A 55,498-nucleotide genomic window follows, 5' to 3' on the forward strand; every position below is an offset into this window, starting at 1 on the left:
CGACGCGTCCCGCGCAGGGAGCCGCGCCCACCTTCTCCTCGCAGAGGTCCAACCCGCCCGTCCACAAACGGCGTTCGGTCCACTCGTCGTCCACGCGGAGCTGGACCTGGACGTCGATGCGGTCGAGGGTGGCCTCGGGGCCGGCGGCGTGCAGGACTGCGGTGACGCGGCGCAGGGGGTAGACGTCGAAGCCCTCGACGAACTGGGAGTTGCGCCAGTCGACGAAGGCGCTCTCGCCGTCGGGCCCGATCCGGACGTCGATCTGGCCGTCCTCCAGGTGCACGCAGTACTTCGCCTCACCCCGGTTCTCGACGACGACCCGCAGCCTGAAGTACGTGAGCCCCTCGGCGGCGTCGTCGCGGCCCCGTGGCGGCTCCGCGCGCTCCAGCCGGTTCACGCGCAGACGCAGACCGGAGTACGCCTCGTACTCCTGCCAGTCTCCGACCACGTTCGGCTCGTACACGGCCCACCTCCCGACGTCCACCGGCTGAGTCCTATCCGTGGCCCGAGTGCACTGTCAAATGAGCGGAATGCGCCGTGGCCTGGGCCATCGTCCCTTTTGATCGGCGATCAAGCCGTGCCCAGCAGAAATATCTGAAACACCGAGGTGACGCCTTGTGCAAACGTGCCGCACATCACGTCACCGGGCGAGCCTGCCGAGCAGCGCGGAGGAGGCGGCGACACCGAGCGCGGCGGCGAGCGCGAGCACCCCGAAGTCGACGGCGAGATGGGCCGGCGTACCGATCAGGAGACCGCGCAGGGCGTTCACTTCGTAGCTGAGGGGGTTGAACGCGCTGACGGCCTGGAGCCAGCCGGGCATGACGGAGACGGGGTAGAGCGCGTTGGAGCCGAAGAACAGCGGCATGGTGATCGCCTGCCCGATCCCCATCAGCCGGTCGCGGCTCAGGACGATCCCGGCGATGGTCATGGACAGGCAGGAGAAGAACGCCGACCCGAGGACGACGACCGCGAGCACCCCGAGCAGCTTGAGCGGGTTCCAGGTGAGCGCGACCCCGAGGAGGGCCGCGATGACGATGACGACGACGGCCTGGATCACCGACTTCACGCCGGCGGCGAACGCCTTGCCGGTGATGAGGGCGGCGCGCGGGGTCGGCGTGACGAGGAGCTTGTTGAGGACGCCCGCGTCCCGCTCCCAGATGATCTGGATGCCGTAGAAGATCGCGATGAACATGGCGGACTGGGCGATGATGCCGGGCGCGAGGTAGTCGACGTAGGGGATGCCGCCGGTGGGGATCGCCCGGATGCGGGTGAAGGTCTGGCCGAAGATCAGCAGCCAGAGGGCCGGTTGGACGGCGCGCGTGTACAGCTCGGTCCGGTCGTGCCGGAGTTTCTGGAGCTCGACGACGCACATCGCGCCGACCCGGGCGGGGACCAGCCGCCAGCCGGCGCGCGGCGCGGGCGGTTTGACGAGGAGGGATATGTCAGCCGACACGCTGAGCGGTGCGGCGGGTGCTTCGGACATCGCGGAAGTCTCCTGAGTTCTCGTCGAGGGAGCCGCCGGCGACGTCGCGGAAGACGTCCTCCAACGTGGGCAGCGTCTCGGTGCCCCGCCGGGCGGCGAGGCCCTCGCGCAGTTCCTCGGGGGTACCGAGCGCCCGCACCCGGCCGTGGTGCATCAGGCCGACGCGGTCGCAGTAGTGGTCGGCCTCGTCCATGTAGTGGGTGGTGACGAGGACGGTCATGCCGGTGGCCTCGCGGACGGCGCCGATGTGCTCCCAGACGCCGGTGCGGGCGATGGGGTCGAGGCCGATGGTGGGTTCGTCGAGGATGAGCAGCCGGGGCGCGCTGACGAGCGCCTGGGCGAGTTCGAGCCGCCTCACCATGCCGCCGGAGTAGGTCCCGGCGAGCCGGTCGGCGGCGTCGGTGAGGCCGACGGCGGCGAGGGCCTGGCCGACGCGCTCGGCGCGTTCGCGGCGGGGTACGTCGAAGACGCGGGCGAACAGGGAGACGTTCTCGCGTCCGGTGAGCCCGGCGTCGGCGGAGAGCTGCTGGGGGACGTAGCCGAGGAGGCGGCGCACGGCCATGCGGTCGCCGGCGGCGTCGTGCCCGAAGACGGAGACCATGCCGGCGGGGACCGGCAGCAGGGTGGTGAGGCAGCGGATGGCGGTGGTCTTGCCGGCGCCGTTGGGTCCGAGGAGGCCGAAGACCTCGCCCTCGGCGACGGTGAGGTCGAGGCCGTCGACGGCCCGGGTGTCCCCGAAGGCGTAGGCGAGGCCGGTGCAGGTGACGGCGTCGGTCATGAGGGGTCCTCCTCCTGGGGCACTTCCGGTTCCTGCTGGAGCTGTACGGCGAGGGTCCGCAGCGCCGGCAGCGCCGCTCTCAGCGCTTCCCGGTCGGCCGCGTCGAGGCGGGCGACCTGCCGTTCGACGAGCAGGGCGCGGCGGGCCCGCCAGTCCCGCAGCCGGACCTCGGCGGCCTCCGTGAGCCGGAGGCGGGCGGCGCGCCGGTCGGCGGGGTCGGTCTCGCGGATCAGATAGCCCTCCTTCACGAGCCGGTTCACGAGGGTCGAGACGGAATTGCCCGCGAGCATCAGCTCCTTGGCGGCCTCGGAGACGCCGATGCCGGGCCGGGTGCCGACCAGGCGCAGCAGTTCGGCCTCGCCGCCGCGCAGCCGGGGCACGGTGAGTCCGGCGCGCAGCCGGCGGCGCAGGAGCCGCTGGACCCCGACGATCGCGTCGGCGAGTTCCTGCGGAAACGTCTCGTCGTCCATACGACCAGATTATCTCTTTAGCAGAGGTAACAGCCTCAAGGGTGAGTCAAGAGGCGGTCGGCACTCTGTCCGGCCGACACTGGTCACGATCACGCCGGACGCAACAGAGCAGGACGCGAGCGCCCATGAACAACCGCCCCGAAGTCGTCACCACCCGCTCCGTGTTCGGAGCCCCCTGCTGGGTCAGCCTCACCACCCGCGACCTGGCGGCCACCCAAGAGTTCTACGGGGCCGTCTTCGGCTGGCAGTGGCGCCAGGGCTCCCTGGGCGACCACTTCCGGGTGGCGTCGGCGGACGGCGTCCCGGTGGCCGGGATCGCGGGTGTGGCGGCGATGTGGCAGATGGCGGTGGCGTGGACGCCGTACTTCGCGGTGATCGGCGCGGACGAGGCGGTGGGCCGGGTGCGGGAGCGCGGGGGCACGGTCGCGGTGGGGCCGGTCGCGCTGCCGCCGGGTCGGGCGGCGCTGCTGGCGGACCGGGACGGGGCCGCGTTCGGCATCTGGGAGGGCGCGCTGTTCGGCGACTGGGACCTGTGGCGCCGCGCGGCCCCGGCCCTGGTCCGCCTCCACACCCGGGACGCCTTCGCGTCGGCGATCTTCTACGGCGAGGTGCTGGACTGGGCATCGGACCTGCCGGGGAGCTGCGAGGTCCACTATGAGGACGGCGAGGTCGTCCTGCGCAGCCGGGGCGCGGTGGTCGCCCGGATCGGGTCCGGCGCGCTGGAGGCGGCCCCCGATCCGACGGTACGGCCGCACTGGCAGGTCCACTTCACCGTCCCGGACGTCGCCGCGTGCGCGCGGGCGGCGGAGGTGCACGGCGGGAGCGTGCTGACGAAGTCGGCGCGGGAGGTGGTGCTGCGGGACCCGGAGGGGGCGCAGTTCACGGTGGCGGAGCGCGGGGACTGAGGGCCGGGGGTCTCACACGGCGGCCGGGAGGGCCCTCGGCAGGTCGAGGCTGGTGCGCAGGCTCGGGACCGGTGCGACGGGGATCAGGAGGGCGCGGCGGCCGGTGCGGGCGCGCTGGGTGAACCAGATGACCTTGGCGCCGCCCGCCGTGGCGCAGCAGCCCCAGCCGTCGCTGGTGGCGGCGAGGCGGGTGAGGCAGGCGCGCAGGTCGTGGTCGGGGCGCAGGTCGGGGTCGTGCTCGGCGACGGCGGTGATGAGGTGGTGGCCGTTCCACCACATCTCGATCGCCGCGCGTTTGTCGACGGCGTGCCGGTCGATGGCGTTGAGGAGCAGCTCGGCGCCCTCCCCGACGGGGTCCACCAGCGTCTCCAGGCCCCAGTGCCGCAGGTGTGCGGCGAGGATGCGCCGGACCTGTCCGGCCCGTTCGGGGCTGACGTCGACGTCGAGGTGGTAGGTGCAGGGAGCGGCGGTCTTCATCGTCGTTGGCTCCTCACCGAGTCAGCTCCACGGAGCGTGACTGCCGTTCGCTTCCGCGTCACTTCCACGGTGGGGGTGTTGCTCCATTCGTGCAACACGAGCACCTCGCGTACCCGTGATCGGTGTGCTTATGCCAGATGAAAAGACCTGGTGGAAAAAGTGCTCCCGATGTCGCCGATCGGTGCTTCTTACTTGCGCGTTCGTGGTCACAAGGGCCTGTGGCTGGGCTAGATTCGAGCACCCCGGTGACCGTTCCGGCCTGGGCCTTCACTCCCCGTACCTGTCAGGAGCCAGCGCATGCGCGACGTCGCGGTCGCTCCCCCAGCCGCCGTCTCCCCCCTGACCGGAGGGCTCGCCGACAGTGTCTTCGACGCCGCCCAGCGCACCCCCGACCGGCCGGTGCTGGCGCGGCGTTCGGCGGTGGACCCCGGGGCGTGGACCGAGGTGAGCGCGGCGGCGCTGCGGGACGAGGTGGTGGCGCTGGCGCGGGGTTTCGTCGCGTCGGGGATCTCGCCGGGGCACCGGGTCGCGGTGATGGCGCGCACCCGCTACGAGTGGACGGTCATCAGCTACGCGCTGTGGACGGTGGGCGCGGAGATCGTGCCGGTGTACCCGACGTCGTCGCGGGACCAGGTGGAGTGGATTCTGCGGGACTCCGGGTGTGTCGGGGTGGTCGTGGAGGACGAGGCGACCGTGATGACGGTGGGCTCGGTGTGCGCGGGGCTCGACTGGCTGCGCCACGTCTGGCAGTTGGATGCGGGCGCGCTCGAACAGCTCGTCGCGATGGGCGAGTCGGTGCCGGTGACGACGGTGGAGTCGCTGCGCCGGATCGTGTTCCCCGACTCGACCGCCGCGATCGTGTACACCTCCGGGACCTCGGGCCGCCCGCTGGGCTGCGCGCTCAGCCACCAGGGGCTGGCGAGCCCCTGCGACACGCTGCTGGCCGGGTGGGGGCACACGGTCGCGCCGCCCGGACAGCGGCCGGCGGTCCTCGCGTTCCTGCCGTTCTCGCACGTCTACGGGCTGATGATCCAGGGGCTGTGCGTGCGCGGCGGCATCCTGATGGGGCACGAGCCGGACATGAGCGAGGCGGCGCTGACGGCGGCGCTGCGCACGTTCCGGCCGACGTACCTGTACGCGGTGCCGTCGGTGTTCGAGAAGATCTACAAGGGGTTCCTGCTGGCCGCCCAGCAGAACGGGCGCGGGGGGCTGTTCGAGCGGGCGGCGCAGACGGCGCGGGAGTTCGCGGCGTCCGTGGAGCGCCAGCGCCTCGGCCGGGGTTCGGGTCCCGGTCTCGATCTGCGGATGCAGCACGCCGTCTTCGAGCGGACCGTCTACCGAAGACTGCGCGGCGCGCTGGGCGGGCGGGTCCGGCGCGCGACCTCGGGCGGCTCGACCCTCCACCGGGACCTGTCGCTGTTCTACGAGGGCATCGGCATCTACGTCCACGACGGCTACGGCCTCACCGAGACCGGCGGCGGGATCACCATGCAGCCGCTGGGCCGCGAGAAGTCCGGCACGGTGGGCCGGGCGCTGCCGGGCACGGACATCCGGGTCGCCGACGACGGGGAGATCCTGGTGAACGGCCCCTCGGTGTTCCAGGGGTACGTGGGCGACGAGGCGGCGACCCGTTCGGCGCTGCACGGCGGCTGGCTGGCCACGGGCGACCTGGGCCATCTCGACGCGGACGGCTATCTGACGATCACCGGCCGCAAGAAGGACGTCATCGTCACGACCAGCGGCAAGAGCGTCTCGCCGACGCTCCTCGAACAGCGGCTGCGCGTGCACCCGTTGGTCCACCAGGCGGTCGTCGTCGGCGACAACCGGCCCTGTGTCGGCGCGCTGATCACGCTCGACCCCGACTTCCTGGCGCACTGGCGGGCCCGGCTCGCGCTCCAGGGCGATGTGCCGAGCCGGGAGGCGCGGGAGGAGAACGCCCTGCGCGAGGAGATCGGCCGGGCGGTCGCCGCCGCGAACAGCGCCGTCTCCCGCTCGGAGTCGATCCGGGTGTTCCGTATCCTGCCGCGCGCCTTCGACCAGGCGGGCGGGCTGCTGACGCCGTCGATGAAGCTGCGCCGGGACTCGATCGTGGCGCACTGGGCGGCGGAGATCGAGGCGATGTACCAGGCCCGTGCCCCGATCCCCCGCCACAGCCCGCCGGAGATCCTCAGCTGGGACGACAGCGACGACGTGTTCCGCTGAGCCTCAGGCGGGTGCGGTGCCGCGTGCGGTGAGGCGCAGGTAGTAGGCGCCGACGGTGGCGAGGTAGCCGGGGTCGCGGGTCTCGCTGTCGGTGCGGAAGCGCGGCGCGGCCTTCACCTCCTCGCGGGTGCAGGTCAGCAGGACGCGCCGGCCGCTGTCGTCGACACCCGCGACGGTGCCCGCCGGGACGACCGCGCTGCGGCCGAAGACCCATACGCCGGTCTCGACGACGAGATGGCTCAGGCCCTGGGGTGCGGCCTCGCGTTCGACGCGGCCGACGGTGCCGTCCGTGGCGACGACGGTGTAGCCGGTCAGTCCCTGCCCCTCGGTGCGGCCGGACTCCGGCGCGTACGTCCAGATTCTCTCGCTGGTCAACACGGCTCCCTCCCTTTCACCCCGTGGACGGCCGCCCGCCGCCGTCCGTACAGCTACCCCCATACCCGCCCGAAGGCGTGGTGACGCCGCATACCCGCGTGCCGTACGGCACGCATGGAACCGTGTGACGGGGGTATGGCCATGTGACTATCGGGTCGGGGTCGTCAACATGCCTCTCCCGGCTGGCGCGAGCGCTCCCGGCACGGTGGGATCGGTGTGGTGCCGTAGAAAGGGAGGTCGACGTGGATCGACCCAGAATCCTGGTGGTGGGCGCGGGTTTCGCGGGCGTGGGCTGCGTCCGCAGACTGGAGCGGGGGCTCTCCCCGGGCGAGGCGGACATCACGCTGGTGACGCCGTTCGCCTACCAGCTGTACCTGCCGCTGCTGCCGCAGGTCGCGTCGGGTGTGCTGACCCCCCAGTCGATCGCGGTGTCGCTGCGCCGCAGCAGCAAGTACCGGACCCGGATCATCCCGGGCGGCGCGATCGGCGTGGACCTCAAGTCGAAGGTGTGCGTGGTCCGCACGATCACCGGCGACCTCGTCAACGAGCCGTACGACTACCTCGTCCTCGCCCCCGGCAGCGTGACCCGCACGTTCGACATCCCGGGCCTCACCGACCACGCGATCGGCATGAAGACGCTCGCCGAGGCCGCGTACGTCCGTGACCACGTGATCTCGCAGCTCGATCTCGCGGACGCCAGCGACGATCCCGCCGAGCGGGCCTCCCGGCTCCAGTTCGTGGTCGTCGGCGGCGGGTACGCCGGTACGGAGACGGCGGCCTGTCTGCAACTCCTGACCCGTAACGCGGTCAAGCGGTATCCGCGGCTGGACCCGAAGCTCATCAAGTGGCATCTCATCGACATCGCCCCGAAGCTGATGCCGGAGCTGGGCGACAAGCTGGGGGCGAGCGCGCAGGAGGTGCTGCGCAAGCGGGGCGTGGAGATCTCGCTCGGGGTGTCCATCGCGAAGGCCGGTGCCGAGGAGGTCACCTTCACGGACGGCCGGGTGATCCCGACGCGCACACTGATCTGGACGGCCGGGGTCGCCGCGAGCCCCCTCATCGGGACGCTGGGCGCGGAGACGGTCCGGGGGCGGCTCGCCGTGACGCCGGAGATGTCGGTGCCGGGGCAGGACGGGGTGTTCGCCCTCGGTGACGCGGCGGCCGTGCCGGACCTCGCCAAGGGGGAGGCGGACGCGGTCTGCCCGCCGACGGCCCAGCACGCGATGCGGCAGGGGAAGGTCGTCGCGGACAACGTCATCGCGACGCTGCGGGGGCGGCCAGCGAAGCCGTACCGGCACAAGGACCTCGGGCTGGTCGTCGACCTCGGGGGGACGGACGCGGTGTCCAAGCCGATGGGCGTGGAGCTGCGGGGGGTGCCCGCGCAGGCGGTGGCGCGCGGCTACCACTGGTCGGCGCTGCGCACGAACGTCGCGAAGGTGCGGGTGCTGACGAACTGGACGCTCAACGCGCTCGCCGGGGACGATTTCGTCCGTACCGGCTTCCAGTACGGCAGGCCGGCGCGGATGAGGGACTTCGAGTACACGGACACGTATCTGACGCCGGAGCAGGTGGCGGAACAGGTGAAGGGGGCGGGGAAGGACTGAGCCGGGGGACGGGGCGGGTGCTTCCGCGGACCCGCCCCGTCCCGCCCGGCTGCGGCCCCGCATAAAGTACGCGGCGTGAACACAGTGGTCAGGCGGGTGTGGGACAGGGTGTCGGCGTCGGACCCGGGGCTGCTCAGGCTGGCGGCGGGGCTGCGGACGACGGGGGCGATCGCCCTCACCCTCGCGGTGCTGGCACCGTTCGGGGTGAGCGTGTCGCATCTCGTCGCGGGCGCCATCACGGCGATGGTCGCGACGTTCGCGATCCAGGAGAAGCGGCGCGGCCCGCAGGCGGTGACGCTGGCCCTCGGGCTGCCGGTGGCCGCCGCGTCGGTGGCGCTGGCGACGCTGCTGCACTCCCTGGTCGTCGTCGGGGACGTGTTCTTCGTGGTGCTGATCTTCGGCGCGGTGTACGGGCGGCGGTTCGGCGACCGGGGGCACGCGCTCGGGATGATCGCGTTCCAGACGCACTTCGTGGCGCTGTTCGTGGAGGTGCGGGCCGGGAACCTGCCCGGGTTCCTCGGGACGGTCGCCGTGGCGTTCGCGTGCAGCGCGGTCGCGCGGTTCGCGCTGGTCCCGCAGACGTCCGCCGGGACCTTCCAGCGGCTGCGCAGGGCGTTCCGCGCGCGGCTCGCGCAGCTCCTGGACGCGCAGCTGGAGCTGCTGGACGCCGGTCCCGAGGACGTCGAGCGGGCGCTGGGGCATCTGCGTGAGCGCACCGCGCGGCTGCACGAGACGGCGCTGATGATCCAGGGCCGGCTGGAGGAGGGCACCCCGGACGCGGCGTCCGCGCGGCTGGTGCAGCGGCGGGTCGCGGACGCGGAGATCACCGCCGAGCGCCTCGGCCTGCTCCTGCTGACGGCCCGCAGCGCGGAGCGCGCCGACACCCTCACCCTGCACCTCCCCGGCTTCCCCGTCCCCGAGGCCGGCCGGCATCTCGTGCGGGACGCGTCGCGTGACACCGTGCGCCGGGACCTGTCGGCGCTGCGCCTGCTGGTGCGCGACCCCGAGGCGGCCGGGGCCTCGCGGGCGCATCTGCGCAACCGCCTCCTCGGCTACCGGGACGAGGAGAACCTCCCGGACGGGCCGCCGGCCGTGCAGGACGTCTTCCGGGGCATCGGGGAGGCGGCGCGCGCGGTGCTGGGGCTGCGGATCGTGCTGGACGGCCCGCAGGACGACGCCGACGACACCGCCGAGACCGCGCGTTCCCGGGAGGAGCTGGACGCGGAGGACGCGGCGCTGGAGGCCGAGGAGGAGCCTGAGGCGACGGGGCTCGCGCGGCCGACGACCCGGGCGGCGGTGCAGGTGGCCGTGGGGTCGTCGCTGGCGATCGTGGGCGGCGAGTTCCTGTCCTCGCAGCGCTGGTACTGGGCGGTGCTGACGTGCTGGATCGTGTTCATCAACACCGCGTCGACCGGGGAGATCCTCGTCAAGGGCTACCGCCGGCTGCTGGGGACCGTCCTCGGGGTGGTCGCCGGGCTGGGGCTGGCGGGCCTGGTCGGGCAGCACACGTGGACGGCGTTCGCGCTGGTCCTGCTCTGCGTGTTCGCGATGTTCTACACGGCTCCCCTGTCGTACACGCTGATGTCGTTCTTCGTGACGGCCGCGCTGGGCGTCCTGTACACGCTGCTGCACACCTACAGCCTGTCGGTGCTGGTGCTGCGCGTCGAGGAGACGGCGCTCGGGGCGGCCTGCGGGGTGATCGCGGCGGCGCTGGTGCTGCCGGTGCACACGGACCGGCGTACGGACGAACTCCTCGAAGCGGCCCTGGAGCGGCTCGCGGACGTCACCTCGGGGGCGCTGGACCAGCTCAGCGGGGCGGCGGCGGAGGATCTGCTGGAGCGGGCGCGGGACCTGGACCAGGCGCTCGCGGATCTGCTGGCGGCGACGCAGCCGCTCACCCATCCGGTGTCGCCGCTGCGTGGCCGCAAGGACACGGCGCGGTACGTGGTGGCGCTGCTGGAGACCTGCGCGTACCACGCGCGCTCGCTCGCAGCGACGGCCGAGCTGCTGCCGACGCATCCGTCGATCGCGGCCGATCCCCGGCTGCGCGGGGCGGGCGAGCGGATCGTGGCGAACATCGGGGCGGTCGCGGCGCACGTGCGGGACGAGCCGGCGGCCGTGCGCACCGGGGCGAGCATCGCGTCGCTGCTGCGGCCCGGCCGGTACGGGACGCCCCGGTACGGGCGGGTCACGGACCGGGTGCTGCGGCATCTCCAGCGGCTCGACGAGGCGGTCGTGGGGCTCGCGCGTCCGCTGGGGGTGCCGGTGAAGGCGGAGTCGGGTGATGTGGCGGCCTAGCGGAGCCTGTGAACTTCCTTTGGAATCAGCCCACTTGGGCCGGTTTTCGGGAAAGATGAAAGTGAAACAGGTCACTCAACCCGCTTGGGGCTACGCGAAATCTCCCTCGATGGTTTACGGTTCATACATACGGGGTGCACGGAGTCGAGACTTCACTCCTCCGGACATCACCGTGTGACAGCCCTGGCTGGCTTCCCCCGTCCAGCCAGGGCTTTCCCCTTTCTTCACACACGCCGAGGTGCCCCGGGCGCCGTCACGGGCTCCAATGGAACGCATGACCAGAGCGACCAGACTCCTGACCGCCCTCGATCCGCCCCAGCGCGAGCGCCTGCTCTCCCTCGCCGAGGAGGTGTCCTTCCCCGAGGACACCCGCATCTTCGAGGCGGGCGGCCCGGCCGACCGCTTCTGGGTCCTGCGCTCCGGCGCGGTGAGCCTCGACCAGCAGGTCACCAGTCAGCAGCGGGTGACGGTCGCGAGCCTCGGCTCCGGCGACCTCCTCGGCTGGTCCTGGCTCTTCCCGCCGTACGTCTGGGACTTCGGCGCGGAGGCGTTCAGCCCGGTCCGCGCCTACGAGTTCGAGGCGGCGCCGGTGCTGCGCCTGTGCGAGGAGGACCCGGCGCTCGGGCTGTCCCTGGTCCGGCTGGTGGCGGAGATCCTGGCGCACCGGCTGGAACTGACGCGCGGCAGACTCCTGGAGGCGCACCGCAGGGGGAGTCTGTAGGCGGCCCGGCGCCCCCGGGGGTCAGATGCGGTAGCGCCGCAGCGCGGGCAGCGCCGCCGCGATCCCCAGCATCACCACCACGACCAGCACCCCGCCGCCCGTGACGGCCGCCCGGGGCCCGAAGGCGGCGCCCGCCGTGCCGTGCAGCACGTCCGCGAGCCGGGGTCCGCCCGCGACCACCACGGTGAACACCCCCTGCATCCGCCCCCGCATCTCGTCGGTCGCCGCGGACAGCAGGATCGCCCCGCGGAACACCATCGACACCATGTCCGCGACCCCGGCGACGATCAGGAACGCCACCGAGAACCACAGGTTGAGGCTCACCCCCACCAGCGCGATCGCCGCGCCCCAGGCGACGACGGCCCCGATGACCATCACCCCGTGCCGCCGTATCCGCGAGAACGTCCCGGAGAACAGCCCGCCCAGCACGGCCCCGACGGGGATCGCCGCGAACAGCAGGCCGAGCGCGAGGCCCTCGCCGTAGGACGCGTACGTCTCGGCGGCCATCTGCGGGAACAGCGCCCGGGGCATCCCGAACACCATCGCGATGACGTCCGCGAGGAACGACAGCAGCAGCACCTTGTGCCGGGATATGTACCGGAACCCCTCCACGATCTCCCGCACCCCGGCCCGCCGCCTCCCGCCCCCGTCCAGCGGCGGCAGCGAGGGCAGCCGGTGGACGGCCCACACCGTCACGCACAGCGCGACCGCGTCGATCAGGTACAGCTCCGGCAGCCCGACGACCGGGATCAGCGCCCCGGCCAGCAGCGGACCGGCGACCAGGCCCGTCTGCATGACGGTCGACCCGAGCGCGTTGGCGGCGGCCAGCTCCTCCGGCGGCACCAGCCGCGCGATCGAGGCGTTGCGGGCGGGCGAGTTGAGCCCGAAGAACGCCTGCTGCACGGCGAGCAGCACCATCAGCACCCCGACGTTGTCCAGCCCCGAGAACGCCTGCACCCAGAACAGCAGCGAGGTGACGGCGATCCCCGAGTTCGTGATCAGCAGCAGCTTGCGCCGGTCCATCGCGTCGGCGACGGCCCCGCCCCACAGCGCGAACACCACCATCGGGACGAGCCCGGCGAGGCTCGCGTACCCCACCCACGCGGACGACCCGGTGATGTCGTACACCTGCTTCGGCACGGCGACGGCCGTCAGCTGGCTGCCGACGGCCGTGACGATCGTCGACGTCCACAGCCGCCGGTAGGCGGGGCGCCGCAGTGGCCGGGTGTCCATCGCCCAGCGCCGCCATCCCTTGCGGACGGGCGCCGGTTCGTCGACCGAGGGGCTGCTCTCACTGGTATCCACGCGCACCCTGCTTGCTGGTTACATCTTTCGCTGGCGGGGATCAGTGTCGCAGCCCGCGGGGGGCCACCGTCAGCTGCCCGCGATCAGCGTGACGCCCAGCACGATCATCGTCGCCGCGACGAACCCGTCCAGCACGCGCCAGGCGGCCGGCCGGGTCAGGAACCGGCTCAGCAGCCGCGCGCCGAACCCGAGCGCGGCGAACCAGCACAGGCTCGCGGCGGCGGCGCCGAACCCGAACGTCCAGCGCAGGGAGCCCCGGTCGGCGGCGATGGAGCCGAGCAGGAACACGGTGTCGAGGTAGACGTGCGGGTTGAGCCAGGTCAGCGCGAGGCAGGTGAGCACCGCCCGCTTCACCGACCCGGCCGTGTCCCCCTCGGCCGCCAGCGCCCCCTGCGGTCGCACCACCCGGCGGACGGCCAGCGCGCCGTACCCGAGCAGGAAGGCTCCGCCGACCCAGCCGACGGCGGTCAGCACCCCCGGCCACGCCACCACCAGCGCGCCCACTCCCCCGATCCCGAGGGCGATCAGGAGCGCGTCGGACAGGGCGCAGATCGCGACGACGGGCAGGACGGCGTCCCGGCGGACACCCTGGCGCAGGACGAACGCGTTCTGGGCGCCGATGGCGACGATGAGCGACAGGCCGGTGCCGAATCCGGCCACGGCGGCGGTGAGAGCTGGGGACATGCCGTCCACGGTACGAAGTGGATCACTACGCGTACAGCTAAAGATTCTTACGTAACATTAGCTCTCGTGATGACGGATCTCCCTCTCGACCAGGTACGGACCCTCCTCGCCGTCGTCGACGAGGGCACGTTCGACGCGGCGGCCTCGGCGCTCCACCTGACGCCGTCCGCCGTCAGCCAGCGCGTTAAGGCGCTGGAGCAGCGGACGGGGCGGGTCCTGCTGCTGCGCACCAAGCCGGTACGGCCCACGGAGTCCGGTGAGATCGTCGTGCGGTTCGCCCGGCAGCTCGCCCGGCTCGAACGCGACACGCGCTCCGAGCTGGGCATGAGCGGCGAGGGCGAGGCGACGCGCGTCTCCGTCGCGGTGAACGCGGACTCCCTGGCGACCTGGTTCCTGCCCGCCCTCGCCGGGGTCCCGCAGGAGCCGCGCCTGTACTTCGAGCTGCACCGCGAGGACGAGACGCGTACGGCACAGCTCCTGCGGGAGGGGCTCGTGATGGCGGCGGTGACGGCGTCGGCGGAGGCGGTGACGGGGTGTGTGGTGCGGAGGCTGGGGACGATGCGCTATCTCGCCTGCGCCGGCCCCGAGTTCGCCGCCCGCCATCTCACGGACCCGCTGCCCGAGTCGCTGCCGCGGGCCCCGGTGATGGTCTTCGACCGCCGGGACGGCCTCCAGGACACCTTCGTACGGCGCCTCGGCGCGGGCGGTGCGAGCGGTGTGCGGCACGCCGTCCCCAGCTCGGAGGGGTTCCGGGACTCGGTGGTCGCCGGGCTCGGCTGGGGCATGATCCCCGAGGTGCACGCCGAACCGCTGGTCCGCGAGGGCCGGTTGGTGTCCCTCGCGCCGGACCGGCCGCTGGATCTGCCGTTGTACTGGCAGCAGTGGAAGCTGGACTCCCCAGCGCTCGCGTCGGTCGCCGAGGCGGTGACGGCCACGGCGCGGGCGTTCCTGCGCTGACCGGACCCGGCGTCTCCCCCTATGCCGCGCCCTCCGCCAGCCGCGCCTCCGCGCTGTCCAGCAGCATCTCCAGCGCCGTCGGGTACGCGCTGGTCACCATGTACGTCGTCAACAGGGGCGCCGCCTCCGCGATCCGGGGATGCGTGCTGGCCGGCAGGCGCGCGTAGGTGGACTGCCACTTCGCGTCGTCGGCCCGCTGGGAGGCGCGCGGCAGGGCGAGGGAGGCCGCGTCGAGGGCCGCGAACCCGAGGGTCTGGTCGATGAACGCGTGGTAGATGCGGACGGTCTCGGCCAGCGGGAACCCGGCCCGCCGCAGCACGTGCAGGACGGCCTCGTCGGCGGCCAGCTCGTTCGCGCGCCCGGTCACCCGGCTCGCCGTGAGCTGCGCGGCCTGCGGATGCGCGACGTACGCCTCGTAGATCCGCAGCCCCACGGCGTACAGGTCGGCACGCCACTCCCCCGTCGGCCTCCACCCCTGGAGCGCCTGCCCGATGAGGGCGTCGCCGATCGCGAGGGTCAGGTCGTCCATGCCCCGGAAGTAGCGGTACAGGGTGCTGGGGTCGCAGTCGAGGGCGGCGCCGAGGCGGCGGGCGGTGAGGCCGGCACTGCCGTGCTCCCGCAGCATCCGCAGCGCCGTGTCGACGATGAGCGCCTCGGAGAGGACCGTGCCGCTCTTGGTGGGCCGGCGCCGCCGGCGCTTCTCCTCGGGGACGACCTGTTTGGCCACGAACCCTCCTCGCCCGTCCTTATGCCAACGCCATTGACCTTACGCCACCCCAGCACCTTTGATGCTCACAAGGCGCGCGCACCCCTGTAGCGACAAATCGACAGGAGCCTTGTCATGCGTGTACTGCTCGTAGGAGCCGGTGGCGTGGGTACCGCCATCACCCGGATCGCCGCCCGGCGACCGTTCTTCGAAGCGATGGTCGTCGCCGACTACGACCCCGCCCGTGCGGCTGCGGCCGTGGCGGCGCTGGACGGCGACGACCGTTTCACGGCGGCGTCCGTCGACGCCTCCGACCAGGCGGCCGTCCGTGACCTGCTGGTCCGGCACGGCTGTGACGTGCTGCTCAACGCGACGGACCCGCGGTTCGTCCTCCCTCTGTTCGAGGCGGCCCACGCCAGTGGCGCCACCTATGTCGACATGGCGATGTCCCTGTCGCACCCGCACCCGGACCGCCCGTACGAGGAGTGCGGGGTGAAGCTGGGCGACGCCCAGTTCGCGCGGGCCGGGCAGTGGGCGGAGTCGGGCGCACTGGCGCTGGTCGGCATGGGCGTGGAGCCCGGCCTCTCGGACGTCTTCGCCCGGTACGCGGCGGACGAACTCTTCGACGACATCGAGGAGATCGGCATCCGCGACGGCGCGAACCTGACGGTCGACGGACTCGACTTCGCGCCGTCCTTCAACATCTGGACGACGATCGAGGAGTGCCTGAACCCGCCGGTGGTCTACGAGGCGGACCGGGGCTGGTACACGACCGCGCCGTTCAGCGAGCCGGAGGTGTTCGACTTCCCCGAGGGCATCGGGGAGGTGGAGTGCGTGAACGTCGAGCACGAGGAGGTGCTCCTCGTGCCGCGCTGGGTGGACGCGCGGAAGGTGACGTTCAAGTACGGGCTCGGCAAGGAGTTCGTCGACACCCTCAGGACGCTGCACCGCCTGGAGCTGGACCGTACCTCCCCGGTGACCGTGCCGACGGCCGGCGGTCCGGTCGCGGTCTCGCCCCGGGACGTCGTCGCGGCCTGCCTGCCCGACCCGGCATCCCTCGGGGACCGCATGCGCGGCAAGACGTGCGCGGGCACGTGGGTGCGCGGCACGAAGGACGGCGCGCCGCGCGAGGTGTACCTCTACCACGTCGTCGACAACGAGTGGTCGATGGCCGAGTACGGCAGTCAGGCGGTCGTCTGGCAGACGGCCGTGAACCCGGTCGTCGCTCTCGAACTCCTCGCGGGCGGCGTCTGGTCGGGCACCGGCGTCCTCGGCCCGGAGGCGTTCCCGGCGCGGCCGTTCCTGGACCTGCTGACGGAGTACGGCTCACCGTGGGGCCTGCGCGAGCAGTGAGCCGTACGCCCGTACCCCTAGGGGAGTGTCGGTTTGCCCGCCGTGTAGAGCCAGGTGTGGAACAGCGGGCCGAGGTTCTTGCCGGAGATCCGCTCGGCGAGGCGCTGGAACTGGGCTGTGGTGCCGTTGCCGCCCCGGTGTTCGGCCGCCGAGGACCGCAGGACGCGGAAGAAGGCACGGTCTCCGACGGTCTTGCGCAGGACGTGCAGGGTCATGGCGCCCCGCGCGTACACGGGCCGGGCGAAGATGTTGGCCCCGCTGCCGGGGTTCCCCGGCGGGAACGCCCACAGTCCGTCGCCCGCCGGGCTGGCGTACAGCGCGTCGAACGTCTTCTGTGCGCTGTCCCCGCCGTGCTGCTCGTCGTAGAGCCACTCCGCGTACGTCGCGAAGCCCTCGTTGAGCCAGATGTCCTTCCACGAGGTCAGCGAGACGGAGTCGCCGAACCACTGGTGGGCGCTCTCGTGGACGAGGGTGGAGAGGTCAGGCGCCCTGTCGTACACCGGCCGGGTCTGGGTCTCCAAGGCGTAGCCGACCTGGGGGGCGTGGTCGACGATCGATCCGGCCGCGCGGAACGGGTAGGGCCCGAACAGCTTGCTCTCCCAGTCCAGTACGGCCGGCAGCTGCCTGGTGACCGGCTCCGCCGCGTTCGCCTCGCGCGGGTCGATCGCGTCGTACACCTTCAGACCGCTCTTGGTCGTGTACTGGCGGACCTTGAAGGTGCCGACGGTCGCGGTGGCGAGGTAGGCGGCCATGGGTTCGGCCTGGTGCCAGCGGAAGGTGGTGCGGCCGTTCCTGGTGCGCTGGCCGACGAGGACGCCGTTGGCGACGGCCGTGCGGCCCTGCGGGACGGTGAGGGCGAAGTCGTACGACGCCTTGTCCAGGGGGTGGTTGTTCGCGGGGAACCAGGTCATCGCGCCCTGGGGCTCCCCGGCGACGAACGCGCCGTCGTCGGTGGGAATCCAGCCGTCGGCCGAGCCGTCGGGGTCGGTGACCGGGGCGGGGGTGCCCTGGTAGGTGACGGTGACGCGGAAGGTCCGGCCCTTGCGCAGGGGGCGGTCCGGGGTGACGACCAGTTCCTGGCCGGAGCGGCGGTGCGCGGCCCTGCGGTGATCGACCGTCAGGCCGGTGACGGTGAGGCCGCTGAGGTCGAGGTCGAAACGGGTGAGGTCCTGGGTGGCGCGGGCGGTGAGGACGGCGGTGCCCGCCAGGTGCTTCGTGCCGGGGTCGTAGGCGAGCGTCAGGTCGTAGTGGGAGACGTGGTAGCCGCCGTTCCCGGCGAGCGGGAAGTAGGGGTCGCCGACGCCGGCGTCCCCGACGGGGCCCGCCGCCGCGGGGCTCGCGGCGATCAGTACGGCGGTGAGGGCGACGGGTACTGCGAGGGCGGGACGTCTGTGGGGCACGGGCGCTCCTCGGTGAGGTGGGGTCAAACGCCCCTCACACTAGGGAGAAGACCCCTGCCGTTCGTCCCCCATTCAGGTCAAACCACGGAGTGTGATCACCTTTCGGGGGCCTAGGCTCACCCGTATGAGCGTCCGAGTCCGCCGTGTCTACGACCCCGCCGAGCCGGACGACGGGCTCCGCGTCCTCGTCGACCGCCTCTGGCCTCGCGGCCTGACCAAAGAGGCGGCCCGTATCGACGAGTGGCCGAAGGCCATGACTCCGTCGACCGAGCTGCGCCGCTGGTACCACGCGGGCGAGGGCTCGTACGAGGAGTTCGCACGGCGGTACGAGGCCGAGCTGACCGCCCCCGAGGCGGCCCGGCTCCTGGAACAGGTCCGGGAGTGGGCCGCACGGGGGCCGGTGACACTGCTGACGTCGGCGAAGGAGCCGGGGAGCAGTCATGCGGCGGTGCTGGCGCGGGTGTTGAGCTGAGGGGCTGTCAGTCGCCCCCTCAGCCCACTCCCCTCTCACCTCACCGCGTCTGCTCCGCCGCCGCCCTCCCCGCGGCCCGCCCCGAGAACAGGCAGCCTCCGAGGAACGTGCCCTCCAGGGCGTTGTAGCCGTGGACGCCTCCTCCGCCGAACCCGGCGACCTCACCGGCCGCGTACAGCCCCGCGATCGGCGTGCCGTCCGCGGCGAGCGCGCGGGAGTCGAGGTCGGTCTGGATTCCGCCGAGGGTCTTGCGGGTGAGGATGTGGAGCTTGATGCCGATGAGCGGGCCGGCGGAGGGGTCGAGGATGCGGTGCGGGGTGGCGACGCGGCCGAGGCGGTCGCCGATGTAGCGGCGGGCGTTGCGGATGCCCTGGACCTGGGCGTCCTTGCTGTAGGGGTTGGCGATCTGGAGGTCGCGGGCCTTGATCTGCCGGCGCAGGGTGTCCGCGTCGAGGAGGGGCTTGTCGGTGAGGCCGTTCATCTTCTCGACGAGCCGCTCCAGGGTGTCGGCGATGACGAAGTCGGCGCCGTGGTCGAGGAACGCCTGCACGGGGGCGGGAGCGCCCTTGCCGAGGAGCCGGTCGCGGAGCACCGCCTTGCGGTCCTTCGCGGTGATGTCGGGGTTCTGCTCGGACCCGGAGAGCGCGAACTCCTTCTCCACGATCTTCTGCGAGAGCACGAACCAGGAGTGGTCGTACCCGGCGATGTCCTCGGTGGTCCTCAGGTGCTTGAGCGTGCCGAGGGTGTCGTAGCCGGGCAGGCAGGGGTCGGGCAGGCGGCGGCCGAGCGCGTCGAACCACATCGAGGACGGTCCGGGCAGGATGCGGATGCCGTGGCCGGGCCAGACCGGGTTCCAGTTCTGGATGCCCTCGGTGTAGTGCCACATCCGGTCGCGGTTGACGAGCCGGACGCCCGCCTCCGCGCTGATGTCGAGCATGCGGCCGTCGACGTAGGCGGGGACACCGGTGACCATCTCGGCGGGCGGCGTGCCGAGCCGCTCGGGCCAGTACCGGCGGACGATGTCGTGGTCGCCGCCGATGCCGCCGGAGGTGACGACGACGGCCTGCGCGGTGAGTTCGAACTCCCCGATCGCGTCCCGGTTGGAGGCCACCCCGCGCGCGGAGTCGTCAGGAGCCAGGACCGTGCCGCGCACGCCCTTGGCCGTGCCGTCCTCGATGACCAGTCCGTCGACGCGGTGGCGGTGGTGGAAGGTGAGGAGCCCGTCCTTGGCGGCCTGCTTGGCGTACTTGACGAAGGGTTCGACGACGCCGGTGCCGGTGCCCCAGGCGACGTGGAAGCGGGGGACGGAGTTGCCGTGGCCGTCGGCGCGCAGGTCGCCGCGCTCGGCCCAGCCGACGGTGGGGACGAAGGAGATGCCGTGCCCGGCGAGCCAGGTCCGCTTCTCGCCGGCCGCCCATTCGACGTAGGCGCGCGCCCAGCGCACCGCCCAGGAGTCCTCGTCCTCGGTGCGGTCGAAGCCGGCGCTGCCCTGCCAGTCGCTCCAGGCGAGGTCGAGGGAGTCCTTGATGCCGAGGCGGCGCTGTTCCGGGGAGTCGACGAGGAAGAGCCCGCCGAAGGACCAGTACGCCTGTCCGCCGAGGTTGGCGGCGTTCTCCTGGTCGACCAGGGCGACCCGGCGGCCCCTGCTGGTCAGTTCGTGCGCGGCGACCAGTCCGGCGAGTCCGGCTCCTACGACGATGACGTCCGCGTCCATGACGCCCGTCCCTTCATCCGATGGTGTCGCTGCCGTCCGTCAGCAGCGCGGTGAGCAGTTGTTTCAGCCAGGCGCGGGCGCGCTCGACGTCTTTGTCCAGCAGGAGTTGGGTGGTGACGCCGTCGTAGGCGGCGATCACCGCGTGCGCGGCGGCGGGGGCGGTGCCGAGGACCGGGGGGACGGGCGTCTCGGCGAGCCGGTCGGTGATGGCGCCGCGCAGGCGCGCGCGGTGCCCGAGGAGGGTCTCGGCGACCTCCGGGTCCCGGGCGGCGTGCACGAGGAAGTCGGTCTTGACGAGCAGCCAGTCGTGGTCGAGGAGGAGGACGTCCGTCACGCGGTCGACGGCCTGCGGGACGTCGAGCCCGGGGCCGTCCTGCGCGAGGGCCCCGGCGACCTGGTCGGCGATGAGGTCGGCGCGCTGGCGGTAGAGGGCGAAGAAGAGTTCGTCGAGGCTGTCGAAGTTGGAGTAGAAGGCGCCCCGGCTGTATCCGGCGGCCTCGCAGATCTCCTCGATGGAGACCCGGCCGAACCCCTTGGCGGCGAAGACGTCGAAGGCGGCGGCCAGGAGCTTGGCGCGGGTGCGGACCCGGCGTCGCGTGACGCGCGGGGCGGGCTCGCCGTCGGTCATCTCCGTACCTCACCTCCCTTCGCAACCTTGTTCCATACGCGAATGTATCGGATACACCGATGTATCGAACAGGGTCTCGACGATTTCCCACTCGAACGGGTATTCGATTCAGGGTTACCCTGGGCTCATGCCCCACCTCCAGCCGTCCCTCTTCGACCAGACCGACGACCCGCGCCTGAGCCCGCTGGCCGCCGCCCGCCGCACCCACCTCGACGCGAGCGCCTGGATCGACGTCCTCCCCGGCTGGCTGGCCGGCTCGGACACGCTGTTCGAGGAGCTGGCGCGGACCGTCCCGTGGCGGGCCGAGCGGCGGACGATGTACGACAGCGTCGTGGACGTCCCGCGCCTGCTGGCGTTCTACGGCGCGGGCCGGGCGCTGCCGCACCCGGTGCTGACCGAGGCGCGGGAGACTCTGTCGGCGCACTACGCGCGCGAGCTGGGCGAGCCGTTCGTGACGGCGGGCCTGTGCCACTACCGGGACGGCCGCGACAGCGTCGCCTGGCACGGCGACCGGATCGGCCGGGGTGCCCGGGAGGACACGCTGGTCGCGATCCTCTCCGTGGGCGCGCCCCGTGACCTGCTGCTGCGTCCCGTGGGCGGCGGCGAGGCGGTGCGCCGTCCGCTGGGGCACGGCGACCTGATCGTGATGGGCGGCTCCTGCCAGCGCACGTGGGAGCACGCGGTGCCGAAGAGCACGCGCGCGGCGGGGCCACGGATCAGCGTCCAGTTCCGCCCGCGCGGGGTGCGATGAGGTGTGCCGGAGCCCTGTCGTCCGCGCGCGGGAGCGCCGACACTGAGCCGGGTGACCGCCCGACGTGGGGAACTCGACGCGCTGCGCACGTTCGTGGTGATCGGGCTGGTCTTCTTCCACGCGGGGCTGGTGTTCGCCACCGAGGGCGACTTCTACGTCCGCAACCGGGAGCGGACCGAGGTGGTGACGTTCCTCGCCGGGTTCGGGGTGGTCTGGGCGATGCCGATGCTGTTCCTCGTCGCGGGGACCGGCGCCCGGTACTCGGTGCGCCACCGGGGTGCGGGCGGGTTCGCCCGGGAGCGGCTGCTGCGGCTCGGGGTGCCGCTGGTGTTCACGACGCTCGCGCTCAACCCGCTCCCCCAGTGGCTGCGGCTGCGGGCGGCGGACCCGTCGTACACGGAGTCGTACTGGCGTTTCTGGCCACGTTTCCTGACGGTGCGCCTGGACCCGGCGGACTTCCCGTTCGTCGTCGACGGGCGCTATTTCGAGACCGGGCATCTGTGGTTCGTGCTCCTGCTGCTGGCGTTCTGTCTGCTGCTGGCCCCGTGCGCGGCACGGCTCGCGGGGCTCGCCGACAGGGTGGCGCCCGCCGTGGCACGCCGTCCCGCGCTGCTGCTCCTGCCGCTGGTGCCGCTGCTCCTGATCCACGTCCTGGCGGGTATGGAGGTCCAGTACGCGGCCTGGCACCACTGGGCGTGCCTGGTGTTCTTCCTGTACGGCTTCACGCTCGCCGGGGACGAGGGGGTGCGGGCGGCGATGCGGGCGGCGGCCCGGCCGCTCGGGATCGCGGGGGCGGTGCTGTTCGCGGCGACGACGCCGGGGTTCGCTGCGGACGAGGACCCGTTCACGGCGTGGACGCCGCTCGCGCTGGCCACCCGCGCGCTGTTCACGGCGGCCGGCTGGTGCCTGGTCCTGGCGATCCTGGGACACCTGGACCGGCCGCGCCCCCGGGAGGACGGTGCCGGGGAGCCTCCGGGGCGGGTGAGGGCGTATCTGGGGGCCGCGGCGCTGCCGTTGTACGTCCTGCACCAGCCGGTGGTGGTCGCGTACGCCTACGGGATCGTCGGCCGGCAGGCGCCGATCGTCGTCGAGTACGCGGCGATCGTGGCGGCTTCGCTGGTGACGGTGCTCGTGCTGTACGAGTGGGGGGTGCGCCGTACGCGGGTGACGCGGTTCCTGTTCGGGATGCGGCCGGGGCAGCCGGAAGCGGCCACCCCTCCACCGGAGCCCGCCCGCTGATCTGCTTTGCTGTGGGTGATCCGCTCGGACCTCACCCCCCACAGGACCAGCACATGCAGCCAGACGTACAGCAGGTCGCCGACGGGACGTATCTCGTGCGCGGCAGCAACACCAACTGGGTCGTCCTCGGCGACGGCGACGCGGTCACGCTCGTCGACACCGGCTACCCCGGTGACCGCGAGGCGCTCCTCGCCTCCCTCACGGCGGTCGGCAGCGCCCCGGAGGCGGTGGCGGCGGTGCTCGTCACCCACGCCCACTCCGACCATCTCGGCAACGCGGAGTTCCTGCGCTCGGCGTACGGCACGCCCGTGTACCTGCACGAGGCGGAGGTGCCGCACGCGCGCCGGGAGTTCCTCCACCAGGTCACGGTCGGGACGGTGCTGAGGAACGGCTGGCGGCCCGGTGTGCTGCCGTGGGCGGTGCACGCGATCCGCTCGGGCGGCACCACCGACACCCGGGTGGCCTCCCCGCAGGCGTTCCCCTCGTCCGGCGCGCTGGACCTGCCGGGCCGTCCGGTGCCGGTGCACACCCCGGGGCACACCCTCGGCCACTGCGCCTTCCACCTGCCCGGCATCGGCGCGGTGATCTCCGGAGACGCCCTGGTCAGCGGCCATCCGACGTCCCGCCGGAAGGGTCCGCAACTGCTGCCCGACATGTTCCACCACGAGCGGGAGAGGGCCGTCGCGTCCCTCGCCGTGTTCGAGGAGCTGGACGGCGACGTCGTCCTTCCGGGGCACGGTCCGCTGCACCGGGGCGACATCGGCGATGCCGCACGTCGGGCGCGGGGGCAGGACGTTTAAGGTCAGGCCATGGCTTTGCAGATAAGTGCGACGACTCCGGAGCATCCGGCCCTCCTGCTGGAGCTGCCGTGGGACGTTCCGCTGGAGGAGTGGCCCGAGGAGGTTCTCGTCCCGCTGCCGCGCGGCATCTCGCGGCACGTCGTGCGCTACGCGCGCGCGGGTGACGAGGTGATCGCCGTGAAGGAGCTGGCCGAGCGGCCCGCCCTGCGCGAGTACGAGCTGCTGCGCGACCTGGACCGGCTGGGCATCCCGGCGGTCGATCCGCTGGCCGTCGTGACGGGCCGCACCACCGAGGAGGGCGAGCCCCTGGAGTCGGTGCTGGTGACCCGGCACCTGGGGGGCTCGCAGCCGTACCGGTCGATGTTCGAGACGACGATGCGGCCCGCGACGATGCACCGGCTGATGGACGCCCTCGCCGTCCTCCTGGTCCGGCTGCACCTCGCCGGGTTCGCGTGGGGCGACTGCTCCCTGTCCAACACCCTCTTCCGCCGCGACGCGGGCGCCTACGCGGCGTACCTGGTGGACGCCGAGACCGGCGACCTGCACCCGCAGCTGTCCACCGGGCAGCGGGAGTACGACGTCGACCTCGCGCGCGTCAACATCAGCGGCGAGCTGCTGGACCTGGAGGCGTCGGGCGCCCTGCACCCGTCGATCGACGCGATCGAGTTCGGCCAGGAGATCTTCCGCCGCTACGGCGAGCTGTGGGAGGAGCTGACCCGCACCTCGGTGTACCCGGCGGGCAAGTACCACTTCATCGAGCGGCGCATCCGGCGCCTCAACGAACTCGGTTTCGACGTCGCCGAGATGCAGATCGAGCACTCCTCCAACGGTGACACGGTCACGTTCGTGCCGAAGGTCGTGGACGCCGGCCACCACCAGCGCCAGCTGCTGCGGCTGACGGGGCTGGACACGGAGGAGAACCAGGCCCGGCGGCTGCTGAGCGACCTGGAGTCCTGGATGGCCACCCAGGACGACTACGCCCCGGGCGACCCCCTCGCCGCCCGCCCGGAGGTGCTGGCGCACCGCTGGGTGCGGGACGTGTTCCGGCCGACCGTGCGCGAGGTGCCGATCGAGGTGCGCGGCCAGATGGACCCGGCGGAGATCTACCACGAGCTGCTGGAGCACCGCTGGTACCTGTCCGAGCGCGCGCAGCACGACATCGGGCTCGACACGGCCGTCACGGACTACATCAAGAACATCCTGCCCAAGGCCCGCGAGACCCTGGTGCCGACGCTCCCCGAATAAGCGGGTTCAGGCGTGCGGCACCACGGCCACCGGGCAGGGCGCGTGGTGCAGCACGCCGTGCGCGACGGACCCGATCCGCGCGCCCACGGCCGTCCGCCGGGCCCGCCGCCCCACGACGACGAGCTGCGCCGCCCGGGCCGCCGCGAGGAGCACCTGCCCGGCGCTGCCCATCTCGACGTGCTCGACGACGGGCACCTTCGGATACCGCTCCCGCCAGGGCCGTACGGCGTCGGCGAGGGCCTGCTGCTCGTACGGCTCGGGTCCGCCGACCTCGTCGAGGAGCCGGAGGGAGCCGGGGCTGTAGGCGAACAGCGGGGGCAGCGTCCAGGCGCGGACGACGCGGACGACGGCTCCGCGCGCGGCGGCCGTCCCGAACGCGAACTCCAGGGCGGCGGCGCTGTCCTCGGGCTCGCCCTCCTGCCCCACGACGACGTCCAGCCCGGCGGCCTCGTGCGCCGCGTCGTCCCCGGCGCGCACCAGCACGACGGGGTGGGCGGCGTCCGCGACGACCTGCTGCCCGACCGAGCCGAGCAGGAACCCGACGACCGCGCCGTGTCCGCGCGAGCCGAGCACGAGGAGGCCCTCGGCGCCGGTGAGCGTCTCGACGACGGGGCCTTCGACCGAGTCGGTGACGACGTCGAGCCCGGGATGCCGTCCGGCGGTCTCCCGGGCCGCCGCGGCGACCGCGTCCCGGGCCCAGCCCTCCTGGGTCGCGTGGTCGACCGTCGCGTCCGGGTGGACCTCCCAGGCGTGGACGATCCTCAGCGCCCTGTCCTGCCGTACGGCCTCGCGGGCCGCCCAGGACAGGGCGGCGAGGCTCTCCTCGGTGCCGTCGAAACCGGCCGTGATCGGGGCCGTCATGCGGTCGCCTCCCTCGGTCGTGGCCCGCGGCTGCCCGCGAGGCCGAGCGATCGTCGTCCTTCGACCCTACGATGGCCGCAGTCGACGAGGGCGGCATGCCCTGGACCTGACCGCACGGGGTGGGAGACGTATGACACAGGCCGCCGAGACGGCGCGGACCGTCATCCTGACCGTGGACGACGACCCGGGGGTCTCCCGAGCCGTCGCCCGCGATCTGAGGCGCCGCTACGGCGCGGGGCACCGCATCGTGCGCGCCGAGTCGGGGGAGACGGCGCTGGAGGCGCTGCGGGAGCTGAAGCTGCGCGGCGACCTGGTGGCGGTGATCCTGGCCGACTACCGGATGCCGCAGATGAACGGCATCGAGTTCCTGGAGCAGGCCCTGGACGTGTATCCGGGGGCCCGCCGGGTGCTGCTGACGGCGTACGCGGACACGAACGCGGCGATCGACGCGATCAACGTCGTCGATCTGGACCACTACCTGCTGAAGCCGTGGGACCCGCCGGAGGAGAAGCTCTACCCGGTCCTGGACGATCTGCTGGAGGCGTGGCGGCGCAGCGACCACCGGCCGGTGCCGACGACGAAGGTGGTGGGGCACCGCTGGTCGGCGCGCTCCTCGGAGGTGCGGGAGTTCCTGGCCCGCAACCAGGTGCCCTACCGCTGGTACTCCTCGGACGAGCCGGAGGGCCGCCGGCTGCTGGCGGCGGCGGGCGCGGACGGGGAGCGGCTGCCGCTGGTGATCACGGCGGAGGGGACGCCCCTGGTCGAGCCGGGCGACGCGGAGCTGGCGGCGCGCGTGGGTCTCGCGACGACTCCGACGGCCGACTTCTACGACCTGGTGGTGATCGGCGGCGGTCCGGCGGGGCTCGGGTCGGCTGTGTACGGGGCGTCGGAGGGGCTGCGGACGGTCCTCGTGGAGCGGTCGGCGACCGGCGGGCAGGCGGGTCAGAGTTCGCGGATCGAGAACTACCTGGGCTTCCCCGACGGGGTGTCGGGCGGTCAGCTCACCGAGCGGGCTCGGCGGCAGGCGGCGAAGTTCGGGGCGGAGATCCTCACCGCGCGGGAGGTGACGGGCCTCGATGTGAGCGGTTCCGCGCGGGTGGTGCGGTTCGCGGACGGGTCGTCGGTCGCCGCGCACAGCGTGATCCTCGCGACGGGGGTGTCGTACCGGCAGCTGGAGTGCCCGGGGGCGGGGGAGCTGACCGGGCGCGGGGTGTTCTACGGGTCGGCGCTGACGGAGGCGCCGTCCTGCCAGGGGCACGACGTGTACATCGTGGGCGGCGCGAACTCGGCCGGGCAGGCGGCGATGTACCTGGCCAAGGGCGCGAAGTCGGTGACGCTGCTGGTGCGCGGGCCGGACCTGTCGGCGTCGATGTCGCACTACCTGATCCAGCAGATCGAGCAGGCGCCGAACATCTCGGTGCGCCCGCACACGGTCGTCGAGTCGGCGCACGGCGCGGACCACCTGGAGCAGCTGACTCTCCGGGACACCGCGAGCGGGGCGAGCGAACTGGTCGACGCGCAGTGGCTGTTCGTGTTCATCGGGGCGGCGCCGCTGACGGACTGGCTGGACGAGGCGGTGCTGCGGGACGGGCGCGGGTTCATCCTGGCCGGTCCCGATCTGACGCCGGAGGGGCTGCCCCCGGCGGGCTGGGAGCTGGACCGGCCGCCGTACCACCTGGAGACCAGCGTCCCGGGCGTGTTCGTCGCGGGTGACGCGCGCGCGGAGTCCGCGAAGCGGGTCGCGTCCGCCGTAGGAGAGGGAGCCATGGCCGTGATGCTCGTCCACCGATACCTGGAGCAGTCGTGAGCGGTGTCGTCCTGCCCTGCGACCCGGCGGAGATCGGGTCGCTGTTCCTGTTCGAGAAGCTGGCGCCGGAGCAGCTGGGGAGGCTGTGCGCGGCGGGCCGGGTGGAGAAGTTCGAGCCCGGTCCGGTGTACGGCGAGGGCGAGCCGGCGACCTGTTTCTACGTGATGATCGAGGGCACCGTCGTGCTGTCGCGGCGGGTCGGCGGGGACGACGTGGAGGTCAACCGGACCTCGCAGCGCGGTGTGTACTCGGGGTCGATGCAGGCGTTCCTCGGGGACCGGGTGCCCCAGGTGTACGCGGGGTCGATGCGGGTGACCGAGCCGTCCCGGTTCTTCGTGATGCCGGCCGAGGCGTTCTCGGTGATGATGCAGGACTGGTTCCCGATGGCCGTGCACCTCCTGGAGGGCATGTTCTTCGGTTCGCGCAACACGCAGCGCACGGTCGCCCAGCGCGAACGCCTGCTGGCCCTCGGCTCGTTGTCGGCGGGGCTGACGCACGAGCTGAACAACCCGGCCGCCGCGGCGGTGCGGGCCACGGCGTCGTTGCGGGAGCGGGTGGCGAAGATGCGGCACAAGCTCGCCATCATCGCTTCGGGACCGTACGACCGGGAGGCGCTGACCCGGCTGATCGAGATCCAGGAGCGGACGGCCGAGCGGGTGGGCAAGGCGCCCGCGCTGAGCCCGCTGGAGGCGTCCGACCGGGAGGATGTGGTCGCCGACTGGCTCGACGAGCACGGGGTGGCCGGGGGCTGGCAGCTCGCGCCGACGTTCGTGCAGGCCGGGCTGGACACGGACTGGCTGGAGCAGGTCGCCGGGGCCGTCGGCGAGGAGATCCTGCCGGGGGCGGTCGGCTGGCTGAACTACACGGTCGAGACCGAGCTGCTGATGTCCGAGATCGAGGACTCCACCACCCGCATCTCGCACCTGGTCGACGCCGCCAAGCAGTATTCCCAGCTCGACCGCGCCCCCTTCCGCGACGTCGACGTCCACGAACTCCTCGACAGCACCCTCCTCATGCTCTCCGGCAAGCTCGGCAAACAGATCACCGTCGTCAAGGAGTACGACCGGACACTCCCGGAAGTTCCCGCATACCCGGCGGAACTCAACCAGGTGTGGACGAACCTCATCGACAACGCCGTCCACGCGATGGGCGGCGAGGGCACCCTGACGATCCGTACGGCGCGGGAGGGCGAGCAGTTGCTCGTGGAGTTCCGCGACACCGGTTCCGGGGTGCCCGCCGACATCCGCGACCGCATCTTCGACCCGTTCTTCACGACCAAGCCGGTCGGCGAGGGCACGGGCCTGGGGCTGGACATCTCGTGGCGGATCGTCGTCAACAAGCACCACGGCAGCCTCCAGGTGGAGTCCGTCCCCGGGGACACCCGCTTCCAGGTGCTGCTGCCGCTGACCGCACCGCTCCCGGAGGAGGACCCCTCATGACCGAACTCGCCGGTGTCGACCCGAGTGTGCCGCCCAGCGGCCCGGGGTGCGTGGACTGCGACGCTGCGGGCGGGTGGTGGTTCCACCTGCGGCGCTGTACGCAGTGCGGGCACGTCGGCTGCTGCGACTCCTCGCCGGGGCAGCACGCGACAGGGCACTACCAGGCCACCGGGCATCCGGTGGTGCGCAGTTACGAGCCCGGGGAGGGCTGGTTCTGGGACTACGCGCGCGACGAGCTGCACGAGACGGGGCCCGCGCTGGCGCCGCCCCTGAACCACCCGGAGGGCCAGGCGGCGCCGGGTCCCGAGGGGCGGGTTCCGGCGGACTGGGCGCGCTCCCTGCACCGGTAGGACAAATCCCGCGCGCGGGTCATCGGTTTCCGCGTCTCACACGGCGATACTGAGGCACGTCAGCGACGCACGGTCACGTTTTCGTGACCGTGCGTCGGCCGTGCAGAGGTGAGACAGCGGAGGAAACTTGACGCGCGTGAGGTGGAGAGGGCTCGCCGGCGGAGCGCTCACGGGAGCCGTGTTCCTGTCCCTGCTCAACGGCCCCGCGCACGCCGCGGCGGCCCCCGTACCCGACATGACCGCACTGCGCGGCGTCCTCAAGGCCGCGCAGCAGCAGGGGGCGCCGGGGGCGCTGGCCCGGATCGACGACCACGGCACGGTCCGTCAGGTCACCGTGGGCGTCGCGGACCGCTCGACGGGACGGGCGCTCAGTACGGCCGACCGGTTCCGGATCGGGAGCGTCACGAAGGTGTTCTCGGCGGTCGTCCTGCTGCAACTGGTCGACGAGCGCAAGCTGCGCCTCGACGCCCCCGTCAACCAGTACCTGCCGAACCTGCTGCCGGACAACCGGATCACCGTCCGGCACGTCCTGAGCCACCGCAGCGGACTGTACGACTACAGCAACGACATGTTCGCCAGTTCCGTCTCCGGATTCGAGGCGGTCCGCACGAAAGTCTTCACCTACCGGCAACTCGTGGCCCGTTCCCTGAGCCACGCGCGGACCACGAAACCGGGCGGCCCCTACCGGTACTCCAACACGAACTTCGTGGTCGCCGGAATGCTCATCGAGAAGCTCACCGGGCACTCGGTGGCGACGGAGTACCAGAAACGCGTCATCAAGCCGCTGAAGCTGAACGACACCGTGTACGTCCACCCCGGCACCGCGATCCCGGGCCGCCACACACGCGGGTACCTCACCACCGGCAAGGCGAGCGCTCCCTACGTCGACGCGACCCGGCAGACCGTCTCCTGGGCGCAGAGCGCGGGCGCGATGATCTCCAGCGCGAAGGACCTCGACACGTTCCTGTCGGCCCTGATGCGCGGCAAGCTGATGTCGGCGGCGCAGCTCGCGCAGATGCAGAAGTGGGTCCCGGCCGGCACCTCCCAGGCGTACGGCCTCGGCCTGCGCCGCCGCACCCTCTCCTGCGGCGTCTCGGTCTACGGCCACACGGGCGCCGTCCAGGGCTACTACAGCTACGCGTTCACCACCAAGGACGGCCGCCGCAGCCTCGCCGCCCTCGCCAACGCCTCCAACAGCTCGCGCGTGCACAACACGATGCTCCGCACACTGGAGTCGGCGTTCTGCGGCAAGCGCGCACAGTCCCGCATCTCCCCCGCACCGGTCGAGGAGCGGTACGACGACCTCGCGCCGGACGTCGCGCTGGACTGACCGGCGGGAACCGTGACGCGGGGCCGTCCGTTGTCGGAGCAGTACGGAGCGACAGCGGGGCGGCACGGATGAGCGAACTGGTACCCGGGGGCAACACGGCCCTCCCGAGCGGCGCGTGGACCTTCCGGGTACCGGGCCCCTTCGACGTCAGCGCCCTGATCACGGACGACGGCGGGAAGGTCCGCGGCGACGCGGACTTCGTGTTCTTCAACCAGCCGGCGGTCCCCGGGGCCCGGCTCCACGGGGACGCGCTGACCCTGGACCCGGCGGCCCTGCGGCGCGGGGCCACGCGCGTGACGCTCGTGGTGAGCCCCGCGGACCCGGGCGCCGCGCTGGCCCGGCTCCCCTCCCCCACCCTCCAGGTCACCGACCCCCGGGGCCGTGTCCTGGCCCGCTTCACCCCGGCGCCCGTGCGCGAGGAGACGGTGCTGCTGCTCGCGGAGGTCTACCGCAGGGCGGGCGCCTGGAAGGTGCGGGCGCTGGGCCAGGGGTACGCGGACGGACTGGCGGGCCTGGCGCGGGACTTCGGGGTGGACGTCGAGGAGGAGACCCCGGCGGGGACCACGGCCGTCGGGGCGCCCGGACACGCGGCGGCGCCCTCCCGGGGCGCCCACGGACCCCGGCAGGGCGCCGGTGCCGCGCCCGGCCGCCCGGCCCGCCACCACCCCTCCCTGGGCCACCCCTCAGCCTCCCCCGCCTCCTCCGACCCCGACGGCTTCCTCGCCCTCGTCAACCCCGCCCGCGCGCGGGCCGGTTCACCGCCCGTCGCACTCGACCCCCGGCTCACCTCCGCCGCCCACGCGCACGCCGCCGCGATGGCCGCCGCCGGGCAGCTCGGCGTGGAGGGGCGGGACGGCGTCTCGGTGTTCCAGCGGATCACCGCCGCCGGGTTCACGTACCTCGCCGTCGGCGAGCACCTCGTCTCCGGGCCCCGCACGCACGCCGAGTTCGTCGAGTACTGCCTCGGCGCCGAGCAGCCCCGCCGTACGCTCCAGGACCCGGCGTTCACGCACGCGGGGGTGGCGCGGGCGGGCGCGTACTGGACGGCGCTGTGGGCGAGCCCGCTCACCGCGGCGGGCCTGGACCGCGCGGAGGCCGAGGTGCTCGAACTGACCAACCGGGAGCGGGCGAAGGCACGGCTGCGGCCCCTCGCTCCCGACGGGCCGCTGGCCCGCGCGGCGCGCGCGTACTGCGTCGACATGGCGGCCCGGGCATTCTATTCGCACACCTCCCCGGAGGGCACCCAGCCCTGGGACCGGGCAGCGGCGGCGGGGTCCGCGAAACGGTCGATCGGGGAGAACATCGCCTGCGGCCAGCGGTCCCCCGCCGAGGTCGTCGAAGGCTGGATGAACAGTCCGGGACATCGGGCCAACATCCTGAAGGCGGATTTCACGCACCTCGGTGTCGGCTTCGCGGGCGGCGGCCCCTCGGGGACGTACTGGACGCAGCTATTCGGCGCCTGAATCCGCTTTTCTCGCACATACGTTTCCCCGCGCGCGGCGCCGCTTTTGAATGAAAGACAGATTCGCCCCGGAAATCGCGGTTCCTTTGAACGCTTCGCGCCCCGCGCGCCGTACCACTGGGAAAGGGAGAGAGACTCCGGGGGTTCAGCGAGGGATGACCATGGTCAAGGCGCACGTCTCCACGCACGAGTTGATCGCCGGCAGATACCTCCTCCTCGACGTCGTCCAACGGGAGACGAACCGCGTCAGCTGGTACGGGCAGGACGCGGAGGACGGAAGGCCCTGCCTGGTCACGCGGATCGGGCTGCCGGAGGGCACGGCCGAGGAGGACGGGCGGCACGCCGCGCAGGGAGTGCGGCGCATGGCGGCGACGATGACCCGGCTGTGCCCGGGGCGGATCGCGGCGGTGCTGGACACGGTCGCGGAGGACGGCTCGCTGTGGACGGTCACCGAGTGGATCGACGGACTGCCGCTCGGCCAGCTCATCGACCAGCAGGGCTCGTTCCACCCCGCGCGGGCGGCGGCGATCGCCCTGGAGGTGCTGGACGTCCTGGAGGCGGCGCACGGCGAGGGCATCACGCACGGCGAGCTGAGTCCGGGCCAGATCTTCGTCCGGGACCGCGGCCCCGTCGTCCTCACCGGGTTCGGCCTGGTCGGCGCGACGCTCGCGCCCCGGGTCGCAGCCCCGTCGTACGCCTCGCCGGAGCAGGCCCGCGACGAGCGGATCGGCCCCGCTGCGGACCTGTGGGCGCTCGGCGCGATCCTGTACACGCTGCTGGAGGGGCGGCCCCCGTTCCGGGACCGGGACCGGCCCGACGCCACCCTGCGGGGCGTGGACCGGCTCCCGCTGCGCGCGCCCGTGCGGGCCGGTCCGCTCGCCGGGACCGTCCAGGGCCTGCTGCGCAAGGACTCCCGGGAGCGGCTGACGCGGACGGTCCTGCGCCAGTCCCTGACCCGGACCCTCGACGAGAACCCGCACCTCACCCCGGCGCCCCGGCTGCGGCGCGCCTACGCCATGCTGCACGGCGCACCGCAGTGGCGGGGGCGGGCGATGGCCGCGGGGACGGCGCTCGCGGTCGTCACGGTCGCCGTCGCGGCGCTGGCGGCGACGCACCAGCTGCCGGGGACGGAGGACGCCGGGACGGACGCGCAGGCCCGGCCGTCGGCCACCGCGGCGGCTCCGCCTGACAACGAAGTCGAGCAGAGCGCCCCTCCCGCGCCCTCCCCTACACCCACGCCGTCCGCCACGTCGGCGCCCGCGTCACCGACGCCCTCCCCCGCTCCCACCGCCGAGTTCACGGTCTACCGCGCGCCCGAGGGCTTCTCCATCGCGCTGCCCAAGGGGTGGAAGCGGATCGAGACCTCCAAGCAGGGCGATCTGGCGTACCGGGTGACGTTCGGGGCCGAGGGCGACGACCGGACGCTCGCCGTCACCTACAGCACACAGCTCGGTTCCGACCCGGTCGAGGTGTGGCGGGACACCGTCGAGCCGGAGCTGCGGCAGGCGGGCGGGTTCCGGCGGATCGGGGAGATCCGGGCGACGACGTACCAAGGATTCAAGGCGGCCGACATGGAGTGGGTCGTGAAGGAGGCGGACGGCAAGGCGCTGCGCACCTTCGGGCGGGGGTTCCTGACCGGCGGCCACTCCGGGTTCTCGCTGCGGTGGACGACGCCCGAGGCGGAGTGGGAGAGACCGGCCAACGTCGAGGCGCTCAAGACGTTCTTCAAGACGTTCAAGCCCAACTGAGCCGCCCTTCCGGCCTGATCGAGCGAACGTTTCAGCCGAGTGGGGCCCGGCCGCGCGGGTCTTGCCAAAGGCGCATCAACGGGTCGATATAGGCTGCCGGTCTGCATGTTCGTATGCCCGGCAGTTCTTTTGAGGAGTCTTCCGTGACCCTGGCGATCGACCCGTCCGAGATGCCCGCCGAGGTGGAGTTCGCCCCGCTCGCCGACGCCGTGGTGCGGGACGCGCGGGAGTTCGGCGCGTACGCGCGGACCGGTGGTTGGGCCTTCGGGCTGAAGGTGGCGCGCAGTGTGCGGCCCGGCGGCCAGGCCGCGGGCGAGAGCGACAAGGTGTCGGCGAAGGAGTTCGCCGAGCTCGCCGAGTGCTCCCCCGAGCGCGTGATGCGCTACTACAAGGCGTGGGACCGGGCCGCCGACGACGGTCTCGTCCCCCAGTTCGAGGAGCTGGAGCCGGGACAGGACGTCCAGCTCCCGGAGGCGGACGTCTGGCTGAGCTACTACGTCTCCCGCTCCAGCGCCACCTCCGAGCGCGGCGCCGCGATCTCGGAGGCGGCCGAGGCGGAGGGCATCCGGCCGACGAAGGCCCTGGAGGTCGCCGAGAACCCGACCGCCCTGCGCGCCGCGATCCTCGCCGACCCGTCCACCGCGCGGGCCGCCCGCGCCGCTCTCCTGGACCGCATCAAGGAGGACCCGACGCTCCAGGCCGAGCTGGCCCGGGACGTCGTGCGCACCGACGACCTGAAGAAGGCCGTCGCGACGGAGAGCCGCTCCGCCGACCGCATCGGGTACGTCCGGCAGATCGCCGAGTCCGGTCAGGTGAAGACCCCGGCCGGGCAGACGATCGACGCGCCGAAGTCGCTGCGCGAGGAGGCCGAGCGGCATCTGTCGCTGATCGACGAACTCAACGAGGACGAGGACGCCGGTGAGTGGGCGTCCGAGGCGTACGACACGATGAAGAACCTCGTCGTGGAGACCGTCGAGGCCGATCCCGAACTGCGGGTCCAGGAGCGGCGCACGAAGTTCTACAGCAGCCTCCAGCGGGCCACGAAGGTGTTCGAGGAGCTGACCTTCGACGACGCGCAGGACTTCTACGAGGACGACATGGTCAAGCAGCTGGAGGAGTTGCAGGAGGCGATCGGAAGCTGCATCGCCTCCCTGCGCACGGCCCGCGGCGCGGAGTAGCGCCTTTCGGGAAAGGGGGCCGCTACCAGCGGTTCTCGACCTGGTCCTTGATCCGGCGGTCGTACAGGTCGCGGATCGAGGCCAGGGTGGCGGCGTCCAGTTCGGGCAGGTCCGCGGCGCTCGCGTTGGCGCGGGCCTGTCCGGGGGTGCGGGCGCCGGGGATGACGGTGGTGACGCCGGGCTGCTGGAGAATCCAGCGCAGGGCGAGCTGGGCGGGGGTGACGCCCTCGGGGGCGAGGCCCGCGAACTCGACGGCCGCCTCGACGCCGGTCGCGTAGTCGACGCCGGAGAAGGTCTCGCCCTGGTCGAACGCCTCGCCGTGCCGGTTGTAGGTGCGGTGGTCGTTGGCCGGGAAGACGGTGTCCTTCGTGTACTTCCCGGAGAGCAGGCCGGAGGCGAGCGGTACGCGCGCGATGATCGCGACGCCGGCCTTCTCGGCGGCCGGGAGGACCTCGGCGAGGGGCTTGAGGCGGAACGGGTTGAGGATGATCTGGACGCTGGCGACGCCGGGGCGGGCGATCGCGGTGAGCGCCTCGGCGCAGGTCTCGACGCTGACGCCGTAGTGGGCGATGCGCTCCTCCGCGACGAGGGTGTCGAGGGCGTCGAAGACCTCGTCGCTGGAGTAGACGGGGGTGGGCGGGCAGTGCAGCTGGACCAGGTCGAGGCGGTCGACGCCCAGGTTGCGGCGTGAACGGTCGTTCCAGGCGCGGAAGTTGTCGAGGACGTAGTTCTCGGGGAGCTGTTCGACGCGGCGGCCCATCTTGGTGGCGACGAAGACGTCGAGTTCCGGGCGGGCGCGCAGGAACGTCGCGATGGTCTGCTCGCTGAGGCCGTCGCCGTAGACGTCGGCGGTGTCGAGGAAGGTGACGCCGGACTCGACGGCGGCGTCCAGGACCGCGAGGGCCTCCTTCTCGTCGACGTCGCCCCAGTCGGCGCCGAGCTGCCAGGTGCCGAGGCCGATGACGGATGCGGACAGGTCGGTGCGGGTGAATGCGCGCTGCTCCATGGGCGCAGTCTGTCATCAGGGCCGGTCGGGGCGGAAATGGGAGCGACACACGGTCCCGTGTCACTCGTCCGGGTGATCTGTTCGGCCAGACGGCCGATATACGGACGTATGCGCCTACCGTGATCTTGTGACTGATCGCCTCGTTCCCTCGGGGAACCTCCCCAGCCGCCGCGGGTTCCTCGGCGGTGCCGCCGCCGCTCTGGTGCTGCTGGCCGCCGATCCGGCCGCCGCCGCCTCGGAGCTGCCCGGTTTCCCGTCCGGCGTGGAGGTCCGCCGCTCCGCGTACCGCAACTGGGACGGCACGATCGTCGCCGTCGGCCTGTGGGCCTGCGTCCCGGCGACCCCGGCGCAGGCGGTGGCCGCCGTCAACTGGGCGCACGCGCGGGGCTGGACGGTCCGCCCGCGGGGCGCCTCGCACGGCTGGGCCCCGCTGACGCTGGCCGAGGACACCCCGGCGGACGCGCGGGTCCTGCTCCTCGACACCTCCCGCTTCACGGCCCTCGCCCTGGACTCCCCCACCGCCGTCCGCGCCGGCACGGGCGTCCGTATGGAGGCGCTGCTGGGCTTCCTGGAGGGGCACGGCCTCGGGGTGACGGCCGCGCCCGCGCCGGGCGATCTGACGTTGGGCGGGGTCCTCGCGGTCGACGGGCACGGGACGGCCGTCCCCGCGACCGGCGAGGCGCGGCTGCCGGGGCAGACGTACGGCTCGCTGAGCAACCGGGTGCTGGAGCTGACGGCGGTCGTGTGGGACGGGGAGGCGTACGCGCTGCGGACGTTCCGGCGGGACGAGGCGGACTGCGCGGCGCTGCTCACGCATCTCGGGCGGTCGCTGGTCGTCGAGGCGGTGCTGCGAGTGGGGGCGAACAGCAGTCTGCGGTGTGTGAGCCGGACGGACGTCCCGGCGCGGGAGCTGTTCGGGGCGAGCGGGCGGACGTTCGCGAGTTTCGTGGACTCCGCCGGGCGGGTGGAGGCGATCTGGTTCGCGTTCACCGAGTTCCCGTGGCTGAAGACGTGGAGCGTGGAGCCGGTCAAGCCGCTGCTGTCCCGGCGGGTCCACGCGCCGTACAACTACCCCTTCTCCGACACCCTGCCCACGCCGGTCGCCGATCTCGCCGGGCGGCTCGTCGCGGACGCGGCCTGGTATCTGGCGCCGGTGCTGGGCAACGCGCATCTCGACGCGGCGGTGCTGGGGCTCACGGCGACGTTCTCCGCGGATCTGTGGGGGCCGTCGAAGAACACGCTGCTGTACGTCAGGCCGACGACCCTGCGGGTCCACGCGAACGGGTACGCGATCCTCACGTCACGCCCTCAGGTCCAGCGCGTCGTGCGGGAGTTCGCGGACTTCTACCGACGTCAGCTAGACGCGTACGCCGCTCAGGGGAAGTTCCCGGTCAACGGCGCCGTCGAGATCCGCGTGACCGGTCTCGACGACCCGGCCGAGGCCGAACACGCGGGCGCCCGGGCGCCGTTGATCTCCGCGCTGAGTCCGGTATCCGGCCGGCCCGAGTGGGACACGGCCGTCTGGCTGGACATCCTGACCCTGCCGGGCACTCCGCACGCCGAGGAGTTCTACCGCGAGCTGGAGCGGTTCCTGCTGGCGTCGTTCGACGGGACGGACGCGCTGGCGCGGGTCGAGTGGTCCAAGGGCTGGGGGTACACGGACACATCGGCGTGGGCCGACCCGGAGGTGCTGGGGACGGCCGTGCCGGAGTCGTACGGGGCGGCGTGGGCGGAGGCGGCCGGGGTGCTGGATCGGCTCGATCCGCACGGGGTGTTCAGAGCGCCGCTGCACGACCGGCTGTTCGGCTGACCCGACCCGGCGAGCCCATCCCGACCGGCCCATCCCGACCGGCCCGACTCAGCCGGCCCGTCCCGATCAGCCCGCCCGTCTCACTCGCCCCCTCCCGGCGGTCCCGTGAGCAGTGCCTGCACGGTCGGCCCGTAGCGGGCCACGATCTCCTCGACCGGCGTCGCGCGCACCACCTCGCCCCGGGCGATCCCGTTCATCACCCCGAGCCCGAGCAGCGTCGCGACGGCGAGTTCCGCGCGCAGGGCGGCGTCCGCGCCGGGCAGGCGTGCGGCGAGGCGGTCGATCACCTGGGCCCGGAAGTTCGCGCGCAGGACGTCGCCGTGCTCGCCGTGCAGCGGGGCGAAGACGATCCGCAGGACGGGATCGGCGCCCTCCTCCCGCTGGCCGCGCACGACCCGCCGGACCATGTGCCGGCCCAGCTCCTCCAACGGCGCGTCCAGCAGGGCTTCCGTGTCCGCCTCGAAGGACATCACCCGGGTGAACAGCGCCTCCTTGTTGCCGAAGTACTTCAGGACCAGCGGCGCGCTCACGCCCGCCCGTTCGGCGACCGCCTTCAGCGTGATGTCGGCCCGCGCCTGACGGGCGAGGAGGTGGCGGGCGGCCTTGAGGATCGCCGCCTTGGTGGTCTCGGCGTCACGCCGCGCGGGGACAGTGGTCACAGCCCTCATGCTCCCTCCTTCACCCCCTCCCGCAACGACCGGACCCCCCGTACGCCCTCCCCCGTCCTCCCCTCCCGGGGAATGGTCAGCGCCACCGCGCTCGCCGCCAGCGCCACCACCCCCGCCACGGAGAACGCGACCAGATAGCCGTGGAGCGTCGGCACCGGCAGCCCGCCGACCGGTGTCGTGTGGTGCACCAGCACCGCCGCGACGGCCGCGCTGGACACCGCCTGCCCGATGGTCCGCATCAGGACGTTCACCCCGTTCGCGGAGGCGGTCTGCCCGGCGGGCACGGCCCCCAGGATCAGCGAGGGCAGCGCCGAGTAGGCGAACGTCGTCCCCGTGGCGACGACCGCCGCGCCCACCATGATCATGACCAGCGAGTGGCTGTCGGCGATCCGTACGGCGTATCCGCAGGCGATGACGGCCGTCCCGAGCGCGAGGGTGACCCGTGCTCCGCGCGCCGCCGAGATCCGCGCGGACACCGGGGAGAGGAACAGCATGATGACCCCGCCCGGCAGCAGGCACAGCCCGGTCTCGACGAGGGACAGGCCGAGCCCGTACCCGGTCTCCTTCGGGGCCTGCACGAGCTGCGCGGTGACGAGGGAGTTGGCGTAGAACGCGAACCCGGTGAGCAGGGCCGCGACATGCGCGAGCCCCACGCGCGGGCTGGTCACCAGCCGCAGGTCGACGAGCGGCCGTTCGGCGCGCCCCTGCTGCCACCACCACAGCGCGAGCACGACGACGGCGGTGGCGAACAGCCCGACGATCCGGCCGCTCCCCCACCCCCACTGCCCGCCCTGCGACACGGCGAGCAGCAGGCACACGAGCCCCACCGCGAGCCCCACCGCACCCGTCACGTCGAACCGTCCGGGCTCGCGCAGCGGCGACTCCGGCACCGCCCACCGGATGAGGACGACGCCGAGCGCCCCGAGGACCCCGGTCACCCAGAACATGACGTGCCAGTTGAAGTACTGGATGACGACGGCGGCGGCCGGCAGTCCGAGCGCGGCGCCGATCCCGACGGTGGAGCTCATCAGCGCGACGGCCGATCCCCTTTTCTCGGCGGGGAGTTCGTCGCGCAGGATGCTGATGGAGAGCGGGACGACGGCGGAGGCGGCGCCCTGGAGGGCGCGGGCCGCGATGAGGATGCCGATGTCGGAGGTGAGCGCGCAGATCACCGAGCCGACGGAGAGCATCGCGAAGGACAGCAGGAGGACGCGTCGCTTGCCGTACATGTCGCCGGCGCGGCCGAGGACGGGGGTGAGGACGGCGCCGGAGAGGAGGGAGGCGGTGACCATCCAGGAGACGGCCGAGGCGGAGGAGTGCGTGAGGCGCGGGAGGTCGGGGAGGAGGGGGACGACGACCGTCTGCATGACGGCCATGAGGATGCCGCCGAAGGCGAGGGCGGGGATCGTGAGGCGGCTGCGGAGGCCGTCGGGCCTGGTGACGGGTATCGGGACGGGCGACCCCATGGGGCACTCCAACGCGGAAAGAAACAGGTGAATGGCGATTCACCGTAGCAGTGAATCGCCATTCACCAAAGGGAGCCGACGTTCCCCGGGGCCTACTTCCGCGAGGTCAGGACGCGGGCGTGGACGCCTCGCGCGAGCTTCGGTCCGAGCCAGCGCTTGAACCGGAGCAGCGGCTCCAGGGAGCCCGCCGCACGGTCGAGCCGGTAGTAGAGCTGGGGCGGGACGTACGGCAGGAGCGGTGAGTGGCGCTGGCCGAGCAGGGCGAACATCTGCTCCGCCGGCAGGTCGATGTACCGCGCGAGGTTCTCGTACCACTGGGCGCTGTAGCGTGCCGCGCTCTGCGTGGACAGCAGTGCGGCCTTGCGCCGCGCCTCGTAGGCGGCGAGGGCCGTCGGGAGGTCGCCCGTGTCGAGGGCGTCCGCGAGGGCCATCGCGTCCTCCAGGGCGAGGGTCGTGCCCGCGCCGATGGAGTAGTGGGTGGTGTGGGCGGCGTCGCCGAGAAGGACGACGTTGCCGTGGTGCCAGGTGCGGTTGGTGAGGGTGCGGAAGGCGGGCCAGGGGCCGGGCTCGCGGCCGATCAGGGCATGGCCGTCGAGGATGTGGGCGAACAGCTTCTCCAGCACCGGGAGGCTGTCCTCGCCGTCGAGGCCGAGGCCGGTGACGGTCTCGGGGGCGCATTCGATGACGCAGGTGCTGTGCTCGTCGTCGTACGGATAGCCGTAGCACCAGACCCAGCCGTGGTCGGTCTCGACGAACGCGAAGGTGAAGGTGGGGAAGACCTTGGTGGTGCCGAGCCAGACGTAGGCGTTGCGGCCGTCGTTCAGGTCGGCGCCGAAGGCGTCGGCGTGCCGGGTGCGCAGGGCGCTGTGGACTCCGTCGGCGGCGACGACGAGGTCGGCGTCGGGGAGGCTGTCGGGGGTGACCTCGGACTCGAACTCCAGGCGGACGCCGAGTTCGCGGGCGCGCTCCGCGAGGATCTCCAGCATGCGGTGGCGGCCGATGCCGTGGCCCTCGTCGCCGGGCTGGCGGGTCGCGGTGCCCCGGATGTGGGCGACGCCCTCGGTCCAGCGGACGGAGGCGGCGTCGATCAGGCGGGCGGACTCGGGGTCGTAGTGGTGGAGTTTTTCGAGGAGTTCACGCCAGTAGGTGACTCCCCAGCCGTAGGTGGAGCCTTCCGGGTTGCGTTCGTGGACGGTGATGTCGGACGACGGGTTCCGTCGCTTGAGCAGGATCGAGAGATACAGGCCGGCGGGCCCGCCACCGACGCAGGCGACCTTCACGCACACCTCTGAAATTGACCGAACGTGGGCAAGAGACGACGCAGGGTAGCAGTCGGTGGGCGTCGGTCAGCGCACGTTCGGCACGTGTCCGGTTCAGCCGGTAGCCTCCGCGCGGCACTCCGGGTGACCCCACCCCTGGGCGTTCTTCGCGATGTCCTCGCCAGCCGCGTAGGAGCGTCCGCACACGCAGCGGCCGGGGAACTTGGCCTTGAGCGTGCGGGACGAACCGGCCTGCTTGCGCGCGGCCGGCCTGCCCGTGCGCTTGGCGCCGCCCGAGGAGGGGGTCATGGACGACGGCGGCGGCTCCGGCGAGCCCAGTTCGCTGCTCGCCGGTTCCTGGACGATCGCGGCCTGGCTCGCGGCGCGGTCGGCGAAGTCGTTCAGGGGGTCGCCGTCGACCTGGTGCGCGGCGACGTAGCGGAACTCGACGGTGCGCCCGCCGAGGAGTTCGTCGATGCGCACGACGAGGTCCTGGTTGGCGACGGGCTTGCCGCCGGACGTCTTCCAGCCGTTGCGCTTCCAGCCGGGCAGCCAGGTCGTGACGGCCTTCATCGCGTACTGCGAGTCCATCCGCACCTCGAGCGGCACGGCCGGGTCGGTGGCGGTCAGCAGCCGCTCCAGCGCGGTGAGTTCGGCGACGTTGTTGGTCGCCTTGCCGAGCGGTCCCGCCTCCCAGCGGACCGGCGTCTCGGCGTCGTCGGAGACCACCCACGCCCACGCCGCCGGTCCGGGGTTGCCCTTGGAGGCGCCGTCGCACGCGGCCACCAGTCGTTCACGCATGGACTCGATCATGCCACGTCGGTCAGCGTCGGCTGCTCCCCCTCCGTCGTCGTCACGTCGATCACCGAGAAGCTCGCGCCCTGCGGGTCGCTGAGCGCCGCGAACCGCCCGAAAGGCATGGTCATCGGGCCGAACCGGAGGATGCCGCCGCCGTCGACGGCCCGCTGCACGGCGGCGTCGCAGTCGTCGACCGTGAAGTAGACGTTCACGTACGACGGGATCTCCGGCGGGAACTCCTCGCCCATCCTCATCCGGCCCATCAGCATGTTCTCGCCGAGGCTGTAGATGCGGAAGTCGACGGCGGCGTCGTCCATCTCCTTGACGGTGTAGCCGAAGACGGCCGGGAAGAACGCGTCCGCCTTCGCCGGCTCCCGGGTGAAGACCTCGGCCCAGCAGTAGGCGCCGGGGACGGCGACGGCCTCGAAGCCCTCGTGGACGCCGGCCTGCCAGATCCCGAAGACGGCGCCGCCGGGGTCGCGCGCCAGGCACATGGTGCCGAAGTCGCCCACCTTCATGGGCTCCATCAGCACCTCTCCCCCGCTGTCCCGGACCTTCGCGGCGCTCGCCGCCGCGTCGTCCGAGGCGAGGTACAGGCACCACTGCGAGGCGCCCTCCTGGCCGGGCATCGGCGGGACGACGGCGGCGACCGCCTTGCCGTCCGCGTACGCCTGGGTGTAGTTGCCGTACTCCGACGACGCCTCGCCGAAGGTCCAGCCGAGGACGTCGCCGTAGAAGCTCTTGGCCCCTTCGACGTCCGTGAACATCGCATCCGCCCAGCAGGGCGTTCCTTCGGGCTGCACGGCCATGACCGCGCCCCTTCCGATCGGCCGACAGGTCGCTGTCCACGCTAGTCACGCGCCCTGCGGCCCGCGCGCCGAGAGCGCCGCCGAAACACTGTCGACAAGACCTCTAACACAGAACCGGACGTTCCACATATTCCCCTGGAGAGTGACGCGGGAGCGCCGTGGATCACGGTCTCTGCACCAGTTGATCCGTCCGTGCGACCCGCATGCGAAGGAGCCACCCCCGCACGCCGGTGCGCGTTCGTCGCACGACCGGGTTGGCTGCTTGTACGCATCCGGCCGGCGCCGGCCGGTGCCGCTCTGCCCAGATCGACGGGAGTGAATGTGTCCACACCGGACGGTGTCACCACCGCCCCGCTCACCAGCCTCGGCACGCACGCCGCCCGGCAGCTCGCCACGACCACGAAGTCCGAACCGCAGATGCGGGGCATCAGCTCGCGCTGGCTGATCCGCTCGCTGCCGTGGATCGACGTGCGGGGCGGCACCTACCGCGTCAACCGGCGGCTCCAGTTGTCGGTGGGCCGGGGGCGGGTGCGGTTCGAGCAGAACGGCGCGGACGACGTCCGGATCGTCCCCGAGACGCTCACCGAACTCCCGCCGCTGCGCGGCTACGCGGACACCGAGGTGCTGCGGGAGCTGGCGGGCCGGTTCCGGGCGCGCGAGGTGCGGGCCGGCGAGGTCCTCGTCGAGGCCGGGCAGCCGGTGACCGAGGCGTACGTGGTGGCGCACGGCCGGTTCACGCGGTTCACGGCGGGGGCGTACGGCGAGGAGGAGGTCGTCGGGATCGTCGCGGGCGGCGACCAGCTCGGCGACGAGGCGATCGGGCGCCCGGACCCGCTGTGGGGCGCCTCGGTGCGCGCGGACACGGCGGGCGTGGTCCTCACGCTGGACTGGGACGCGGTACGGGAGCTCACCGCGCGGGTCCCGTCGCTCGCGGCGCACTTCGAGGCGTACGCGACGAGACAGCGGCTGCCCATGAACCGCGAGGGCGAGGCCGAGGTGCCCGTCCAGGCGGGGCACGTGGGCGAGCCGACCATCGGCGCGGGGTTCGTCGACTACGAACTCTCCCCGCGCGAGTACGAGTTGTCCCTCACGCAGACGATCCTGAAGGTCCACACCCGGGTCGCGGACCTCTACAACGAGCCGATGGACCAGACCCGGCAGCAACTGCGCCTCACGGTCGAGGAGATCCGCGAGCGCCAGGAGTGGGAGCTGGTCAACAACCGGGAGTTCGGCCTCCTGCACAACACGGACTACGACCAGCGCATCCCCACGTCCAGCGGCCCGCCGACCCCGGACGACCTGGACGAGCTGCTGTCGATGCGCCGCAGGACCACGCTGTTCCTGGCGCACCCCAAGGCGATCGCCGCGTTCTTCCGGCAGCTGAACCGGCGCGGTCTGATGCCGGCCCCGGCGGAGGTGAACGGGCACCACGTGCCCGCGTGGCGGGGGGTGCCGATCTTCCCGTGCGGCAAGATCCCGGTCGGCCCCGACCTGACGACGAGCATCATCGCGCTGCGCACCGGCGAGGCGGACCAGGGCGTCGTCGGCCTCTATCAGACGGGCATCCCGGAGGAGTTCCAGCCGGGGCTGAACGTGCGGTTCATGGGGATCGACGACAACGCGATCATCCGCTACCTCGTCACCGCCTACTACTCGATGGCCGTACTGGTGCCGGACGCGGTCGGCATCCTGGAGAACGTACAGATCGGACGGACGTCGCCATGAGTTACGCGCCTCCCGGGCCCCCCGCCCCCTTCCGCCCGCTGAACGTCAGGCGGACCGGTGTCGTCCCGGGTCTCAAGCACCGCCGGGTGGAACCCGCCGACCCGGTGCAGGCGGCGGAGGTCGACCGCAGGCTGGAGGAGTGGGCGAACGAGCTGGAGCTGTTCCCGCCGGAGTGGCACGGCGACTTCTCGGACTTCCAGTTCGGCCGGGCCGTCGTCCTCCAGCACCCGAACGCCCTCGACATGGAGCGGCTGGTGGCGGCCGGGAAGCTGCTGCTCGCCGAGAACATCGTCGACGACTGCTACTGCGAGGAGGCCGAGGGCCGGGGCGGGAGCGCCGCCGGGCTCGGCGGGCGGCTCGTGATCGCGCAGTCCGCGCTCGACCCGTTCCACGGCCCCGCGGACCTCACCGAGGAGTGGCACGAGGGGATGCAGGCGGACAGCCCGCTGCGCTCCTACTTCTGGGCGATGAAGGACTACGCGGCGCTCTCGACGCCGAGCCAGGCGGACCGGTTCGTGCACGACATGGCCCGGCTGCACCTCGGCTACCTCGGCGAGGCGGCCTGGGCGCAGACCGGGTACGTGCCGAAGGTCTGGGAGTACCTGGTGATGCGCCAGTTCAACAACTTCCGGCCCTGCCTGTCGATCGTCGACGCCGTCGACGGCTACGAGCTGCCCGAGCAGATCTACGTCCGGCCCGAGATCCAGCGCATCACCGCGCTCGCCTCGAACGCGACGACCCTCGTCAACGACCTGTACTCCTTCACCAAGGAGCTGGCCACCGACCCCGAGCACCTGAACCTTCCGCAGGTCATCGCCGCGAACGACCAGTGCGGTCTGAAGTCCGCCTATCTCAAGGCGGTCGAGATCCACAACCGGATCATGGAGGCGTTCGAGGAGGAGGCGGCCCAGCTCGCGGCGCTCTCCCCGCTCGCGGAGCGGTACGCGCGAAGCCTCGACGACTGGGTGGCCGGCAACCACGAGTGGCACGCCACCAACACCCACCGCTACCACCTGCCCGACTACTGGTGAGACCCCCGGTCCACCACGCACCAACCCGTACGACATAGGAGCAACCGTTGACCACAGCCCACGACACCCGACCCGGTCTCGTTTCGCTGCCCACGCAGTCCGTGTACCAGAACCGCGTCGCGGACTACTGGAACGCCGAGGAGAACCCGGTCAACCTCGACCTGGGCAAGATCGACGACCTGTACCACCACCACTACGGCATCGGCGAGGCCGACTGGAGCGTCCTGGACGAGCCGGACCCCGTGCTGCGCCGTGACCGTCTGACGGCCGAGCTGCACCGCCTCGAACACGCCCAGGCGGAGCTGCTGGCCTCCAAGCTGGGCCCGCTGACCGCCGAGGACCGGGTCTTCGACGCGGGCTGCGGGCGCGGCGGCGGCAGCGTGACGGCGCATCTGCGCTACGGCTGCGGCGCGGACGGCGTGACGCTCTCCACGAAGCAGGCCGACTTCGCCAACGAGCAGGCCCGCAAGCGGGGCATCGACGGCAAGGTCCGCTACCACCACCGCAACATGCTGGACACCGGCTTCGAGACGGGCGCGTACGCGGCGTCCTGGAACAACGAGTCGACGATGTACGTCGAGCTGGACCTGCTCTTCGCCGAGCACGCCCGGCTGCTGCGCCGGGGCGGCCGGTACGTCACGATCACGGGCTGCTACAACGACACGTACGGGCAGGCGTCGCGTGAGGTGTCGCTGATCAACGCGCACTACATCTGCGACATCCACCCGCGTTCGGAGTACTTCCGCGCGATGTCCCGCAACCGGCTGGTGCCGGTCCACGTCGAGGACCTCACGCAGACGGCGATCCCCTACTGGGACCTGCGCAGCCGGGCCGACCATCTGGTGACCGGGATCGAGGAAACGTTCCTCACGGCCTACCGCAACGGCAGCTTCCAGTACCTGATGATCGTCGCGGACCGCGTCTGAGCCGTACGCCACCTGCTCCGGCCGGGTCTCACCGGCCGGAGCTTCGGCGTATCGGCGCGGTCATGCGCCCTCGGCCGCCTTCTCCAGGGCGGCGATGTCGAGCTTGCCCATGGACAGCATGGCCTGGTTGACGCGGTTGGCCTTCTCCTGGTCGGGGTCGAAGAAGAGTTCCATGAACCGGATGGGGACGACCTGCCAGGACACCCCGTACTTGTCCTTGAGCCAGCCACAGGGGCCGGGTTCGCCGCCGCCCTCGGTGAGCTTCGTCCAGTAGTAGTCCACCTCTTCCTGGTCGGCGCACATGATCTGGAAGGAGACGGCCTCGTTGAACGTGAACTCGGGGCCGCCGTTGAGGGCCACGAACCGCTGGCCGTTCGCGGTGAACTCGACGGTCAGGACGCTGCCGGCGGGGCGCGGGCCGCCCTCGGGGTAGCGGGAGACCTTGCCGACGCTGGAGTTCTTGAAGATCGAGACGTAGTGGTGGGCGGCGTCCTCGGCCTGGTCGTCGAACCAGAGGCAGGTGATGAATCCGTCGGTGGTCACTGGGGCTCCCCGGGGTCTCGGATGACGCGGTCATGTGTATCGACCGGCCGCCCGCGGCAAACTCATCGCTCCCCCGGAAGAAATTCCGGCGGCCCCCGGAGCGCCCCGAACTAGCATCCGGATCATGACGATCCACCCGTTCCGCATCGACATCCCGCAGGCCGATCTCGACGACCTCCACGACCGCCTCGACCGCACCCGCTGGCCTGCGGAGATCCCCGGTTCCGGCTGGTCGTACGGCGTGCCGGTGGACTATCTGCGGGAGCTCGCCGAGCACTGGCGCCACCGGTACGACTGGCGGGCGGCGGAGGCGCGGCTGAACGCCTGGCCGCAGTTCACGACGGTGATCGACGGGGCGCGCGTCCACTTCGCCCACGTCCGCTCCCCCGAGCCGGACGCCGTGCCGCTGATCCTGACGCACGGCTGGCCCGGGTCGATCGTCGAGTTCCTGGACGTCGTCGGACCGCTCACCGACCCGGTCGCGCACGGCGGGGACGCGGCGGACGCCTTCCACGTCGTCGTGCCGGGCATCCCCGGGTTCGGGTTCTCCGGGCCGACCACCGAGAGTGGCTGGGAGGCGGGGCGGGTCGCGGACGCGTGGGCCGAGCTGATGACGCGCCTCGGGTACGAGCGGTTCGGCGCGCAGGGCGGTGACTGGGGCGCCGGGATCTCCCGGGAGCTGGGGCGGGCGCATCCCGGCCGGGTGACCGGCGTCCACCTCAACCTGCTGCCGGGGGCGCAGGCGACGACCGAGCCGACGCCGGAGGAACTGGCCCCGCTGAGCCCGGCCGAGCGGGAACGCACGCTGGAGTCCTGGCGGAGCTGGACCACGTGGATGTCCGACGCGTCCGCGTACGCCGCCGTCCACGCGACCCGGCCGCAGACCCTCGCGTACGGGCTGACGGACTCACCCGTCGGTCAACTCGCCTGGATCATCGAGAAGTTCCGTGAGTGGACGGACTCCCGGGAGCTGCCCGAGGAGGCGGTCGGCCGGGATCTGCTGCTGACGAACGTGATGGTCCACTGGCTGACCGGTACGGCGAACTCGGCCGCGCGGATCTACTACGAGCGGGCGCACACGACGACCGGCCGCCTCGCCCGGCCCACCGAGCCGTCGACCGTGCCGACGGCGCTGGCGCTGTTCCCGGCGGAGATCCAGATACCGCTGCGCCACCGGGCCGCGCGCACGGACAACGTCGTGCGGTGGACGGAGTACGACCGGGGCGGGCACTTCCCGGCGCTGGAGGAGCCGGACCTGCTGGTGGCGGACGTCCGGGCGTTCTTCCGCACGCTGCGCTGATCTGCTGTCGGCAGAGCCGTTCTGCCGCGGGCAGAGAAACGGCTGGTGAGGGTCGCGGCGCGGCGAGAGTGGAGGCATCGGCACCCGACCGCATCGCGACAGGACCGCATCGCGACCAGACCGAGGAGACGTGATGACACCACCCCTCACCCTCGCCGAGGGCGACACCCGGCCCACCCGCTTCGACGACCAGCTCGCGGGGCAACTGCTCGCCCACCGCATGGTGTTCCTCGGGACACAGGTCGACGAGGTGTCCGCCCAGCGGGTCTGCACGCAACTGCTCGTGCTGGCCTCCGAGGACCCCCGCGCGGACATCGTGCTGTGCATCAACAGCCCGGGCGGCGAGGTGCACGCGGGGCTCGCCATCCACGACACGATGCAGCTGATCCCCAACGACGTCGCGACGCTCGCCATGGGCTTCGCCGCCAGCATGGGCCAGGTCCTGCTGACCGTGGGCGCGCCCGGCAAGCGGTACGCGCTGCCGCACGCCCGGGTGATGATGCATCAGCCGTCCGCCGGGATCGGCGGCACGGCCTCGGACATCGAGATCCAGGCGGCCAACCTGGAGCACACCAAGCGGACGATCGAGCAGATCCTCGCCGAACGCACGGGACAGCCCCGGGAGACGGTCTCCCGGGACAGCGACCGGGACCGCTGGTTCACCGCCGAGGAGGCCAGGGAGTACGGCATGGTCGACCGGATCGTCGGCTCCCTGGCCGACCTGCGCCCGGCCGCCCCGGAACGACGGATGGGACTGTGACGATGGGCTCCTACACGATTCCGTACGTCGTCGAGCGGACCCCGCAGGGCGAGCGGTCGTACGACATCTACAGCCGGCTGCTGTCGGAGCGGATCATCTTCCTCAGCACGGAGATCGACGACGGTGTCGCGAACGTCGTGATCGCGCAGCTCCTGCATCTGGAGTCGGCGTCCCCGGAGAACGAGATCGCGCTGTACATCAACTCGCCCGGGGGTTCGTTCACTTCGCTGATGGCGATCTACGACACGATGTCGTACGTGAAGGCGCCGATCTCGACGTTCTGCGTCGGGCAGGCGGCGTCCACGGCGGCGGTGCTGCTGGCGGGCGGGGACCCGGGGCGCCGGTTCGTGCTGGAGCACGCGCGGGTGCTGCTGGGCCAGCCGGCGAGCGGCGGGCAGCGCGGGATGGTCTCCGACCTGGCCCTGCGGGCGAAGGAGATGGTGCGTATCCGCTCCCAGGTCGAGGAGGTCCTCGCCCGCCACACCGGCCACGACGTCGCGACGCTGCACGCCGACATGGACCGCGACAAGGTGTTCACGGCCCAGGAGGCGGTGGCGTACGGGCTGGCGGACGAGGTGCTCAGCCGGCGCTGAGCCCCGGGCCTCCTCAGGCGGCCAGGCAGAGTCCGTCGTACGAGGCGGTGGCCATGGCCGTGGGCGTCGGGCGGCGGTGGGCGGAGACGCGGCGGGAGGTGACCCGGGTCAGCTCGCCGTGGGTGCGGGCGAGGAGGTCGCCGAGGGTCAGGCCGAGGGCGCGCGCGGCGGCGGCGAGGACCTCGGAGGATGCCTCCTTGCGGCCCCGCTCGACCTCGGAGAGGTAGGGCATGGAGATCCGGGCCGCCTCGGCGACGTCCTTCAGCGTGCGCTCCTGCGCCTGGCGCTCGCGCCGCAGGACGTCTCCGACCAGGTCCCGCCAGAGGGGCTCGCGGGGCGGGGCCAGGGGGACGACTCGGGCCTCGTCGTGGTTGCTCACCTTCCCAGCCTAGGAGGCGGGCGGCCACGTGGCCCGGCGTTCCGCCGACGGCGGAAAACCGGGGCGAAAACCGGGGGCGACGGCGGTGGGCGCGACGGCAGACTGCGCTCTTCGTCGTCCCCTTCTTCCGAAAGCTTCCCCAAGCCTCCGGAAACCTCTGAAAGCCTCCGAAAGGTGCGTCCCATGCTCCGCGAGACCTTCGACGCCGTCGCCGAACGCTACGACCGGGTGCGCCCCCGCTACCCCTCCGCGCTGGTCGACGCGATCGTGACGGCGGCGGGCCTCGGCCCGGACAGCCGCGTCCTGGAGATCGCCCCGGGCACCGGCCAGTTGACGGTGCCGCTCGCGGCGACGGGCTGCCGGCTCACCGCCGTGGAGCTGGGCGCGTCCCTCGCCGCGGTGGCCCGGCGCAACCTCGCGGACCGGCCCCGCGCCGAGGTAGTGGTCGCCGACTTCGACGTCTGGGAGCCGCCGGCCGCGTCCTTCGATCTGGTGACGTGCGCGACCGCGTTCCACTGGCTCGACCCGGCGACGCGGGCCGCGCGGACGGCGGCGGCGCTGCGCCCAGGCGGGCTGCTCGCGGTGGTGGTGACCGACCATGTCGCGGGCGGCACCACGCAGTTCTTCCACGACTCGCAGGTCCACTACGAGCGCTGGGTCCCCGGCACCCCGCCGGGCCTCCTCCTCAAGGACGCCTCCGAAGTGACCGCCGGCATCGGCGAGTTCGAGCGGGAACCCGGCTACGAGGACGTCACCGTGACCAGGTTCACCCAGGACGTCACCTACTCCACCGACCGGTATCTGGAGGTCCTGCTCACCTACTCCAACCACCTCGCCCTCGACGAACCTTCGCGTACGGGCCTGCTCGGGGCGCTGCGGGAGCTGATCGACACCCGGTACGGCGGCACGGTCACGAAGCGGTATCTCCACGAACTCCTCACCGCTCGGCGGACGTTGGACCGAACCGGGGCGCATGCCCCGCGCGACTTCGGGTAGGCGCCTCGTGAGCGGTCTCCGTGGCATGCGCCCGCCCCGGGGACCGGCACACCCGTCGCACGAGGGAGAGGGCATGCGTACCGCCGTGATCGGCTCGCAGGCAGGACAGGTCGTCGAGACGTCGTCCGCACCGAACGGGGACACCGGGCTGCCGGGGGTCGAGGACCCCCGCAGCGTGGCCCCACGAGACGCACGAGAACTGTCGCGGCAGTTCTTGCGGCGTCTGGGCGAGTTGGAGGAGGGCACCCACGCGTACCAGTACGCCCGCAACACGCTGATCGAGATGAACATGTCGCTCGTGCGGTTCGCGGCAGGCCGGTTCCGGGGCCGCGGCGACGACATGGAGGACATCGTCCAGACCGGGATGATCGGGCTGATCAAGGCGATCGACCGGTTCGACCCGGACCGCGAGGTGGAGTTCACCTCGTTCGCGCTGCCGTACATCGTCGGTGAGATCAAGCGGTTCTTCCGGGACACCACCTGGGCGGTCCACGTGCCGCGCCGGCTCCAGGAGCTGCGGGTCGAACTCGCCAAGGCACGGGACGAGTTGGCGGGCCGCCTGGACCGGGAGCCGACCCTCTCGGAGCTGGCGACGCTGATGAACATCTCCGAGGACGAGGTCGTGGAGGCGCAGATCGCCGCCAACGGCTACACCTCCTCGTCCCTGGACGCGGCCCTCACCGGCGACGGCACCGAGCGCGGGGAAGCGGTCCTGGCCGACTTCATCGGCATCGAGGAGCACGCCCTGCGGCTCGTCGAGGACTTCCACACGCTGGCCCCGCTGATGGCCGAACTGAGCGAGCGGGACCGGCGCATCCTGCATCTGCGGTTCGTGCGGGAGGCCACTCAGGCGGAGATCGGCGCCGAACTGGGCTGCTCCCAGATGCACGTCTCCCGTCTGATCAAGCGCATCATCGCGCGCCTGCGGGAGGGGATGCTGGCCTGACCACGCGGCCGGGACCGGCCGCTAGGCCGTGTCTTTCGGATCGGTCCGCCTCAAGAAGCGGTGCCTTCGTGACGCCGGCGAGCGGGGTGTGGTGCGTGCAGCTGCAAGGCGGAGGAGGGAGTCGACGCGGCGCGTCGGCGACCGACGACAACGCCGCAGATGTGCGTGCCACACCCCGCGACCAGGACCGATCCGAAAGACACGGCCTAGCCGAACGGGAGGACGGCCCGGACGCGTTTGCCCACGGGGACGCGTTCGGCGCTGACCTCGGTCGCCAGGGCGTGGACGATCTCCAGGCCGTGGCGGCCGATGCGTTCGGGGTCTCGGGGGAACCGCAGGGGCAGCGCGTCGCTGCTGTCGTACACGCAGACCGTGACGGCCGCGTCGGTGCCCTCCAGCTCCAGGATGTACGGGCCGTTGCTGTGCCGGTCGGCGTTGGTGACCAGCTCGCTGACCACGAGCATCACCTCGTTGACCACGTGCTCGTCGATGGCTGCGCACCACTCGGTTCTCAGCTGGTCGACGAAGCGGGCCGCGAAGGCGCGGGCCTCGCCGATGCAGCCGGGGTCGCCCGTGTAGTGCTCGGCCCGCCGAAGCGGTTCCACAGGTACGTCGAAACCAGTCGGTATCACTGCCCCGTCCAGGTGCTCGGTCGTGCTCTTCCTCGTGCGTCTCTCTGTGAGGCCGGACTGGCCGGACGCTGCCGCACCTGTGCTCGTACCCCGTGCCGGGCCGTGCAGTCCCCTCATACGCCGGGGGAAGCCGGAAGCTCCCCGGGAGAGGGTGACGGCGAGGGGGACATGAGGGCCGTGGGACCGGGCGACGCGGTCACCGGTGACGGCTCGGCCGGCGAGTACGAGAGCGGGGGCGACAGGGAGGGGGACGGGCTCATCGGGGGCGGGGAGAGGGACTCGGGGGACGGGGACGGAGAGGGTGAGGACGAAGGGGAAGCGGAGGGCGAGACAGAGGGAGAGGTCGAGGGTGAGGGCGAGGTCGAGGGCGACGGGGAGGACGGGCTCGTACTCGGGCTCGGGCTGGTACTGCCGCTGGTGCTCGGGCTCGGCGTCGGCGTGGGCGTCGGTGTCACCGGCGGTGTCGTCGGGGGTGTCGTCGGCCGGTCTCCGTGCCCCGAGTCGCCTCGGGGGCGGGCGATCCAGCCGTGGTCGTGGTGGTCGTACAGGACGAAGATGTTGACGACCGTGATCGACGGGGCCACCACGACGACGTTCCCGGGGCGGTAGGCCGGCCAGGAGTCGCCGGCGGGGCGGGGCGTGCCGGACTGGGCCTGGGCGCGGGTGAGGGGGTTGCCGCAGGCGCAGCGGACGCGGGGGACGCCGTAGCCGTCGACGAGGACGGCGGTGCCGGCCTGGAGGACGGACTGGTAGCTGGTCGCGGCGCCGTCGCGGAAGCCGTGGTTGGTGACCCGGGTGTCGGCCCGGAGCTGGACGGGGGTGAGGGAGCGGAGGTAGGAGGGGACCTGGGCGGGCCGGACGCCGGCGACGGAGGCGAAGGCGGTGTTCTTCGCGGGCGCCGCGCCCAGTACGCGGATCTGTTTCTCGACGTCGCAGGCGGAGACGTCCTTGCTGCCGCCGTAGAGCCCGGCGGAGCCGCCGTCGACGCTGCGGAGGGTGCCCGCGGGGGCCTGCGAGGGGGCCGTGACGGCGGGCGGGGCGGAGCTCTGGGCGGCCGTGGACTCGGTGAAGGGGTCGAGGCCGGGCTTGTTCGCGGCCTGGAGGATGACCTCGCCGCCGCTCGCGCCGGTCTTCTTGTCGGAGTCGCCGCCGGAGCGGGTGAGGAGCACGGCGACCGCGGCGACGGCCACGACCGTCGCGGTGGCGAGGGCGATCCGGGGAGCCGACCTCCACCAGGGGCGGCGGGGTCCGTCCGGTGGGACCGGGGCGGGCTGGGAGGGTCCGGAGAGGGGGCCCGACGGCGGTCCGCTGGGGCCTCCTGAGGACGGCGGTTCGACGCTCACGCACCCTCCCGAAGTGGGGTTCGCTCGGATCGTTCTGCTACCGAATGTCCCTATTGTGTGCTCCATACGGGTGTCACCCGCAAGCCGACACCGACGGCGCACCCGGCAGGCGGGCCGGGGCGGGCCTGCTTAGCGTGGCAGGCATGATCGATTCCGTCCCCGCCCGGCACGGCTGGCCCCAGGCGCTCGGCGCCGTGCTCGCCGGGGTGTTCGCGATGGGTCTCGTGGCCGGTCTCGGCCTGCTGGCGGCGGGGGCGACGGACCTGCCCGGCGGGGCGTTCCCCAGCGTCGTCGCGGCGTCGGTGGTGACGGCGGTCGGCGGCACGGTGGAGCTGTCCGGCGCGGCGGGCGCCCTCGCGGGCAGCCGGGCCGGGATGACGGTGCTCCCGCTGTCGGTGACACTGACCGGGGCGCTGGTGATCGGCGCGGGCTTCCTGCGCCCGCTGCGCCACCGCGCGGTCGCGGGGGCGGTGGAGCTGGCGGGCTGGGCGGCGCGGCTCGCAGCCCTCTGGCTGCTGGCCCTGCTGGGGCTGGCGCTCGCCGCCCGGCACACGTTCCGCATCCCCCTCGGCGACGGCACGCTCGGCGACCTCGCCGACCTGTTCGGCGCCACTCCCGAGGTCGGCTTCACGACCGACGTGCCGCTCACCCTCGCGGTCGGGCTGGTGTGGCTGGCGGGCGTGCTCCTGCTGGCGCTGCTGGTCTCGCGGGGCGCACCGCTGCCGGGACGGGTGCTGCGGGCGCGGGAGTCGGTGCGGCCGGTGTCGTACGCGATGGTCGTACTGCTGCTCGCGTGGGTGGCGCTGGGGGTGCTGGCCGCGCTCGGGGTGGTCGTCGCGAAGGGGCATCGGGTGGAGACGGTGGCCGTGGTGCTGCTGGGGATGCCGAACCTGATGTGGCTCGCGCTGACGATCGGGCTGGGGGCGACCTGGGAGGGGCGGGTGCAGGGGCCGTTCGGGCTGCCGATGCCGAAGGTGCTGGACGAGGTGCTGCGGACGCCGGACCTGTCGACGCTCGACCTGAGCGCGCTGGCCGCGCGGGACGGGCGGGTGTGGTGGCTGGCCGTCGTGGTGGCGCTGTCGCTGCTGGCGGCGGCCGTGGTGATGGTACGGCGCTCACCCGCGGGCACGCCCGCGTGGCGGCACGGGCTGCACATGGCGGTCGGGCTGACGCTCGCGGTGGCGGCGGTGTTCCTGCTGTGCCGGACGGAGGCCCGTTACGGCCTGTCGGTCCTCGGGATCGGGGATCTCGCCGGCGGTCTGGGCGGTTCGCTGCTGCTGAGGCCGAGATGGTGGCCGGGGCTCGCGCTCGCGGCGCTGTGGGGGTTCATCGCGGGGTTCCTGGCGGGGTGTCTGCCCCGAACATCGCGGCGGCCCACTCCGGTGGCCGGACCGGGGGCTCGGCCTCACCCCTGATCTCAACGCCCCTGAGGTCCCCGGTGAACGCGAGGCACGTGGCGTACCGGTCCTCGGGGTCCTTGGCCAGCGCCTTCGCGAACACGGCGTCGAGCCGGGCGGGCAGTCCGGGCCGCAGGGAGGTCGGCGCGGGCGGGGTGTCGTACTGGTGGGCCCAGAGCAGCGCCATGTCGTCGTCGCGGCAGAACGGCGGCCGGCCGGTCAGGCATTCGTGGACGACGCAGGCGAGCCCGTACACGTCGCAGCGCCCGTCGACCGGTTTCCCGGCGATCTGCTCGGGCGCGACATAGTCGAGGGTGCCGACGAACTGGCCGACGGTGGTGAACCCGGTCAGCGAGAGCGACTTCTTGG

General features: G+C 72.4%; 53 protein-coding genes (2 of these 53 running past the window's edge). 29 read left to right on the plus strand and 24 right to left on the minus strand.

Features of this window, described 5'->3' with window-relative positions; all coding sequences use genetic code 11:
• The 4 genes from ABZX85_RS28640 to ABZX85_RS28655 form a co-directional block, all read right to left on the minus strand.
• Positions 1-463, minus strand: the 5' portion of a protein-coding gene (locus ABZX85_RS28640; RefSeq protein WP_355874426.1) for a hypothetical protein. Its footprint begins 71 nt before the window's first position; only the first 463 of its 534 coding nucleotides appear in the window; it begins with the start codon at positions 461-463; its stop codon lies off the left edge, out of view.
• Positions 464-640: 177 nt separating this feature from the next.
• Entirely contained in the window at positions 641-1,483 is an 843-nt protein-coding gene (locus ABZX85_RS28645) for an ABC transporter permease (RefSeq protein WP_355874429.1), read from the minus strand.
• Positions 1,443-2,261: an ATP-binding cassette domain-containing protein gene (locus tag ABZX85_RS28650; protein WP_355874432.1), complete on the minus strand. Its 819-nt coding sequence runs from the start codon at positions 2,259-2,261 to the stop codon at positions 1,443-1,445. The genes ABZX85_RS28645 and ABZX85_RS28650 overlap by 41 nt, the downstream gene beginning before the upstream one ends.
• A complete protein-coding gene (locus tag ABZX85_RS28655) occupies positions 2,258-2,731 on the minus strand; it encodes a MarR family transcriptional regulator (RefSeq protein WP_355874435.1) in 474 nt (157 codons plus the stop codon). Before ABZX85_RS28655 ends, ABZX85_RS28650 begins: the two co-directional genes overlap by 4 nt.
• Positions 2,732-2,856: 125 nt before the next feature.
• On the opposite strand from ABZX85_RS28655, the gene ABZX85_RS28660 reads away from it, so the two are divergent.
• Positions 2,857-3,636: a VOC family protein gene (locus ABZX85_RS28660; protein WP_355874438.1), complete on the plus strand. Its 780-nt coding sequence runs from the start codon at positions 2,857-2,859 to the stop codon at positions 3,634-3,636.
• A 12-nt stretch (positions 3,637-3,648) separates the two neighbouring features.
• Here ABZX85_RS28660 and ABZX85_RS28665 read toward each other — a convergent pair whose 3' ends face one another.
• Complete coding sequence (locus ABZX85_RS28665) at positions 3,649-4,113, minus strand: pep a2 (RefSeq protein WP_355874441.1); 465 nt, start codon at positions 4,111-4,113, stop codon at positions 3,649-3,651.
• A 297-nt stretch (positions 4,114-4,410) separates the two neighbouring features.
• Here ABZX85_RS28665 and ABZX85_RS28670 point away from each other — a divergent pair, with 297 nt between their 5' ends.
• Positions 4,411-6,315 carry an AMP-binding protein gene (locus ABZX85_RS28670; RefSeq protein ID WP_355874444.1) on the plus strand — a complete coding sequence of 635 codons (1,905 nt, stop codon included), beginning with the start codon at positions 4,411-4,413 and terminating at the stop codon, positions 6,313-6,315.
• Between the two features lie 3 nt (positions 6,316-6,318).
• Here the strand turns inward: ABZX85_RS28670 and ABZX85_RS28675 are convergent, their stop codons facing one another.
• The gene (locus ABZX85_RS28675) at positions 6,319-6,690 is read right to left on the minus strand and encodes a PRC-barrel domain containing protein (RefSeq protein ID WP_355874446.1); all 372 of its coding nucleotides are present in this window, start codon (positions 6,688-6,690) and stop codon (positions 6,319-6,321) included.
• A gap of 242 nt (positions 6,691-6,932) precedes the next feature.
• On the opposite strand from ABZX85_RS28675, the gene ABZX85_RS28680 reads away from it, so the two are divergent.
• The 3 genes from ABZX85_RS28680 (at position 6,933) to ABZX85_RS28690 (ending at position 11,313) form a co-directional block, all read left to right on the plus strand.
• Entirely contained in the window at positions 6,933-8,294 is a 1,362-nt protein-coding gene (locus ABZX85_RS28680; RefSeq protein ID WP_355874449.1) for an NAD(P)/FAD-dependent oxidoreductase, read from the plus strand.
• A 75-nt stretch (positions 8,295-8,369) separates the two neighbouring features.
• On the plus strand, positions 8,370-10,592 hold the full coding sequence (locus tag ABZX85_RS28685; RefSeq protein WP_355874452.1) for an FUSC family protein: 2,223 nt from the start codon (positions 8,370-8,372) through the stop codon (positions 10,590-10,592).
• A 274-nt stretch (positions 10,593-10,866) separates the two neighbouring features.
• The gene (locus ABZX85_RS28690) at positions 10,867-11,313 is read left to right on the plus strand and encodes a cyclic nucleotide-binding domain-containing protein (RefSeq protein WP_355874455.1); all 447 of its coding nucleotides are present in this window, start codon (positions 10,867-10,869) and stop codon (positions 11,311-11,313) included.
• A gap of 21 nt (positions 11,314-11,334) precedes the next feature.
• Here the strand turns inward: ABZX85_RS28690 and ABZX85_RS28695 are convergent, their stop codons facing one another.
• Together ABZX85_RS28695 and ABZX85_RS28700 are read right to left on the minus strand one after the other, a co-directional pair.
• Positions 11,335-12,618, minus strand: a complete 1,284-nt coding sequence (locus ABZX85_RS28695) for an MFS transporter (RefSeq protein WP_355874457.1) — start codon at positions 12,616-12,618, stop codon at positions 11,335-11,337.
• 69 nt (positions 12,619-12,687) lie between these two features.
• Positions 12,688-13,302, minus strand: a complete 615-nt coding sequence (locus tag ABZX85_RS28700) for a LysE/ArgO family amino acid transporter (protein ID WP_355874460.1) — start codon at positions 13,300-13,302, stop codon at positions 12,688-12,690.
• A 69-nt stretch (positions 13,303-13,371) separates the two neighbouring features.
• On the opposite strand from ABZX85_RS28700, the gene ABZX85_RS28705 reads away from it, so the two are divergent.
• Complete coding sequence (locus tag ABZX85_RS28705) at positions 13,372-14,259, plus strand: LysR family transcriptional regulator ArgP (protein WP_355874463.1); 888 nt, start codon at positions 13,372-13,374, stop codon at positions 14,257-14,259.
• A gap of 19 nt (positions 14,260-14,278) precedes the next feature.
• On the opposite strand, the gene ABZX85_RS28710 is transcribed toward ABZX85_RS28705, so the two are convergent.
• Positions 14,279-14,986, minus strand: coding sequence for a TetR/AcrR family transcriptional regulator (locus tag ABZX85_RS28710; RefSeq protein WP_355874466.1), 708 nt, complete (start codon positions 14,984-14,986; stop codon positions 14,279-14,281).
• A gap of 114 nt (positions 14,987-15,100) precedes the next feature.
• Here ABZX85_RS28710 and ABZX85_RS28715 point away from each other — a divergent pair, with 114 nt between their 5' ends.
• Positions 15,101-16,318 carry a saccharopine dehydrogenase C-terminal domain-containing protein gene (locus tag ABZX85_RS28715; protein WP_355874469.1) on the plus strand — a complete coding sequence of 406 codons (1,218 nt, stop codon included), beginning with the start codon at positions 15,101-15,103 and terminating at the stop codon, positions 16,316-16,318.
• A gap of 17 nt (positions 16,319-16,335) precedes the next feature.
• Here ABZX85_RS28715 and ABZX85_RS28720 read toward each other — a convergent pair whose 3' ends face one another.
• Positions 16,336-17,718, minus strand: a complete 1,383-nt coding sequence (locus ABZX85_RS28720; RefSeq protein WP_355874472.1) for a M1 family metallopeptidase — start codon at positions 17,716-17,718, stop codon at positions 16,336-16,338.
• A 124-nt stretch (positions 17,719-17,842) separates the two neighbouring features.
• Here ABZX85_RS28720 and ABZX85_RS28725 point away from each other — a divergent pair, with 124 nt between their 5' ends.
• A complete protein-coding gene (locus ABZX85_RS28725) occupies positions 17,843-18,190 on the plus strand; it encodes a DUF488 family protein (protein ID WP_355874475.1) in 348 nt (115 codons plus the stop codon).
• A 40-nt stretch (positions 18,191-18,230) separates the two neighbouring features.
• Here ABZX85_RS28725 and ABZX85_RS28730 read toward each other — a convergent pair whose 3' ends face one another.
• Complete coding sequence (locus ABZX85_RS28730; protein WP_355874478.1) at positions 18,231-19,904, minus strand: FAD-binding dehydrogenase; 1,674 nt, start codon at positions 19,902-19,904, stop codon at positions 18,231-18,233.
• 13 nt (positions 19,905-19,917) lie between these two features.
• Positions 19,918-20,532: a helix-turn-helix domain-containing protein gene (locus tag ABZX85_RS28735; RefSeq protein WP_355874481.1), complete on the minus strand. Its 615-nt coding sequence runs from the start codon at positions 20,530-20,532 to the stop codon at positions 19,918-19,920.
• Between the two features lie 127 nt (positions 20,533-20,659).
• Here ABZX85_RS28735 and ABZX85_RS28740 point away from each other — a divergent pair, with 127 nt between their 5' ends.
• The 4 genes from ABZX85_RS28740 to ABZX85_RS28755 are packed head-to-tail and all read left to right on the plus strand — an operon-like array spanning position 20,660 to position 24,567.
• The gene (locus tag ABZX85_RS28740) at positions 20,660-21,283 is read left to right on the plus strand and encodes an alpha-ketoglutarate-dependent dioxygenase AlkB (protein ID WP_355874484.1); all 624 of its coding nucleotides are present in this window, start codon (positions 20,660-20,662) and stop codon (positions 21,281-21,283) included.
• A gap of 51 nt (positions 21,284-21,334) precedes the next feature.
• On the plus strand, positions 21,335-22,522 hold the full coding sequence (locus tag ABZX85_RS28745) for an acyltransferase (RefSeq protein ID WP_355874487.1): 1,188 nt from the start codon (positions 21,335-21,337) through the stop codon (positions 22,520-22,522).
• A gap of 53 nt (positions 22,523-22,575) precedes the next feature.
• Positions 22,576-23,322 (plus strand): MBL fold metallo-hydrolase, encoded by a 747-nt coding sequence (locus ABZX85_RS28750; RefSeq protein ID WP_355874489.1) that lies wholly within the window; start codon positions 22,576-22,578, stop codon positions 23,320-23,322.
• Positions 23,323-23,331: 9 nt separating this feature from the next.
• Positions 23,332-24,567: a DUF4032 domain-containing protein gene (locus tag ABZX85_RS28755; RefSeq protein ID WP_355874492.1), complete on the plus strand. Its 1,236-nt coding sequence runs from the start codon at positions 23,332-23,334 to the stop codon at positions 24,565-24,567.
• Positions 24,568-24,573: 6 nt separating this feature from the next.
• Here the strand turns inward: ABZX85_RS28755 and ABZX85_RS28760 are convergent, their stop codons facing one another.
• A complete protein-coding gene (locus ABZX85_RS28760) occupies positions 24,574-25,428 on the minus strand; it encodes a universal stress protein (RefSeq protein ID WP_355874494.1) in 855 nt (284 codons plus the stop codon).
• A 130-nt stretch (positions 25,429-25,558) separates the two neighbouring features.
• Between ABZX85_RS28760 and ABZX85_RS28765 the strand changes: the two genes are divergently transcribed.
• From ABZX85_RS28765 to ABZX85_RS28795, 7 genes are all read left to right on the plus strand, one after another.
• A complete protein-coding gene (locus ABZX85_RS28765) occupies positions 25,559-27,235 on the plus strand; it encodes an FAD-dependent oxidoreductase (protein WP_355874497.1) in 1,677 nt (558 codons plus the stop codon).
• Positions 27,232-28,674 (plus strand): ATP-binding protein, encoded by a 1,443-nt coding sequence (locus tag ABZX85_RS28770; RefSeq protein ID WP_355874500.1) that lies wholly within the window; start codon positions 27,232-27,234, stop codon positions 28,672-28,674. Before ABZX85_RS28765 ends, ABZX85_RS28770 begins: the two co-directional genes overlap by 4 nt.
• Complete coding sequence (locus ABZX85_RS28775) at positions 28,671-29,024, plus strand: UBP-type zinc finger domain-containing protein (protein WP_355874502.1); 354 nt, start codon at positions 28,671-28,673, stop codon at positions 29,022-29,024. The genes ABZX85_RS28770 and ABZX85_RS28775 overlap by 4 nt, the downstream gene beginning before the upstream one ends.
• A 127-nt stretch (positions 29,025-29,151) precedes the next feature.
• Entirely contained in the window at positions 29,152-30,354 is a 1,203-nt protein-coding gene (locus tag ABZX85_RS28780; protein WP_355874504.1) for a serine hydrolase domain-containing protein, read from the plus strand.
• Between the two features lie 68 nt (positions 30,355-30,422).
• On the plus strand, positions 30,423-31,817 hold the full coding sequence (locus tag ABZX85_RS28785) for a CAP domain-containing protein (RefSeq protein ID WP_355874506.1): 1,395 nt from the start codon (positions 30,423-30,425) through the stop codon (positions 31,815-31,817).
• Between the two features lie 154 nt (positions 31,818-31,971).
• Complete coding sequence (locus tag ABZX85_RS28790) at positions 31,972-33,564, plus strand: serine/threonine-protein kinase (protein ID WP_355874509.1); 1,593 nt, start codon at positions 31,972-31,974, stop codon at positions 33,562-33,564.
• A gap of 170 nt (positions 33,565-33,734) precedes the next feature.
• A complete protein-coding gene (locus ABZX85_RS28795; protein WP_355874738.1) occupies positions 33,735-34,742 on the plus strand; it encodes a hypothetical protein in 1,008 nt (335 codons plus the stop codon).
• Between the two features lie 22 nt (positions 34,743-34,764).
• On the opposite strand, the gene ABZX85_RS28800 is transcribed toward ABZX85_RS28795, so the two are convergent.
• On the minus strand, positions 34,765-35,748 hold the full coding sequence (locus ABZX85_RS28800) for an aldo/keto reductase (protein ID WP_355874511.1): 984 nt from the start codon (positions 35,746-35,748) through the stop codon (positions 34,765-34,767).
• 127 nt (positions 35,749-35,875) lie between these two features.
• On the opposite strand from ABZX85_RS28800, the gene ABZX85_RS28805 reads away from it, so the two are divergent.
• Positions 35,876-37,558 (plus strand): cholesterol oxidase substrate-binding domain-containing protein, encoded by a 1,683-nt coding sequence (locus ABZX85_RS28805; protein WP_355874514.1) that lies wholly within the window; start codon positions 35,876-35,878, stop codon positions 37,556-37,558.
• Between the two features lie 80 nt (positions 37,559-37,638).
• On the opposite strand, the gene ABZX85_RS28810 is transcribed toward ABZX85_RS28805, so the two are convergent.
• The 5 genes from ABZX85_RS28810 to ABZX85_RS28830 form a co-directional block, all read right to left on the minus strand.
• Positions 37,639-38,226 (minus strand): TetR family transcriptional regulator, encoded by a 588-nt coding sequence (locus ABZX85_RS28810; protein WP_355874516.1) that lies wholly within the window; start codon positions 38,224-38,226, stop codon positions 37,639-37,641.
• Positions 38,223-39,692: an MFS transporter gene (locus ABZX85_RS28815; RefSeq protein WP_355874519.1), complete on the minus strand. Its 1,470-nt coding sequence runs from the start codon at positions 39,690-39,692 to the stop codon at positions 38,223-38,225. The genes ABZX85_RS28810 and ABZX85_RS28815 overlap by 4 nt, the downstream gene beginning before the upstream one ends.
• Positions 39,693-39,784: 92 nt before the next feature.
• Entirely contained in the window at positions 39,785-40,978 is a 1,194-nt protein-coding gene (locus ABZX85_RS28820; protein ID WP_355874521.1) for an FAD-dependent monooxygenase, read from the minus strand.
• Positions 40,979-41,065: 87 nt separating this feature from the next.
• Positions 41,066-41,764, minus strand: a complete 699-nt coding sequence (locus ABZX85_RS28825) for a ribonuclease H (RefSeq protein ID WP_355874523.1) — start codon at positions 41,762-41,764, stop codon at positions 41,066-41,068.
• Positions 41,761-42,558, minus strand: coding sequence for a VOC family protein (locus ABZX85_RS28830; protein ID WP_355874526.1), 798 nt, complete (start codon positions 42,556-42,558; stop codon positions 41,761-41,763). Before ABZX85_RS28830 ends, ABZX85_RS28825 begins: the two co-directional genes overlap by 4 nt.
• A gap of 321 nt (positions 42,559-42,879) precedes the next feature.
• Between ABZX85_RS28830 and ABZX85_RS28835 the strand changes: the two genes are divergently transcribed.
• Genes ABZX85_RS28835 through ABZX85_RS28845 form a run of 3 tightly spaced genes read left to right on the plus strand, consistent with a single transcriptional unit; the run spans position 42,880 to position 46,240 of the window.
• On the plus strand, positions 42,880-44,283 hold the full coding sequence (locus tag ABZX85_RS28835; protein ID WP_355874528.1) for a family 2B encapsulin nanocompartment shell protein: 1,404 nt from the start codon (positions 42,880-42,882) through the stop codon (positions 44,281-44,283).
• Complete coding sequence (locus ABZX85_RS28840; RefSeq protein ID WP_355874531.1) at positions 44,280-45,314, plus strand: family 2 encapsulin nanocompartment cargo protein terpene cyclase; 1,035 nt, start codon at positions 44,280-44,282, stop codon at positions 45,312-45,314. The genes ABZX85_RS28835 and ABZX85_RS28840 overlap by 4 nt, the downstream gene beginning before the upstream one ends.
• A 47-nt stretch (positions 45,315-45,361) precedes the next feature.
• Positions 45,362-46,240: a geranyl diphosphate 2-C-methyltransferase gene (locus ABZX85_RS28845; RefSeq protein WP_355874534.1), complete on the plus strand. Its 879-nt coding sequence runs from the start codon at positions 45,362-45,364 to the stop codon at positions 46,238-46,240.
• 60 nt (positions 46,241-46,300) lie between these two features.
• On the opposite strand, the gene ABZX85_RS28850 is transcribed toward ABZX85_RS28845, so the two are convergent.
• A complete protein-coding gene (locus ABZX85_RS28850; RefSeq protein ID WP_355874537.1) occupies positions 46,301-46,783 on the minus strand; it encodes a VOC family protein in 483 nt (160 codons plus the stop codon).
• Between the two features lie 124 nt (positions 46,784-46,907).
• Here ABZX85_RS28850 and ABZX85_RS28855 point away from each other — a divergent pair, with 124 nt between their 5' ends.
• The 3 genes from ABZX85_RS28855 to ABZX85_RS28865 all read left to right on the plus strand — a co-directional run bounded on the left by ABZX85_RS28855 (position 46,908) and on the right by ABZX85_RS28865 (position 49,436).
• Positions 46,908-48,083 carry an epoxide hydrolase family protein gene (locus ABZX85_RS28855; protein WP_355874539.1) on the plus strand — a complete coding sequence of 392 codons (1,176 nt, stop codon included), beginning with the start codon at positions 46,908-46,910 and terminating at the stop codon, positions 48,081-48,083.
• A 133-nt stretch (positions 48,084-48,216) separates the two neighbouring features.
• Positions 48,217-48,843 carry an ATP-dependent Clp protease proteolytic subunit gene (locus ABZX85_RS28860; RefSeq protein ID WP_355874542.1) on the plus strand — a complete coding sequence of 209 codons (627 nt, stop codon included), beginning with the start codon at positions 48,217-48,219 and terminating at the stop codon, positions 48,841-48,843.
• Positions 48,844-48,845: 2 nt separating this feature from the next.
• Positions 48,846-49,436 (plus strand): ATP-dependent Clp protease proteolytic subunit, encoded by a 591-nt coding sequence (locus ABZX85_RS28865; protein ID WP_355874741.1) that lies wholly within the window; start codon positions 48,846-48,848, stop codon positions 49,434-49,436.
• Positions 49,437-49,449: 13 nt separating this feature from the next.
• Here ABZX85_RS28865 and ABZX85_RS28870 read toward each other — a convergent pair whose 3' ends face one another.
• Positions 49,450-49,815 carry a helix-turn-helix transcriptional regulator gene (locus ABZX85_RS28870; RefSeq protein WP_355874545.1) on the minus strand — a complete coding sequence of 122 codons (366 nt, stop codon included), beginning with the start codon at positions 49,813-49,815 and terminating at the stop codon, positions 49,450-49,452.
• A gap of 183 nt (positions 49,816-49,998) precedes the next feature.
• Here ABZX85_RS28870 and ABZX85_RS28875 point away from each other — a divergent pair, with 183 nt between their 5' ends.
• Together ABZX85_RS28875 and ABZX85_RS28880 are read left to right on the plus strand one after the other, a co-directional pair.
• The gene (locus ABZX85_RS28875; RefSeq protein WP_355874548.1) at positions 49,999-50,811 is read left to right on the plus strand and encodes a class I SAM-dependent methyltransferase; all 813 of its coding nucleotides are present in this window, start codon (positions 49,999-50,001) and stop codon (positions 50,809-50,811) included.
• A 73-nt stretch (positions 50,812-50,884) separates the two neighbouring features.
• A complete protein-coding gene (locus tag ABZX85_RS28880; protein WP_355874550.1) occupies positions 50,885-51,757 on the plus strand; it encodes an RNA polymerase sigma factor SigF in 873 nt (290 codons plus the stop codon).
• Positions 51,758-51,963: 206 nt separating this feature from the next.
• Here the strand turns inward: ABZX85_RS28880 and ABZX85_RS28885 are convergent, their stop codons facing one another.
• Positions 51,964-52,362, minus strand: coding sequence for an ATP-binding protein (locus ABZX85_RS28885; protein ID WP_355874553.1), 399 nt, complete (start codon positions 52,360-52,362; stop codon positions 51,964-51,966).
• A 140-nt stretch (positions 52,363-52,502) separates the two neighbouring features.
• On the minus strand, positions 52,503-53,732 hold the full coding sequence (locus tag ABZX85_RS28890) for a DUF6777 domain-containing protein (RefSeq protein WP_355874556.1): 1,230 nt from the start codon (positions 53,730-53,732) through the stop codon (positions 52,503-52,505).
• Positions 53,733-53,875: 143 nt separating this feature from the next.
• On the opposite strand from ABZX85_RS28890, the gene ABZX85_RS28895 reads away from it, so the two are divergent.
• Positions 53,876-55,147 carry a streptophobe family protein gene (locus ABZX85_RS28895; protein WP_355874558.1) on the plus strand — a complete coding sequence of 424 codons (1,272 nt, stop codon included), beginning with the start codon at positions 53,876-53,878 and terminating at the stop codon, positions 55,145-55,147.
• On the opposite strand, the gene ABZX85_RS28900 is transcribed toward ABZX85_RS28895, so the two are convergent.
• On the minus strand, positions 55,059-55,498 hold the 3' portion of the coding sequence (locus ABZX85_RS28900; RefSeq protein ID WP_355874561.1) for a serine/threonine-protein kinase. It continues 487 nt past the right edge of the window; the window shows 440 of its 927 coding nt (coding positions 488-927); its start codon lies beyond the right edge, outside the window; it ends in the stop codon at positions 55,059-55,061. The two genes, ABZX85_RS28895 and ABZX85_RS28900, sit on opposite strands and share 89 nt — an antisense overlap.

It is taken from the genome of Streptomyces sp. NPDC004539 (genome assembly GCF_040610055.1).
In the GTDB taxonomy this organism is placed as follows: domain Bacteria; phylum Actinomycetota; class Actinomycetes; order Streptomycetales; family Streptomycetaceae; genus Streptomyces.

What these genes read in the sequence shown, in the direction of transcription:
- ABZX85_RS28645 (WP_355874429.1), bottom strand. Translation starts at nt 1,483, where the DNA reads ATGTCCGAAGCACCCGCCGCACCGCTCAGCGTGTCGGCTGACATATCC.
- ABZX85_RS28650 (WP_355874432.1), bottom strand. Translation starts at nt 2,261, where the DNA reads ATGACCGACGCCGTCACCTGCACCGGCCTCGCCTACGCCTTCGGGGAC.
- ABZX85_RS28655 (WP_355874435.1), bottom strand. Translation starts at nt 2,731, where the DNA reads ATGGACGACGAGACGTTTCCGCAGGAACTCGCCGACGCGATCGTCGGG.
- ABZX85_RS28660 (WP_355874438.1), top strand. Translation starts at nt 2,857, where the DNA reads ATGAACAACCGCCCCGAAGTCGTCACCACCCGCTCCGTGTTCGGAGCC.
- ABZX85_RS28665 (WP_355874441.1), bottom strand. Translation starts at nt 4,113, where the DNA reads ATGAAGACCGCCGCTCCCTGCACCTACCACCTCGACGTCGACGTCAGC.
- ABZX85_RS28670 (WP_355874444.1), top strand. Translation starts at nt 4,411, where the DNA reads ATGCGCGACGTCGCGGTCGCTCCCCCAGCCGCCGTCTCCCCCCTGACC.
- ABZX85_RS28690 (WP_355874455.1), top strand. Translation starts at nt 10,867, where the DNA reads ATGACCAGAGCGACCAGACTCCTGACCGCCCTCGATCCGCCCCAGCGC.
- ABZX85_RS28700 (WP_355874460.1), bottom strand. Translation starts at nt 13,302, where the DNA reads ATGTCCCCAGCTCTCACCGCCGCCGTGGCCGGATTCGGCACCGGCCTG.
- ABZX85_RS28705 (WP_355874463.1), top strand. Translation starts at nt 13,372, where the DNA reads ATGACGGATCTCCCTCTCGACCAGGTACGGACCCTCCTCGCCGTCGTC.
- ABZX85_RS28715 (WP_355874469.1), top strand. Translation starts at nt 15,101, where the DNA reads ATGCGTGTACTGCTCGTAGGAGCCGGTGGCGTGGGTACCGCCATCACC.
- ABZX85_RS28725 (WP_355874475.1), top strand. Translation starts at nt 17,843, where the DNA reads ATGAGCGTCCGAGTCCGCCGTGTCTACGACCCCGCCGAGCCGGACGAC.
- ABZX85_RS28730 (WP_355874478.1), bottom strand. Translation starts at nt 19,904, where the DNA reads ATGGACGCGGACGTCATCGTCGTAGGAGCCGGACTCGCCGGACTGGTC.
- ABZX85_RS28735 (WP_355874481.1), bottom strand. Translation starts at nt 20,532, where the DNA reads ATGACCGACGGCGAGCCCGCCCCGCGCGTCACGCGACGCCGGGTCCGC.
- ABZX85_RS28740 (WP_355874484.1), top strand. Translation starts at nt 20,660, where the DNA reads ATGCCCCACCTCCAGCCGTCCCTCTTCGACCAGACCGACGACCCGCGC.
- ABZX85_RS28750 (WP_355874489.1), top strand. Translation starts at nt 22,576, where the DNA reads ATGCAGCCAGACGTACAGCAGGTCGCCGACGGGACGTATCTCGTGCGC.
- ABZX85_RS28755 (WP_355874492.1), top strand. Translation starts at nt 23,332, where the DNA reads ATGGCTTTGCAGATAAGTGCGACGACTCCGGAGCATCCGGCCCTCCTG.
- ABZX85_RS28760 (WP_355874494.1), bottom strand. Translation starts at nt 25,428, where the DNA reads ATGACGGCCCCGATCACGGCCGGTTTCGACGGCACCGAGGAGAGCCTC.
- ABZX85_RS28765 (WP_355874497.1), top strand. Translation starts at nt 25,559, where the DNA reads ATGACACAGGCCGCCGAGACGGCGCGGACCGTCATCCTGACCGTGGAC.
- ABZX85_RS28775 (WP_355874502.1), top strand. Translation starts at nt 28,671, where the DNA reads ATGACCGAACTCGCCGGTGTCGACCCGAGTGTGCCGCCCAGCGGCCCG.
- ABZX85_RS28785 (WP_355874506.1), top strand. Translation starts at nt 30,423, where the DNA reads ATGAGCGAACTGGTACCCGGGGGCAACACGGCCCTCCCGAGCGGCGCG.
- ABZX85_RS28790 (WP_355874509.1), top strand. Translation starts at nt 31,972, where the DNA reads ATGACCATGGTCAAGGCGCACGTCTCCACGCACGAGTTGATCGCCGGC.
- ABZX85_RS28795 (WP_355874738.1), top strand. Translation starts at nt 33,735, where the DNA reads ATGCCCGCCGAGGTGGAGTTCGCCCCGCTCGCCGACGCCGTGGTGCGG.
- ABZX85_RS28800 (WP_355874511.1), bottom strand. Translation starts at nt 35,748, where the DNA reads ATGGAGCAGCGCGCATTCACCCGCACCGACCTGTCCGCATCCGTCATC.
- ABZX85_RS28810 (WP_355874516.1), bottom strand. Translation starts at nt 38,226, where the DNA reads ATGAGGGCTGTGACCACTGTCCCCGCGCGGCGTGACGCCGAGACCACC.
- ABZX85_RS28815 (WP_355874519.1), bottom strand. Translation starts at nt 39,692, where the DNA reads ATGGGGTCGCCCGTCCCGATACCCGTCACCAGGCCCGACGGCCTCCGC.
- ABZX85_RS28825 (WP_355874523.1), bottom strand. Translation starts at nt 41,764, where the DNA reads ATGATCGAGTCCATGCGTGAACGACTGGTGGCCGCGTGCGACGGCGCC.
- ABZX85_RS28830 (WP_355874526.1), bottom strand. Translation starts at nt 42,558, where the DNA reads ATGGCCGTGCAGCCCGAAGGAACGCCCTGCTGGGCGGATGCGATGTTC.
- ABZX85_RS28840 (WP_355874531.1), top strand. Translation starts at nt 44,280, where the DNA reads ATGAGTTACGCGCCTCCCGGGCCCCCCGCCCCCTTCCGCCCGCTGAAC.
- ABZX85_RS28855 (WP_355874539.1), top strand. Translation starts at nt 46,908, where the DNA reads ATGACGATCCACCCGTTCCGCATCGACATCCCGCAGGCCGATCTCGAC.
- ABZX85_RS28860 (WP_355874542.1), top strand. Translation starts at nt 48,217, where the DNA reads ATGACACCACCCCTCACCCTCGCCGAGGGCGACACCCGGCCCACCCGC.
- ABZX85_RS28865 (WP_355874741.1), top strand. Translation starts at nt 48,846, where the DNA reads ATGGGCTCCTACACGATTCCGTACGTCGTCGAGCGGACCCCGCAGGGC.
- ABZX85_RS28875 (WP_355874548.1), top strand. Translation starts at nt 49,999, where the DNA reads ATGCTCCGCGAGACCTTCGACGCCGTCGCCGAACGCTACGACCGGGTG.
- ABZX85_RS28880 (WP_355874550.1), top strand. Translation starts at nt 50,885, where the DNA reads ATGCGTACCGCCGTGATCGGCTCGCAGGCAGGACAGGTCGTCGAGACG.
- ABZX85_RS28895 (WP_355874558.1), top strand. Translation starts at nt 53,876, where the DNA reads ATGATCGATTCCGTCCCCGCCCGGCACGGCTGGCCCCAGGCGCTCGGC.